This is a genomic window from Paraglaciecola sp. 20A4 (assembly GCF_011378905.1).
In the GTDB taxonomy this organism is placed as follows: Bacteria; Pseudomonadota; Gammaproteobacteria; order Enterobacterales; family Alteromonadaceae; genus Paraglaciecola.
The window spans coordinates 1-57501 of sequence record NZ_WTPY01000031.1 but is presented as its reverse complement, the minus strand read 5'-3'; the positions used below and the strand labels follow the sequence as shown (position 1 = coordinate 57501).

General features: G+C 42.2%; 39 protein-coding genes, 1 tRNA gene and 1 pseudogene. 18 read left to right on the top strand and 23 right to left on the bottom strand.

From position 1 onward, the window contains the following. Positions 1-77 precede the first annotated feature (77 nt). Positions 78-1142 (bottom strand): annotated as a pseudogene (locus GQS54_RS19775) (sodium/solute symporter); the annotation flags it as partial. Between the two features lie 853 nt (positions 1143-1995). On the opposite strand from GQS54_RS19775, the gene GQS54_RS19770 reads away from it, so the two are divergent. Then, positions 1996-4788: a TonB-dependent receptor gene (locus tag GQS54_RS19770; RefSeq protein ID WP_166425642.1), complete on the top strand. Its 2793-nt coding sequence runs from the start codon at positions 1996-1998 to the stop codon at positions 4786-4788. A gap of 137 nt (positions 4789-4925) precedes the next feature. Here GQS54_RS19770 and GQS54_RS19765 read toward each other — a convergent pair whose 3' ends face one another. The 6 genes from GQS54_RS19765 to GQS54_RS19740 form a co-directional block, all read right to left on the bottom strand. Further along, the gene (locus GQS54_RS19765; RefSeq protein ID WP_166425641.1) at positions 4926-5327 is read right to left on the bottom strand and encodes a hypothetical protein; all 402 of its coding nucleotides are present in this window, start codon (positions 5325-5327) and stop codon (positions 4926-4928) included. 171 nt (positions 5328-5498) lie between these two features. Further along, on the bottom strand, positions 5499-6281 hold the full coding sequence (locus GQS54_RS19760) for a zinc ribbon-containing protein (protein WP_166425640.1): 783 nt from the start codon (positions 6279-6281) through the stop codon (positions 5499-5501). A 312-nt stretch (positions 6282-6593) separates the two neighbouring features. Then, positions 6594-7217 carry a trimeric intracellular cation channel family protein gene (locus GQS54_RS19755; protein WP_166425639.1) on the bottom strand — a complete coding sequence of 208 codons (624 nt, stop codon included), beginning with the start codon at positions 7215-7217 and terminating at the stop codon, positions 6594-6596. 92 nt (positions 7218-7309) lie between these two features. Then, positions 7310-7822, bottom strand: a complete 513-nt coding sequence (locus GQS54_RS19750) for a YetF domain-containing protein (RefSeq protein WP_166425638.1) — start codon at positions 7820-7822, stop codon at positions 7310-7312. A gap of 710 nt (positions 7823-8532) precedes the next feature. Beyond that, a complete protein-coding gene (locus GQS54_RS19745) occupies positions 8533-9486 on the bottom strand; it encodes a 2-hydroxyacid dehydrogenase (RefSeq protein WP_166425637.1) in 954 nt (317 codons plus the stop codon). 464 nt (positions 9487-9950) lie between these two features. After that, positions 9951-10916: a calcium/sodium antiporter gene (locus tag GQS54_RS19740; RefSeq protein ID WP_166425636.1), complete on the bottom strand. Its 966-nt coding sequence runs from the start codon at positions 10914-10916 to the stop codon at positions 9951-9953. 371 nt (positions 10917-11287) lie between these two features. Here GQS54_RS19740 and GQS54_RS19735 point away from each other — a divergent pair, with 371 nt between their 5' ends. Beyond that, positions 11288-11491 carry a hypothetical protein gene (locus GQS54_RS19735; protein WP_166425635.1) on the top strand — a complete coding sequence of 68 codons (204 nt, stop codon included), beginning with the start codon at positions 11288-11290 and terminating at the stop codon, positions 11489-11491. 142 nt (positions 11492-11633) lie between these two features. Here GQS54_RS19735 and GQS54_RS19730 read toward each other — a convergent pair whose 3' ends face one another. The 3 genes from GQS54_RS19730 to GQS54_RS19720 form a co-directional block, all read right to left on the bottom strand. Beyond that, positions 11634-12035 (bottom strand): DUF4174 domain-containing protein, encoded by a 402-nt coding sequence (locus tag GQS54_RS19730; RefSeq protein ID WP_166425634.1) that lies wholly within the window; start codon positions 12033-12035, stop codon positions 11634-11636. A gap of 165 nt (positions 12036-12200) precedes the next feature. Next, a complete protein-coding gene (locus GQS54_RS19725; protein WP_166425647.1) occupies positions 12201-13466 on the bottom strand; it encodes a Y-family DNA polymerase in 1266 nt (421 codons plus the stop codon). 1 nt (position 13467) lies between these two features. Next, positions 13468-13872 carry a S24 family peptidase gene (locus GQS54_RS19720; protein WP_166425633.1) on the bottom strand — a complete coding sequence of 135 codons (405 nt, stop codon included), beginning with the start codon at positions 13870-13872 and terminating at the stop codon, positions 13468-13470. A 617-nt stretch (positions 13873-14489) separates the two neighbouring features. Here GQS54_RS19720 and GQS54_RS19715 point away from each other — a divergent pair. Further along, positions 14490-14885 (top strand): hypothetical protein, encoded by a 396-nt coding sequence (locus GQS54_RS19715; protein WP_166425632.1) that lies wholly within the window; start codon positions 14490-14492, stop codon positions 14883-14885. A 397-nt stretch (positions 14886-15282) separates the two neighbouring features. Further along, positions 15283-16218: a glutathione S-transferase family protein gene (locus tag GQS54_RS19710; RefSeq protein ID WP_166425631.1), complete on the top strand. Its 936-nt coding sequence runs from the start codon at positions 15283-15285 to the stop codon at positions 16216-16218. A gap of 316 nt (positions 16219-16534) precedes the next feature. Here the strand turns inward: GQS54_RS19710 and GQS54_RS19705 are convergent, their stop codons facing one another. Next, positions 16535-17740 (bottom strand): bifunctional alpha/beta hydrolase/OsmC family protein, encoded by a 1206-nt coding sequence (locus GQS54_RS19705; RefSeq protein ID WP_166425630.1) that lies wholly within the window; start codon positions 17738-17740, stop codon positions 16535-16537. A gap of 447 nt (positions 17741-18187) precedes the next feature. Here GQS54_RS19705 and GQS54_RS19700 point away from each other — a divergent pair, with 447 nt between their 5' ends. Both GQS54_RS19700 and GQS54_RS19695 read left to right on the top strand, forming a co-directional pair. Beyond that, positions 18188-18736, top strand: coding sequence for an RNA methyltransferase (locus GQS54_RS19700; protein WP_166425629.1), 549 nt, complete (start codon positions 18188-18190; stop codon positions 18734-18736). 348 nt (positions 18737-19084) lie between these two features. Beyond that, a complete protein-coding gene (locus GQS54_RS19695) occupies positions 19085-22093 on the top strand; it encodes a UvrD-helicase domain-containing protein (protein ID WP_240920023.1) in 3009 nt (1002 codons plus the stop codon). Between the two features lie 134 nt (positions 22094-22227). Here GQS54_RS19695 and GQS54_RS19690 read toward each other — a convergent pair whose 3' ends face one another. Both GQS54_RS19690 and GQS54_RS19685 read right to left on the bottom strand, forming a co-directional pair. After that, positions 22228-26280, bottom strand: a complete 4053-nt coding sequence (locus GQS54_RS19690) for an alpha-1,6-glucosidase domain-containing protein (RefSeq protein ID WP_166425627.1) — start codon at positions 26278-26280, stop codon at positions 22228-22230. A 1-nt stretch (position 26281) separates the two neighbouring features. Continuing rightward, a complete protein-coding gene (locus tag GQS54_RS19685) occupies positions 26282-27013 on the bottom strand; it encodes a hypothetical protein (protein ID WP_240920022.1) in 732 nt (243 codons plus the stop codon). A 378-nt stretch (positions 27014-27391) separates the two neighbouring features. Between GQS54_RS19685 and GQS54_RS19680 the strand changes: the two genes are divergently transcribed. Further along, complete coding sequence (locus GQS54_RS19680; RefSeq protein ID WP_166425626.1) at positions 27392-27745, top strand: RidA family protein; 354 nt, start codon at positions 27392-27394, stop codon at positions 27743-27745. 179 nt (positions 27746-27924) lie between these two features. Then, positions 27925-29307: a GntP family permease gene (locus GQS54_RS19675; RefSeq protein ID WP_166425625.1), complete on the top strand. Its 1383-nt coding sequence runs from the start codon at positions 27925-27927 to the stop codon at positions 29305-29307. A gap of 83 nt (positions 29308-29390) precedes the next feature. On the opposite strand, the gene GQS54_RS19670 is transcribed toward GQS54_RS19675, so the two are convergent. Further along, entirely contained in the window at positions 29391-29750 is a 360-nt protein-coding gene (locus GQS54_RS19670) for a DUF2750 domain-containing protein (RefSeq protein WP_240920021.1), read from the bottom strand. Between the two features lie 231 nt (positions 29751-29981). On the opposite strand from GQS54_RS19670, the gene GQS54_RS19665 reads away from it, so the two are divergent. From GQS54_RS19665 to GQS54_RS19645, 5 genes are all read left to right on the top strand, one after another. After that, positions 29982-31637 (top strand): cation:proton antiporter, encoded by a 1656-nt coding sequence (locus GQS54_RS19665; protein ID WP_166425624.1) that lies wholly within the window; start codon positions 29982-29984, stop codon positions 31635-31637. A 175-nt stretch (positions 31638-31812) separates the two neighbouring features. Beyond that, on the top strand, positions 31813-32085 hold the full coding sequence (locus tag GQS54_RS19660) for a helix-turn-helix transcriptional regulator (protein ID WP_158769840.1): 273 nt from the start codon (positions 31813-31815) through the stop codon (positions 32083-32085). Beyond that, positions 32085-32795 (top strand): hypothetical protein, encoded by a 711-nt coding sequence (locus GQS54_RS19655; protein ID WP_166425623.1) that lies wholly within the window; start codon positions 32085-32087, stop codon positions 32793-32795. The genes GQS54_RS19660 and GQS54_RS19655 overlap by 1 nt, the downstream gene beginning before the upstream one ends. A 128-nt stretch (positions 32796-32923) precedes the next feature. Next, positions 32924-33211 carry a hypothetical protein gene (locus tag GQS54_RS19650; RefSeq protein ID WP_166425622.1) on the top strand — a complete coding sequence of 96 codons (288 nt, stop codon included), beginning with the start codon at positions 32924-32926 and terminating at the stop codon, positions 33209-33211. A 201-nt stretch (positions 33212-33412) separates the two neighbouring features. Further along, the gene (locus GQS54_RS19645; RefSeq protein ID WP_166425621.1) at positions 33413-34174 is read left to right on the top strand and encodes a siderophore-interacting protein; all 762 of its coding nucleotides are present in this window, start codon (positions 33413-33415) and stop codon (positions 34172-34174) included. A gap of 153 nt (positions 34175-34327) precedes the next feature. Here the strand turns inward: GQS54_RS19645 and GQS54_RS19640 are convergent, their stop codons facing one another. The 3 genes from GQS54_RS19640 to GQS54_RS19630 all read right to left on the bottom strand — a co-directional run bounded on the left by GQS54_RS19640 (position 34328) and on the right by GQS54_RS19630 (position 40993). After that, positions 34328-36448 carry a TonB-dependent receptor gene (locus GQS54_RS19640; protein WP_166425620.1) on the bottom strand — a complete coding sequence of 707 codons (2121 nt, stop codon included), beginning with the start codon at positions 36446-36448 and terminating at the stop codon, positions 34328-34330. Between the two features lie 195 nt (positions 36449-36643). Beyond that, complete coding sequence (locus tag GQS54_RS19635) at positions 36644-39988, bottom strand: mechanosensitive ion channel domain-containing protein (RefSeq protein ID WP_240920020.1); 3345 nt, start codon at positions 39986-39988, stop codon at positions 36644-36646. Between the two features lie 27 nt (positions 39989-40015). Next, positions 40016-40993, bottom strand: coding sequence for an AraC family transcriptional regulator (locus GQS54_RS19630; RefSeq protein WP_166425619.1), 978 nt, complete (start codon positions 40991-40993; stop codon positions 40016-40018). 192 nt (positions 40994-41185) lie between these two features. Between GQS54_RS19630 and GQS54_RS19625 the strand changes: the two genes are divergently transcribed. Then, positions 41186-42181 carry an aldo/keto reductase gene (locus GQS54_RS19625; RefSeq protein ID WP_166425618.1) on the top strand — a complete coding sequence of 332 codons (996 nt, stop codon included), beginning with the start codon at positions 41186-41188 and terminating at the stop codon, positions 42179-42181. Here the strand turns inward: GQS54_RS19625 and GQS54_RS19620 are convergent. The 5 genes from GQS54_RS19620 to GQS54_RS19600 form a co-directional block, all read right to left on the bottom strand. Beyond that, a complete protein-coding gene (locus GQS54_RS19620) occupies positions 42178-42612 on the bottom strand; it encodes a MarR family winged helix-turn-helix transcriptional regulator (protein WP_166425617.1) in 435 nt (144 codons plus the stop codon). The genes GQS54_RS19625 and GQS54_RS19620 overlap by 4 nt on opposite strands. A gap of 109 nt (positions 42613-42721) precedes the next feature. Then, on the bottom strand, positions 42722-45067 hold the full coding sequence (locus GQS54_RS19615) for an EAL domain-containing protein (protein WP_166425616.1): 2346 nt from the start codon (positions 45065-45067) through the stop codon (positions 42722-42724). A 106-nt stretch (positions 45068-45173) separates the two neighbouring features. After that, a complete protein-coding gene (locus GQS54_RS19610) occupies positions 45174-46469 on the bottom strand; it encodes a HAMP domain-containing sensor histidine kinase (protein WP_205967848.1) in 1296 nt (431 codons plus the stop codon). Then, the gene (locus GQS54_RS19605) at positions 46466-47152 is read right to left on the bottom strand and encodes a response regulator transcription factor (protein WP_166425615.1); all 687 of its coding nucleotides are present in this window, start codon (positions 47150-47152) and stop codon (positions 46466-46468) included. Before GQS54_RS19605 ends, GQS54_RS19610 begins: the two co-directional genes overlap by 4 nt. A gap of 193 nt (positions 47153-47345) precedes the next feature. Then, positions 47346-47813: a hypothetical protein gene (locus GQS54_RS19600; RefSeq protein WP_166425614.1), complete on the bottom strand. Its 468-nt coding sequence runs from the start codon at positions 47811-47813 to the stop codon at positions 47346-47348. Between the two features lie 245 nt (positions 47814-48058). Between GQS54_RS19600 and GQS54_RS19595 the strand changes: the two genes are divergently transcribed. The 3 genes from GQS54_RS19595 (at position 48059) to GQS54_RS19585 (ending at position 54354) form a co-directional block, all read left to right on the top strand. After that, entirely contained in the window at positions 48059-51403 is a 3345-nt protein-coding gene (locus GQS54_RS19595) for an MHYT domain-containing protein (protein ID WP_166425613.1), read from the top strand. Positions 51404-51425: 22 nt separating this feature from the next. After that, positions 51426-52421, top strand: coding sequence for a two-component system response regulator (locus tag GQS54_RS19590; RefSeq protein WP_166425612.1), 996 nt, complete (start codon positions 51426-51428; stop codon positions 52419-52421). Between the two features lie 397 nt (positions 52422-52818). Further along, complete coding sequence (locus tag GQS54_RS19585) at positions 52819-54354, top strand: methyl-accepting chemotaxis protein (RefSeq protein WP_166425611.1); 1536 nt, start codon at positions 52819-52821, stop codon at positions 54352-54354. 249 nt (positions 54355-54603) lie between these two features. Here the strand turns inward: GQS54_RS19585 and GQS54_RS19580 are convergent, their stop codons facing one another. Beyond that, complete coding sequence (locus GQS54_RS19580) at positions 54604-56907, bottom strand: GGDEF domain-containing phosphodiesterase (protein WP_166425610.1); 2304 nt, start codon at positions 56905-56907, stop codon at positions 54604-54606. A gap of 395 nt (positions 56908-57302) precedes the next feature. Here GQS54_RS19580 and GQS54_RS19575 point away from each other — a divergent pair. Next, positions 57303-57379 (top strand) — tRNA-Met (locus GQS54_RS19575). Positions 57380-57501 lie beyond the last annotated feature (122 nt).

Below are 57501 nucleotides of genomic sequence, written 5' to 3'. Positions count from 1 at the left end.
CATCATTGCACCTAATGCTGTTATGAAATTGATCATAACACCTCTTATTAGGTGGCCAAATTAACTATGCCACTACAGAATATGGTTGAAATACTGTTCGTCATGGATGCAAGAGACGAAACGATAGCAGCCACCAACGCTGCAAAGACCAATCCTTTAATGCCTGCAGGCATTAAACCCATCATGGAAGGATATGCTTGGTCTGGGGAGGTTAAGTTAGGGAATAAAATCAGTGCTGCAATTCCCGGCAGTACAACAATAATAGGCATTAGTAATTTTAAGAATGCAGCGAAAACAATGCCTTTTTGCGCTTCTTGAATACTTTTAGCAGCCAACGCACGCTGAATAATATATTGGTTAAAACCCCAATAACCTATATTCATGACCCACAACCCGCCGATAAGAACGGATAATCCCGGTAAACTCTTATAGTTTGCATTATCTTCGCTTAATATCATGTCAAAATGGTTGGGCACTTTTTCAACGAGTATATTGAAGCCGGCAAAAACACCTGCACCATCAGCAACGGTATCCAGGGCTAAATAACTTAAAAACAAACCGCCAAAAACCAGTAGCACCACTTGAATAATGTCGGTATATGCCACCGCTTTTAAACCGCCGTAAAGAGAGTAGGCAACGGAAAGAACAGCTAGAAATATCATACCGAACATCCAGTCTATGCCAGCCACTGTTTGTATTGCTAAACCGCCTAACCACAATACTGAGGTCAAATTAACGAAAATAAATACTGCTAACCAAAATAGCGCGAAGATGGTTTTTACGCGTCCATCAAAACGTTGTTCGAGATATTGTGGCATGGTAAATATTTCGTTTTTCAAAAAAATAGGCAAAAGATATTTGCCGACAATAATCAATGTTAACGCTGCCATCCACTCATAAGAAGCTATAGCCATTCCGATCGCATATCCTGAACCTGACATGCCTATAATCTGTTCCGCTGAGATATTAGCAGCAATAAGTGATGCACCGATTGCCCACCAAGGTAAAGATTTACTGGCTAAAAAGTAATCCTCGGTATTTCGGTCACCTTTGTGGTCATTTCGTGATATCCACAATGCAATGCATAAAAGCCCGATAACATAGGCAATAAAAACCATAAAATCGAGTTGCTCTAATTTCATTTTGTAAACCTTTATTGTTGTGATTGCACGGCTCTGCGTTTGAGTTGATGAGACCGTTTATGGCTGTTTGCCCTAAGGGGGCTAATTCATGTGCTGAATATTTAATTCGGTCACTGCATAGTTAGAAAGAATGATTTGAGCACTAATCGATATATAGAAGTGTTAATAAAGCCCTAATAAATGTTAAAAAATTACTTTTTTAAAATATTTAACTTGAAAATTTTCATTAATATCGCCCATCAATACGAGGTCGTCGAGACTGTTAAGAATCAAATTGATATTGCAAAACTGAACGGAATGACCGTTCGGTAACAATAAAGTATGGATGTGGTTTAGAAGATGAGGCGTCGCGATAAATGACAGCACAGCGCTATTCGTTGCATGGCTCATATAACCTTCATTATATTTTCACCGCTATCCGTAGCGCATTTTTCATCACCTTATCGAATACACAGTTCAGTTTTTTTCTCATAAGAACCGTTGTTAACCTATTTTGTCTCACCGGAAAAATGTTATTTTTTTGTTGTATTTTCTGGGTGTTTTAATTGATTAATAAGTATGAGAAAGATTTTTGAATATCTGTAGTTACCTTTAATAGCTTTTTAAATCAGCATGTTAGGGTTTTATTTTTGCAGTATTAATCAATCGTGATAACGAGTTATAAAATTGTTGATATCGATATTGATTGTGCATTTTACTAACGTTTATTTTACAAAATGGCTGTCTGCTGATGTTTCCTGATGGGATCTTGTTAGTTTGCCGCCGACTACTTCAATAGCATAGATACAACGGCCAAGAACAAGACGCCATAAGCGTCTTGGAATATGACAAAATCTAAACTAGGCGGATGTATATGAAAATTAACAGTAAGTTTGCACTTTTATCTATCAGTGTCGCAGTATCAACTGCACTTGGGCTAAACGTTGCAATTGCACAAGAGCAACAAACCAATGCCGATAACAGCAATGTTGAAGTGATCCAAGTGAAAGGGATACGCAGTAGCTTGAATCAATCCATGGAGCTAAAGCAAAATGCACCTTCAATTCAAGACAGTATCGTAGCGGAAGATATTGGAAAATTTCCTGATCAGAATGTGGCTGAGTCTTTACAAAGGATTAGTGGTGTTATGATTTCTCGTACCAATGGCGAAGGCTCTGCCATTACTGTTCGAGGTTTAGGACCCAAGTTTAATACCGTGAAGTTGAACAACCGTACACTCGCTACATCTGAACGCGGCAGAGAGTTCGATTTTCAAGTTCTGCCATCTGAACTAATTGCCGGCGCCGATGTTATAAAAGCTTCACGGGCCAACCTTGCTGAAGGTGGGATAGGTTCGTACGTAACGATTAATACTGCTCGTCCGCTTACTAGCCCTGGTGAACACATTGCGGGTTCAGTTAACGCTAAATATAACGATTTAGCGGAGGAATTTACGCCAAAAATTTCGGCTATTTACAGTAATACCTATATGGACGACACATTTGGCTTTTTATTTGGTTTTTCTCATATAAAAACCACAAATCGTATTGATGCTCACGAGACCGCTTTTTGGGATAACGTACAAGCTGATGACGCACAGCGAGCACCTGGGCCTATTGTTGAGGAAAGTGGTAATACGCTGACGTCTGGAACGCTTTGGTACCCCGGTCGTGCACAATATATGACGGATAACGAAGAAAGAACCAGAAACAGTGCCAATTTAACCCTTCAATTTGCGCAAAGTGACGATATTACCCATACACTGGATGTTTTTTATACCGATTTTGACCGTGATGCTTTTAGTAACGGTATGCAAGCGCCGCTGCATCGCGATGGCTTTGAAAATGTCGTTGTATCAGAAAATAACACTATTCTATCGGCCCATAAAAATGCTGATCCCCTCGATGGACTATTTCAAACTCGTGCTGATTCTTCTAAAACTCTGGCGATTGGTTACAACATATTGGCTTACAATGGTTCTTGGACGTACCAGGGGGATGTGTCCTATTCAAAAGCGGAGTCTGAGCCACGATTGGAGCAATATGTTCCAAATATTATCAACGCCGAGGGGCTAACAGACTCAGATTACATTATTTTTGATAGTCGTGGGAGCGATGTAATTAATATCGATTCGAGTATTCAGTGGGGCGACCCGGCTGGCGTAAAAGCGCACTGGAATAACCGAAATCGCGATGAGCTTGAAGATAAAGTGTTAGAAACAAAGTTTGATGTGAGTTATGCATTTGACTCAGGCATGACGAAGAGCGTTGATTTTGGCGTGGCTTATACCGATCGAGAAAAGTCCTTAAACCAATATACTTCTTTGCGCTCTCAATGTGGTTCTGATGCTGTCTCAACCTGCAGTACATTATTGGATTTGGACGATAGCCTTTTTTCCATAAATAAAGTGAGCGATTATTTGTCGGATGAAAGCGGTAACTTCCCGCGTAATTTTTTGTTTATAAATAACGTCGCTGATTATATATCTGCTATGAAAACCCTTTCTCAAGATCAAACATGGGGGGATACAGAATTATTACCCAATGCATCGGTATCGAACACCGAAGAAATTTTAGCGCTTTATACGCAGCTAAACGTTGAAGGAGAATATAGTGCATTTGCTTGGAGCGGAAATATCGGGCTGCGCTACGTAGACACAAAAAACACGTCACAAGGCTTTGCTATTCAAGTGTTAGATGTGAGTATGGATGAAACCGTACAGGATGATGGCGAATTGATTACCATCACGACCTCAGAGCCGACGTTTAATGAGGCAAACACGTCATTTCAAGAACTACTGCCAAGTGCTAATATCAGTTTAGATTTTACTAACGGATTCTTTATCAAAGGCTCCGCAGCAAAAGTCATGACGAGAGCCGCATTGGAAGATGTTGGAGTCAATATGACGGTATTTGGTACTCGTTTAACTGAATATAGCCGCTCTCAGGGCAACCCTTACCTCAATCCTTATTTGGCTACCCAATTCGACCTTGCCCTAGAGTATTATCAAGACAACGGTAACGCCTATAGTCTTAACTTCTTCAATAAAGATTTTAGCAACTGGATTTCCACCCAAACATTTGTACAGGACTCAGGCTTTGATGTAGACCGGGACTTTGATGGTATTGACGATTGGGATGTACAAGAAACGGTCACGCAAAAGAGTAATCGGGGTGGCGTTAAATTAAACGGCGTTGAAGTGGCGGTGCTGCATTATTTTGATTATTTACCGGGCTGGTTAAATGGTTTTGGGATCCAAGCTAACTATACATTTACCGACAGCAGTGATAGTGAGGCAGATTTATTTGAACAGTCAGGCGTGATGTCCCCCGGTAGCGGTGTGGAAGGCTTTTCGGCCAATGCCTATAACGTTATTGGATTCTACGACAAAGATGGATTCCAAGCGCGTCTTGCATATAACTGGCGCGAATCGTTTTTAATACAGCGACAAAGTGAAGTTGGGGGCGGGTTACCGAAACACGCAGACGATTATGGGCAACTTGATTTCAGTACCTCTTGGGATATAAATGATAAATTTACGGTTAATGCTGAGATTATCAATGTTATGAATGAAAACATCCTTGAATATGCTGATGTGCCTGAGCGAGTAACCAAATTGCAATATGCCGGGCGTCGCTTTCAAGTAGGCGTTTCTGCTAAGTTCTAGTGTTAGCGTGTGTAGGAGCTATTCCTGTTCGCGTTTATTGACCTGATACGCGCTATTTTTATCCAGCAAGAAGGTTTCTTTGAATCGGGTAAAGTACAAAATGAATCATTTACTACTTTACCTTGTTTTTTTCCCTTTCATCTTTGTGCTGCTTTATTACCTATCCTAAATGAATCGACTATTGCGATCAGCCAAATGGTAATCAGCGCATATATCTTTATGTTCAGTTCGTGAGGATTCATTGCGGTTACCGAAGATAGCGATGCTGAAATAGCGGTTACATCCAGTGGTATTTCACCATTTCCAATTTGTTCTACAATGCCCATCGTTTTTGTCATTATTTCGCTAATGATCAGATATAACGGTACTGAAAAGGCACAAAGGAAACTAATTCCAATGGCACTTTTTTTGAGATATAAGTGCCCCGCACCCGGATACACGAGCCCTGTTAGTAAAGCGGCTTTTATAGAGGCTCTCATCTTTTTACTTACCCTGACTTCATATACAAAATATGATGACGCCAGGGTAAGAAGGTTCATTTTATGCAACAAACAACTGCTATTTGGCCTACACACTGGTATATTGTAATCCCCAGCCTATTGTTCTGCTAACCCACAGATACACTCACGGATCAGCATATCGCCTATGAACGTTATGAACCAATTCGCTGGCATGACTTATCACTGCTACAAAGTGTATAGCGATATCGACTAATCGACCTTATGAGTCTCTTTATAAAGCATATTAATCATGGCCATTATTTTGAAATGCTGTGCTTTTAATGCAAGGTGCGCTTCGGCATTTTTAGCATGTAATTTGCGTTCGTGTTGATGCACAGGATTTTCTTTTTCATCGGCGTCTTCGAAGGCTTTGCTGGTCACATCTTGTTCCGCATCTGCCATAATTTTTTCGTGCTCGTGATCACTTTCAGCATGAGCTTGTATGGCCTTAGTGTGTTCAGCCAAGGCAATTGACTGCTGCTTAAGTTCCTTTTCAATTTTAGCCAGTTTCGTTAGTGCTTGGTCATGTTCCTTGCGCCAGAACGCGATTTCATCTAACCATAAGGCATGTTCAGAGCCCCATAAGGTGTGTTCTTGATGAGCAGCAAGATGATTTTCTGTTACTACCGCTTGCGCTTTATCCTTAAGCGTAGTTGTAAACTCCATTAACTCCGCTGTACTTGTATTAGCGATGCTCTGTAGTTTGCTCCAAACTGAACTGTTTACATAAGCTAAGTCGAATTTTATTTGATCCTTATAGGCTTCACTCACACCCTCTACAGCCTCACCCCACATACGTAAATTATCTTTTAATTCTTTGCTGGCTTGCTGTATTTTTTCTTTGCTTGTTTCTGCTGTATTACCGAGCTTTTCTTCCGCCGCATGAAAAGCCTGCTGTAAGGTTTTACCTTCTTTGACCACATATTCTTCAACAGTATCAACCATTGCCTTATAGCTTTCTTGTAACTCGGTTAATCGTTTATTCGATTTCATTCTGAGGTTCCTTTAAAAAAGAGTTATGGCCTACGCTAATAATCGTTCAACCCTTCGTCATATGCTATTCGGCATTGTACCTAGGGTATTGCGGAAATTACCTAAGCTAAATTCTACGGTAGTTAATAGGCCATGCTGGTCTATGTGAACCGGTCATCAACATCACAATGCATCAATGTTCACAAATCGACTGCGTGATAACGAAAGGGCTCATATAGACTGCTTAGCAGCATATTTAAAAATTGACCTTTACCATCGGAACTTTGGCCTTTAGGGGAGGGAGATGACTGCTAGTGTCATAAATTGATTTTGCTATTTACGATACCTTTTCTTAAAAAATTTGAGTTGCCAATCCCAATGTAGCGCACCCATTCTCAAAAAAACTGTTGTGAAAAGTGAGCCCAGAATGCACCAAATATATGGTGCCCCAAAATAAAATAGTGCACCGTAGGCTAGCCCCCCAGAAACACAAGCTGAAGCGTACATTTCTCCACGCATTACAGACGGTACTTCGCGACAAATTACGTCTCTGATAAGGCCGCCAAATATCCCCGTCGTGGTTCCCATAGTGATGGCGATGAGCATCCCCGTGCCTCCTATTAAAGACTTCTCAATGCCTACTATATTGAATATTGCCATGCCAACCGCATCAATAAGTAAGAAATAATAGTTCGATACGTGAGGTAAATAACGAATGAAGATGATAGCGATAATAGTCGCCCCATAAGTGGAATATAGGTACGCCTGATCTGCGACCCAAAAAACGGGCTCGTTTAAAAGTAAGTCTCGTAAGGACCCGCCGCCCAAAGCAGTAACAGAAGCAACCACCACGATGCCAAAGCCACCGACTTTTTTCTCATAGCCTAACAGCGTCCCTGCGACTGCGAAAAAAGCGACTCCGATAAGGTTTAAAAAATGAAAATAGTCAGATGTCATTGACGGTCCTTAATGCTAAGTTTTGTTTATGGCTAAAGTATTTATTTATCGAGCACGAGTAACTTAGCTGCATATTGAGGTTCGTGTTTCCATTAGGCGCTTTCATTAATCAGCTTAGTGATAAGCCCATTGCTAATTTCACTTTTAGCTATAATGCTTAATTCCCCGTCAGCCTCAAATACAACCGCCATAATCCGATTCGAGTCACCGTAGCCAGCTTTACGTATACCTGCTTCGACTTCCGTACAGGTCAGTCGTGCATCCTTCATGGCTTTTGTTAGATATTCACCGTTAAAGAACACCAGTTGGGGAGAGGTTTTGACCGATTTATCGAATGCAGAAAAGTGCGCGCTTAATAATGTAAGTAAGTACTGCAGTAGCAAAAGCAGGCTAACGGCGACGAATACTTCTACAATTACCACGTCTTTCAACAAAATTGCCGAGCCTAAAATGGATCCTGTTGCTACGGTAATTATCCAATCGAAATTGTTCATTTTTGCGAACGAACGTTTACCGACTAAATGAGTCGCCAAAATTAAAAATGGATAAATTATCAGAGTCGTAATAATAATCCGGACGATTTCTCCCCATGATTCAAAAAACATATTTATCTCCAAAATAATAAAACTCAACAGATTAGCCGGGTGATCCGGTTAGCATTGCTCTTCACGAGCAAGTATTTTGCTTTACTGCTTAACCTTTAAAAGGCTTTGATTCACTAACATTCATCCGCAACATGCTGACAAACAGCCAAAATATTCATCAGTAAATCAAGTACTGTGCCAAGGGGGATTTAACTATACCTAATATTATTAATTGGCCTTCAGAGCCTGCTATTACTAGGCTATCAAGGGAATGAATCGATTATCTTTGATTAAATTAAGAGGGTTAAAATGAATGCAGGGGTAAGAATTTTACTTAGGTATGTATCTTTTTCAAAGGGCTGGGCGGCGAATGCTCTTTTCTAGCTATGTTTTAGCCGAGAATAGCCGCTGGAGATCACTGCCTTAGATGACTAATATGACTGATTGTGACACGAAGCTATTTGATATGGCGAATGATACGGTTCAAGTCTGGCGTGTTCTTTGGCATTTAGTTGCGTGGCCAGGCCAATACAGCCATTAGCGCAGATCGTGAGCGACTAATAGGTAACCGATAGCAGGAATACGCATTTATATCCGGCAATTTTCATCGAGCTTGGCCGTTATAACCAAGCTGCCCTATAAATGCAAATTACTTCATATTGCTAGTCAGCATGCTGCTCTGTTTCTGCACTATCTTAAGCAAAATTTAGCAGCCTGCCTCTAGCTATCACTTACATGTTTCGGCACTCTGGCACGGGCGTCACTGTTTTGCCTGTGCGATAGAATGCAATTAAGTTTTCTACGGTTAAATCACCCATGGCTTGGCGGGTTTCAACCGTAGCGCTACCTACATGCGGCAGTAGGACCACGTTATCCATTTCCATTAATGCATCTGGAACATGGGGTTCATTTTCGAACACGTCCAGGCCGGCCTTACCGAGGCGGCCGGTCTGTAGAGCACTAATCAACGCATTTTCGTCTACAACGCTGCCCCGTGAAATGTTAATAAGACAACCTTTGGGGCCGAGTGCTTCCATCACCCTATTATCGATTAAGTGTCGCGTACTAGGTCCGCCAGGTGTAATGACAATTAAGAAATCCGCATCTGCTGCCATCTGAGTCAAATCCTTATAATAGCGGTAAGGTACGTCTTTTTCACTACGCGCGTGATAGACGATGTCGGTGCCGAAGACACGCAGTTTTTCGGCAATGGTTTGACCTATGCGACCGAAGCCTACGAGCCCGACTACCTTATGGCTAACCGAAGTTGACAGCGGTGGGCTGCCGTCTTTTGGCCAACGTCGCGCCCGAAGATAATTTTCGTCGTGGACCAGATTTCTGGCGCAAGCCAATAGCAACATGATGGCAGTATTTGAGACTTCATCATTTAGTACATCAGGTGTATGCGTAACAATGATGCCCAGTTCGACAGCTGCCGTAGTGTCGATTGAGTCATATCCGACACCATAGTTCGAGATGACCTTGAGGTTTGGCATTCGCTCCAGATCGACGCGTCTCAAATCTCCATGAAACCTCGATAACACGTATTCGATTTCGCTTCCATGTTGCGCAATCATTGATTCTTGGTCAGAACCTGCAGTACTTAGTACGTCAAAGTCTTTTTCAAGTTTGCCGGCCATGCGCTCAGTCTGAGTACCAAGTACCAACAGTTTAGGTTTGCTCATACATCTACCTCGTCATTCTGGTCACTATTTTTATGCTCTAATAATTCTTTGCATACAGGACCTAATTGCAATATTTCCGCGATTTGTAGTGGGACTTTATGTCTTTCATTTCCTGTTTTACATTCATTTCTGTGACCATATTTATTCTGATACATTGAGGCTACAAATCTTGTCATCAATGTAAATCAAGAACAATAACAAACGATAACGTTAGACTTCACATAGTCGATTTTTCACTCGTTATTAATTTAATATAACCATTTAAAGTGACGTTGTTTATTGCGTAATATTAGTGCCTCTCAGGATGAAATAATGCGTGCTCTTTCAAGCAGTATAATAGCATGCAGGGTGCTTTTTCTGCCCTGCAATCAGGCGTTACAGGCAGGCATTTCTATTGGTAAATAGCCCACCGCAAGTTAGCGTAAAGATGAGACAGGAGAACGTAATCTGCCTTGGCCTTGAATTTAAAATGCGCTGCTAATCAGGTAACCTGTATATGCAAAGAAGACAGTTAGTAATAGGGCGCCTTCTAGTCGGTTGATTCGCCCTTGCTTTTTATAGCCTATCCCTAACACTAACAAAGCAACTGTTAGCGCAAAGGTTAAGGTCCAGTCTCGGCTTAAAAATATCGCATCTATATGCATTGGCTCAATTACCACAGCAATACCAACAACCGCTAAGGTATTAAAAAAGTTCGAACCAATAATGTTACCTAACGCAATATCATGTTCGCCTTTTTTGATTGCCATTAAGGACGAAGCTAATTCAGGCAAAGAGGTACCAATGGCCACGACGGTCAAGCCGATAACCAAGTCACTTACTCCTAAGCCTTGAGCTATATAAACAGCGCCATACACCAGTAGACGTGAAGCAACAACTAACAACACTAGGCCTAGCACTAACCAGCTTAAGGCTTGTGTTAGCGTCATAGTATTGCGGGTCAACGCGGTGTCCATTTCGTCAGATATTGAGTCGTGAGGATTACGCATGCCCTGCCAAACAGACCAGGTCATAACCGCAGCAAATACCGCCAGTAAGCACCAACCATCAAATCGGCTCAATTGATGGTCAAACATTTGCCATCCAGCAAATAGCGTAATGGCAAGCACCAGCGGTAGTTCTTTTTTAAGTACTTGAGAGTGCACGTTAATTGGGCTAAGCAAAGCCACTAAGCCAATGATTAACGCGATATTGGTAATATTTGAGCCGTAAGCATTGCCTAGGGCTAGGGTAGGGTTGCCATCTGCTGCGGCCATAGCGGATACTACCATTTCAGGCGCTGACGTCCCAAACCCAACAACTAACATACCAATGAGTAACGGAGGCATACCACCATAGCGAGCTGCTGCTGAGGCTCCATCAACAAACCGATCGGCGCTCCAAATCAAAAGCCCCAAGCCAAATATTAACGCCAAAACTGCCAGCAACATCGAGGGTTTTCCTATTCAATTTTATGAGCCGCAGCTTAGCAGTTTGCACAATTCCAGCAAGATAATAATGAGGGCGAACGTAAATAAGAAAAAGCATAACATGGACTGTATACTTGGCTATTTGCCTCGTTATCTGAACGCATGACTATGTGATAGACAAACTTCGGCGCGCAGTTGAATCAACCACCAACCAAACTCTTTATGCTTCTAACGGAAACAGCTAATATAATGGCGATATTATGTTTGTGCAAAGCATTGAATTGGCATACGGCCGGTCATATGGTTAAAGGTATCAATCGTTAAGTAACGGGTTTGATATCCAACGATAACTATCTAGTAAAGAATCAGTCAACAGTAAAAGGCGAACAAATATGACAGACAACACAAACCACAGCATCGCACATTTTGCGGCTCTAAAAACGGCTATAGTAAATGGTGAAGAACAGTTGTTAACTGAATTATTGGCAGGTGAATCCATGCAAGCTCTTGAAAAGGATTATCTCGTTGATTTAGCCAAACTTAACAACAACGCCAATATAATCAAGCTGCTGGCCGCTATTCCCGTTGCGCAATAGCCCTACTAATAACGTTAGGTACGCAGGTGGCTAATATGTCTTTTCCCTTATTCAATGGCGTAGTAGGTAGAAGTGCCTCATGGCAGCAGTATGACAGTGCGGTCATGCAGGCATGCCGGCATTTAAGCGTGCTGCTGTGTACTTAGTTGGTTTTCATGTTTGGATTATTGCCAATTTCAGCTTTGCGCATTGGCATCAAATCAACGTCAGCAAACACCTGCTCCAAACTAAAGTCATTTAATGGATAGTATTGTTTAATGCCGCCGTCTAGGCCAATTAATAACACGGTATCAGCATGTCGGTTGAGCAAGGTGAGAATATCTTGGCGCAAATGCACTGACGTTAATTGGTCTTGCTGTGGGGCCAGTCGATAAACAGCCTTATCAACCTGTACAAACACAACTAGCTTTCGGGCCGTAAGGTCGACTTGTTGATAGGCAGCATACGCCTGCCATTTTGCCAGCACTGCTTTGGAAGCCACTTGGCTAAGTAATACTCTATTCTGCCATTGAAAGTCAGCCAACTTATCTTCGGCCCTGATCATACCTATAAATAACACCTGTGCAAGAAACACCAGTCCGCCAATATAAACTCGTTTATTAATATTACTGCTCCTCTGGTGTGTTTATCGCTTTTATGTAGATTATAGCAAATTCATATAATATGAAGGCGTTTAGGCTTATGGATCCAACGTTAATGTCCCAGCGGTTTAGCAAATCACTTTAGGAATATCGCTCCATTTTGTGGTGTATTGGGGCGACAGAAAAGCACGACGCATGGCAAATTTTTGTTCGAACCCTTTTGCTGCCACATGTACAGTCGCTCGTCCATATTTGGCGTTAATGGTATCCATACAGGCCATCAGCTGAGGGTTGTCAATTGACGGATTAAACATATCAAATTGGACTAGGCCTTGGTCGTGTAAATCGATTAAGCCTACGCCGCATTTATAATAACGCAGCCCGGATTTAAAAAGTTGTGACATGGCAGCTTCGACGACTTTGATAATATTGCACGTATCACTGGTGGGTACAGTAAAGCGATGAAAGTATGAACGCCTGAAATAACCCTCATCGTCATGGGGGGAGTTGGTTGCAAATAAGGTCATGCTACCAGCCAAACTTTTTTGTTTACGCAACTTTATGGCAACGGTTTCAGCATGACTCGCTAATGCACTGCGTAGCTGTTGATAATCAGTGATGCGTTGTCCAAAACTGCGAGTACTGTATATTTCTTTTTTAGCGGCGCGCACCGTATCCCAGCTGTGACGGACTTGACCGTTAAGCTCACGGACGGTGTTTTCAACGACAATCGAAAACGCTTTTCTAATTTGGGATGGGTCTCGATTAGCTAGCTCCCAAGCGGTATGAATACCTAATGCATTTAAGCGTATGCCTAAGCGTTTGCCGATGCCCCAAACATCCGTCACTTGCATTTGAGATAGTACGGCTTTACGCACATCTTGTTTATCGAGCACTGCGACGCCTTTGAAACCTTCAACATTTTTTGCTGCATAATTGGCTACTTTCGCTAAAGTCGGCGTGGTGCCCACACCTACGCAAATGGGTAATCTGACTTCTCGCCACACAGTTTGTCTGATCTTTGTCGCTAGGGTTTCCCAGCCAATGGATGGAGGTGAGGCATGTTTACCATAATACAAAAAACACTCATCGATAGAGTAAACGTTGATGTCAGGGGCAAAGCGCGCGCAAGTGTCCATCATACGCTGGCTTAAATCTGCGTATAGCTCATAGTTACTCGAGCGAATAACAGCACCGACTGCTTCAAGTTCTTTTTTTACCTGAAAGTAGGGAACGAATTTTTTACCCACACCCATGCGCTTGGCAATGCCACAAGCAGCGCAAATACAGCCATCTTTGTTGGTTAGCACCACTACCGGTCTATTGCGAATACTGGGATCAAAGACCTTCTCGCAGGCCGCATACATACTATTTACATCACACAGAGCATACATATCAGAGCTGTTTCTTGAATGGTCGGTGTAATCGGATAGAGCGCGTGACAACGCCCTCTATTTGAAACTCATCTTCTTCGCTCAGAAAATAAGGCGGGAAGTGTTTGCTAGAAGATCTTAGGCAACCTTCTACCTTGTCGATTTTTTTACAGACAAATACACCATTTAGGCTGGCCACAACCACGTCATGATCTTTAATCTCTTGGGCACGATCAACAATCAATAAGTCTCCACAGAAGATACCATCGCCCATCATCGACTTTCCTTGTGCAATACCAATATAGGTAGCAGACGGATGATCAATAAGCAGCTGGTCTAAATCTAGACTTAACTGGGTGTACTCTGTGGCAGGTGATTCAAAACCGACAATACCTGCAGAGGCCTTAATAGGGATAAATTTCAACATGTACTGTAATTATATACAGTATTAGTGTTTTTTAAATCAATTTTTGATTATTTTTTCGGATTTGGTTATAGGGTTACAGCAACATCGTAATTTTGTATCTCTTAGCTAAACCTTGGCGTTATTCTGAATTTAATATTGCCCATGGCATAAATAATACTGACGCGAGTCACTAAGGGATGGCAGCATTAATTATTTGGAAGAAACATGCTATTTAGGTATTCCCATTAATCTCTACAAACATGTTAAACGGATAACAGACCAAGACATATATATTAGTGTTTCGAATTAGGAAGAGAAAGAGAAAGCATTGGACAGAGCCTTAGGCAGGAATGAGCTAAACCTCCAAAATAACTAGGTTATCTTTTGATCTTCAGATCCCATGCGATTTCTAGCCTTCAGTAGCCAAAATAGTGACCATCAGACTTGTTATTTATTAAGTATTTATCTTGGGTGGGATACATCGAGGATGAAGATTAACAAACCACATTTGTTAAATTTGGTAAAATCCACAGCGAAAATGTTTATAATTGCAAGCCAGATAGGCCTGCCCAGAGGCCCTAGCTCATTTTCTGATCAATCGGCAATGCGAAGTTGTTAAAGTTAAAAAGGGTAATTAAGTGATATCAAAAAAAACACGTGAACTGTTTGCTTCATTAATGGAAGCAAACAGCAATAACAGCATGGCTGTTGTTGATTTTGACCCTGAAACCGAGTTTTACACGGGATTGTTTAACGAAACACTGCTCAACAAATTCGTAAACGAAGGTGTTTTTGAACTTGTGAAAAGTGGTGAGGGTGCTACGAGTATAACGCTACACAACCGTGAAGACTTTTTAAGTGGCTTCGCCTCGGGTGTGAATGAGGCTCGTTTAGGGCGAGATCAATATTACGCTGATTACAACGCTAACCCATTTGCTTTTTCCATCGGTTTTGAGCATTTCTTGTATATGAATAAAAATCCCAAACGGCTCGCTGGGTATGTTTGTTATGGCTTTGAGGATAATGAAAATTAATAGTAGTGACTAAACGTGTATTGGTGCGATTAGGGAATGAACGAAACTGGGACTTTCATAATTACAAACCAGTTTTCGAGATTGCGATAAGTGCAACGATATACATTGATTGGTTAAATTGGTCTTATTTATGTATAGCGTGAAAGTAATATATTGGGATGCGCAGCCGTGGGTGGATATTTCATCTGCCGCCTCTATTCAGTAAAAAAACTCGCGGAGGTCTTTTATCCGTGCCGATAGAGCCAATTCTTGCGTTGTTTTGTTTACCTTCACTATTGTCTATATCAATAATCGATTATTCAATGTTTGAATGAGTCTTCACCCCACGCTCACGTTATAGTCAATCACTACTGTAATCTGGTGCGATGCGTCAGAATAATCAAAAAGGTTACTGTCGATGAATGATTTTATTTTACATCACTATGACGCCTCTCCCTTTGCGGAAAAAATTCGCATTCTGTTAGGGTATAAAAATGTGCGCTATAATGTTGTTAACATACCGATAATTATGCCCAAACCAGACCTTGTGGCACTTACGGGAGGGTATCGTAAAACTCCCGTACTGCAGCAGAATAAGCACATTTATTGTGACACGCGTCTAATGGCTCGAGTGATTGATGAACAATTTTCCACGCAGAGCATTTTCCCGAAAGAATTATCACTAACGTCAAATATTTTGGCTCAATGGGCTGATCAACACTTGTTTAGTGTTGCTGCAGCGCTTGCATTTTCTCCCGCAGGATTTGAAGCGTTTCGTCAACGGGTTCCCGAAAAATTTGTCGCAGCCTTCGTTGACGATCGAGCGAAAATGCGTGAGGGTGGTACCGGTTTATCAATGGATGCTAATACTGCGTTGCAGCTAATACCCATTTATTTACAACAGTTTGAGCAACAACTTAGTAATGCTGGTCCTTATGTCTGTGGCGAACACATTAGTATTGCAGATTTTTCAATTTATCACTGCCTCTGGTTTATTAATAATAACGCAGGCGTTAGTCCATTATTAGAAGGTTATCCAAACCTTAAGCAGTGGTTTGACATGATAAAGGCCATTGGGCACGGGTCACAAACCCATATCGATGCAACTGCTGCAATTGATATCGCGCGGTTGGCACAGAAGGACGTGTTTTCGAAAGATAATTTTTTAGTGATTAACGGCTTTACGTTTGGTGATCCAGTTGAAATTGTACCCAATGACTACGGTATTTCACCCGTTATCGGCGAATTGGTCGTTTCAAAGACTGATGAAGTTGCGATTAAACGAGTTGATGAAATAGCGGGTGAGGTTTACGTTCACTTTCCGCGCGTTGGCTATAAAATTATTGCAATATAATATAACGGACAATTATTCAAAATATAAACCCGTCTAAGTAACTGAATAATTTCACAATAGAAAGCGATGATCGGTTTACAGCTCCTTATAGGCCTGATTAAAGCAGAAAAATGTTGACCGATAAAGGCACACGAAGGTTACTCGCGGGCCTTTATCGCTCGAATTGGCAAGTAGTTAAGGAAAGAATATTTGCTTTAGGTGATTAAATTATTGCGCCTTACCCCAAAGGTTTGACATCATTCAGCACATTACCCGTAACAAGCATACTCCTTTGCTTCTCGTCGCTATCGACTGTTTATTGCCAATTGAAACCGCTCTATTTAAACAATCGACTTTTTACTATCACGTTGCTGTGAAGCGTTTTATGCACTGGGCACTTGTCGGCAATTTCTAAAAAGCGTGTTTGTTGTTGCTCATCTAAATCACCTACATAACTAATACTGCGCACAATAGCTTCAATACCCTGCGCTTTCGTTTCACAGTCTACACAATCTTGCTGATAATCCCGGGTGTGAGTAAGTTCTACTTTGATATGTTGCACGGGTAGTTGCTTGCGCTGGGCATACATTCGTAACGTCATGGCAGTACATGCGCCTAATCCAGCAAGAAGATGTTCATAAGGATCGGGGCCTGCATTTTTACCGCCTACTTTTAATGGTTCATCGGCCAACCAATAATGGCTATTTGTGCTTACGTGTTGCGTAAACTTATGATCTTTTTCTTCAACTAAAACGTGACCTTGACGTACATTCACGTGGTAACTTTCAACCTCAGTTTGCACATAACGCGATGCCCAAGCTGAGATGACTTCTGCCACATACTCCGAATCACGCTTATTACTCAGTAAGTGGTCTGCATTTTCTAAACTAATAAAACTTTTTGGGTGCATTGCAGCACGATAGAGCTTTTCGGCCTCGGTTATTTTCACTGTCGTGTCGACCGGTGAATGCATTACCAACAGCGCTTTTCTAAGTTGACGCAAATGGCTGGTATCATAACGTTGAATATCATCCAAAAATTGCTTTTGTATAGTGAACTTTCGCCCACCTAAACTGACTTCAGCTTGACCTTGTTGTTCTATTTCATCGAAATGCATGGAGAAATTATGGGCCACATGCGCTGCCTCAAATGGAGCACCAATAGTAACCACGGCAGATGATTCCGGTACATCTTTGGCAACACTCAGTACCGCGGCCCCTCCTAAACTGTGGCCTATCAAGATTTTGGGTGCTTGAAAGTTGGCGCGTAAAAAATCAGCAGCAGCGACAAGATCTTGAATATTGGAAGAAAAATTACTATTGGCAAAATCACCGTCGCTGTTGCCTAACCCCGTAAAATCAAAACGCAATACTGCTATTCCTTTTGCCATTAACGCTCGGCTAATACGAGATGCCGCAGCCACGTCTTTTCCACAGGTAAAGCAATGAGCAAACAACGCATAAAATTTAATATTAGTTTCCGGCGCTTCTAACAACCCACTTAGCTGATTTTCACCACTTGTAAACGTTACTTTTTGACGCATGAATACACCTTTAAATAATGACTTTATGATTTACTTAACCGCACGCGGCTCGCGTTAACTTACTTTGAATGAATTTATATTAAACCTAAATTGCCCATGTATCTCTTTTAGTAAAATGATAAACGCAAATCCGATTTAGCGAAAACACTTAGCCAAGGCTGTTTATGTTATTTCGTTGCCGTTTAATTCGATTAGTTTAAGGTAGGCTACTATTTCACTTATGCGGTCGTGTATACTGTCTTATAGGTGATATCGCTAACGTTGTAGTATCAGATAAAGGCTACTTCTTGGCTTTTACTTTAGGAGTTTAAACGTTATCGCCACGACTTTTAGCAACATCGATATTAGCCAGACAGACATGTTATTTTAGCCTGAGAATGTACGCTGCAGGTACAAACCAAATTTTAGCAAAACAGCCGTATTTATATAGTCAGAAGAGTGGACCCATTGCATTTAAAACAACAACTTACCAAAGAAGATCTTAGAAAGAATAAACCCACTCGTGATGAATATTTAACCAAGGCAAAAATCCCATTGGTCGTGGTGTTGGACAACGTCACGAATAGCTACAATATCGGTTCTTTTATTCGTCTGGCTGACGCATTTTCGATTGAAAAAGTGATTATTTGTGGTGCGCTTACAATTTCCGATAAAAAGTTTAAAAAAGCCTCTAGAAATGAAGCTAAGTGGGTTTGCGTTGAATACAGTGATAGCACCACTGCAAGCTTGCAAATCCTATTAGATAAGGGATATGGCATTTACAGTGTTGAGCTATGCCATGGTTCCGTTGATTATAGTGAAGTCGCTTATCCGTCACCCTGCGTTTTAGTCTTAGGTAATGAACGTAAAGGCGTCAGTGAAGCTGCGTTGAAGTTAAGTCATCGTCATATTCATATTCCCATGTTTGGCATGGGTAACTCGTTAAATGTGGCTACCGCAGGAGCAATTGTCTTAGCTGAGTGCGCCAATCAAATTCGCAGATTGCCTCAGACCTAAGCTATTTTATAACGGTAACCGAGCGACCTGCCAACTGCTTTTAGACATCAGCATATTAATTCGTCGATCGCCAAGGCATCGACTATTACTGTTTAAAATTCAACGATTTGCTTAAAGAGTACTGTACGTATACCCCCTAGTGACTGCTACAATAGGGTCTGATATCCACAGCCCTTGGCTGAAGTGGTGTTCATCTCAGATTAGTTTTCGCCATACTCAACTCCATTACGAAGTAGGTTACCTTTGCGTTCGAAACCCACCCCAATTATTACCTCAACGAGTGCGAAACCGCAGTTCCAAGAGCAGGCGAACAGTACTCAACAAGGCGCCCCCGACTATAGCATCACTTTGAGCTGGTTTGGTCGCTGGTTTTCACGCCAACAAGGCTCGGTTGTCATTAATTCTCAAAACTTGATTTTACCTAAGGGAGGGGCGCTTGGTGGCCAAGCGAATGGCGAGTCACTTTCCTGGCAACAATTGGACTCTCCACCTCAGTTCGAGTGGCGCTGGTTGGGAGTGACGATGATCATTAGGGTAAAAGGCGTCGTTTACGAGAACCACTTTTTGGGTTATCGCAGCACTGCACGGTGCGCAAAGCAAGTTCAGCGATTATGGGCGGCATATCATCAACGTACTTTGCTCACACTAGTGAGCAAAATTGAACAGACGATTGACACGCGCTATTTGCGCCAGTCTCGGCTAACTGCAATCAGGGAGCGAGTGGCTAGAGAATATAAGCGTTGGTTGCCATGGGGCGAAAACACCGCCCTAGGTGAAGAGGTTAAAACAGCTTTGGGTAAACTTACCGCTATGCACTACTGGAATGATGCGGCGCTAGAAAGTATTCGGCAAAACTTTATAAATACGCAACTTGTCCGTTACGGCGATTATTTTGATCAGGTGGAATCAAATCCGTTAACGGATAAACAGCGCCGTGCGTGCGTGATAGATGACGATAATAATCTGTTGCTAGCCGGTGCCGGTACAGGGAAAACCAGTGTTATGGTCGGGCGGGCTGGTTATTTACTGGCAAGTGGGCAAGCCGAGCCACAGGAAATACTGTTGCTGGCCTACGGTAAAAAAGCCGCCAGTGAAATGGACGAACGTATCAAAGCTAAACTGGGCATTGATAATATTAAAGCCAGTACCTTTCATAGCTTGGGCCTGAAAATTATCGCCGAGGTAGAGGGGCGAAAACCCAGCTTGTCTGCCTGGGTGAATGACGAAAAAGCCAAAAATGTATGGATACAAAGCAGCCTTGAAACTTTGCTTAACGAGCCAGCTTACCGTGAGCAGTTATTTGCATACTTTAGCCACCATTATTATGTGCAAAAAAGCCCATTTGATTTCGCCACCCAAGGGGAGTATTACACTTATCTAACCGACAATGATATCCGCACGTTTAAGGGGCAGCGCGTTAAGAGTTTCGGTGAATTATATATTGCTAATTGGCTGTTTAGAAACGGCATTGAATATTGCTATAAGGCTAAATACGAGTTCGAAGTAGTCAGTACTGATTTTCGCCAATATCAGCCTGACTTTTATTTACCTGACTACGGTGTTTATATCGAGTATTACAGTATTGATGAAAACGGTAATACGGCCGACTATATCGACAAGGGATCTTATCACTCTGCAATGTCTTGGAAGCGCCAATTACATCAAACCAACGGCACCGCGTGTATTGAACTATTTTACCACCAGCATGTTACAGGCCAATTGATACCCGAGCTCAAGCGTGAATTGCGCGCTTATGACGTGGTGCATTCACCCTTACCCGATGAAGCCATACTCGCCACATTGCACGAATTAAATAGGATAACCGAATTGGCATCATTATTCGGACAATTAATCGGCTTGTACAAAGCGGCGTGTCTAGACGAGCAGGGCCTCAATAAGAGGATTGCCAATGCAGCGGATAGTGAACAAATTGCTAAGGCACTAAGGTTACTCCGCCCGGTGTATGAACGATATCAACAGCACTTGGCGAGTAATGGCGAGATTGATTTTGAAGATATGATTGCCAAAGCCTTAATATACGTGCAGCAAAGGCAATACGTACCCACGTGGCGCTATATTATGGTAGATGAATTTCAAGATATTTCAGAGCCCCGTGCACGTTTAGTACGTGCTCTGCGTGATGCTACTGGTCAAGGCACAATTTATCCTGCATCACTTTTTTGTGTAGGGGATGATTGGCAAGCTATTTACCGCTTTAGCGGTGCAGATGTCAGTTTAACAACCCACTTTACACAATATTTTGGTGCAACCACTGAGAACGTGTTAGATGTCACTTTTCGTTTTAATAATAAAATCGGAGAGGTTGCCACCGCGTTTGTGAGCCAAAATCCCGGCCAAATCAATAAAAATATTCGATCGTTGGTAGAGGTTGCCGAGCCAGCTATATCGATATTACGCCGAGGCGCGCAGCAAGGCCCAACGTCCCAAGAGCCAAGCGACAATGCATTGACTCAAGCGTTGAGCGCTATCACTAAGCGGATTAACGAGAACACGCAGCCCGCGCAGGCTGACTTTGAATCCGACGCTGTCAGTGATCGCCTAAAGCCGACCGTGTATTTGCTAGCGCGTTTCTGGTTTCAATTACCGGACGCATCAGCCTTACGGGCATTGAATGCCCAGTTTGAGAGCGTGCATATTAGCTGTTTAACCTTTCATGCAGCTAAAGGGAAGGAAGCAGATTATGGGGTGATCATGGGCATGACCAAAGGAAAAAACGGGTTTCCGTCCAACAAAGTGACTCCGCCATTGCTTGATGCTTTGTTACCTCAGGCTGAAGCTTACCCCTTTGCTGAAGAAAGACGATTATTTTATGTGGCGCTTACCCGAGCCAAGCATAGGGTGTACGTGGTGGCCGATATGACCAATGCAAGCGCATTTGTGGTGGAACTGATGGAGCAAGCAAACAGGGATGATGGGACGAGCAACGTGGAATTAACGGAATTCAAGAGCTCGTTGGTGCAGCGTTTATTCGCCGACATTAACTGTGCAAGTTGTGAAACCGGAGCCCTGAATAAGAAATTAGGAAAATTTGGCACTTTTTATGGTTGTTCTCACTTTCCTATTTGTGACCATACGGAGCCGAGTTGTGCGCGCTGCCATAGTCCAATGACGCGCACTCGTTTTATGGGTTTTAAAGCATGCTTGGACGTAAGCTGTGGTCATAGTGTGCCGCTGTGTCCCGAGTGCGATGGCGACATGCAATTGCGTAAAAGTGCTCGAGGGGCATTTTGGGGCTGCGCTAATTATCGTGGCAAAGAGCAGCCCAGTTGCCAACATACTATAGACCAAAATGCGCTGGAATTACCGGCTGGTCGTGTGACATCAACTCGAGATTGACCAACCTTAGAAATTAATGGCTGAAATACACACTTAGATCGCGATTTTACGGTAAATCACAGAAAAGGAGCTCGCTGGCTCCTTTTCTATTCACCGCGCAACGTATTTTAATGGTGTGAGTCAAAAATATTTTCTTACTGGGCTTGCTCAGTCACCGTTAAGGTTGGGCTAGCGACCTCGCTGGCATCTAAAGTGAACACCCATTGGGCGCTGTTAAATAGATTGATAAAAAGATTATCGCCAGAGTCCGGGTAAAGGTTGGTAGGAGTGGCTAATGCAACATCTATATCAGCCCCTAGGTTTAGCCCGCCGCTGCCGCCCCAATCCTGATCGGCAATTTTAAAATTATAGCCGCCAGCATCAAACACAAACACCCCTCGATAAATTCCATTACCTTGGTAGATGAGCGGCGAGGTGGTGCCCCAGTCGTTCATGTCGCCCCTCAATAACGGTATATGGTTACCATAGGGGGCAGGAATCACATTGGGATCATCTGGAGTAATCGTTAATGTGGGGTTCGTGCTATTGGTTGCATCTAATATAAACTGATAGCGACCGTCAGCGATTAAGCTCAAGCTTAGATTATTGGCTCCATTACTTAGGATTACTGGTGCGGCGACAGGTACCGTGAATTCACCCCCTATATTAACCGCTGCAAAATCTTGATCAGCAATTTTGAATTGATAATCCCCGTGTAATAGGTCTGCATTGACCGCGTAGGTGTCTTTACCTAGATAACTAAAAGGTAATGACGTGTCCCACTCATTAAAGTCACCTCGTAAGTAGATAGGTTGTTCTGCATAAGGGGGTAAGGCCGATAACCCATACCCTTGTGCGCCATTTTGTACTTTAACAAACACCGCTGTACTTAGCGCTGGCACACTAAAGGTACCGCCACTAAATGTTGCGGTTTGTATGGTGGCGTCAGCGGACTGTTGTTGGCTTTGATGTAACGTAAAACCAGTGGCGTTAGGCACCGCAAAGGATTGCGCCGAGGCGCTACCATTGATAAGCACGACGATTGCGTCGTTGTTACCGTCTATATCATCTAAGCCAATACCATCATCAAGACTCATCACAATCAGGCCTTGGAGTTGCTGACTGCCGGTATTGTAAAATTTAATGCGCTGTGCAATATCCTCGGCACTATTTAATCGAAACAATTTGCTGGTACTGCGAATATACAAAAATTCTTTAAACAATGCCGCTGATAGCTGAATGTCTGTAGCGGTAACGTCGCTATTGGGGTTAGCACTAACCTCGCTAATAGTCGCCCAGTTGTTTTGATTGTCTTGGGCAAGAGGCAAACCTTTATTCCAGTTACTGGTTTGTAGGGTGAAATCAACCTGATTAAACCAGTCGCCCGCATCATAGGTATTACGATCCATGGATTTAGAACGGATGAAATCTGAGCCCATATGTAAAAACGGAATGCCTTGGCTTAACAATGGTATAGACAACGCCACGTTTTGGATACGGACTCGGTCTTGTATTGCTAAATGTTTAGGCAAAGCGTATTGCAGTTTGTCCCACAAGGTTTCGTTATCGTGCTTGGATATGTAGTTGATGGTATCGCCAGGATCATCACTGTATCCCGCCGGTTGCCCATTCCATTGATAATTGTAGGTGGACACATAAGCGTCGTCAGCGTTAACAAACTGATAACTGCCTACGTTGCCTACTAAACCCACGCGGATGACGTCTTGTTGGTTAATGCTGCCACCAGTAAACAGAGCACCGTCTCGGACCGCATCGCGCTGACGATCTGAATAAGTACCCACCTCGCTGCCAGCCATGTTCAATTGCGAGGCTTGCTCAAACCGCCGGTTATTGGCAACCTCACCAAAGTTCCAGCCTTCACCATAAAAGTAGGTATCGGGATCTACGGCGCGCACGGCTTCACGCGCATCTATAATCGCTTGTTTGGGTATATGCCCCATTAAGTCAAAGCGAAAACCATCGAAGCCAAAATTCTCGGCAAAGCTGACCAAAGAATCATTCATCAATTTAGCCATCATTTTGTGTTCGGTGGCGGTATTTTCGCAGCAGGTGGAGTTTTCAATTTGGCCACTGGATTCGTTTAAACGGTGGTAATAACCTGGTACGACTTTATCTAGCACCGCATTATCATATAGGCCAGACGAAGCGGCGTGGTTATACACCACATCAAGTACCACCCGTAAGCCAATTTGATGCAAAGATTGGTTCATTGAGCGCATTTCTATTATACGGGATACCCCATCCGGTTCTGTTGCATAGCTGCCCTCGGGTGCAGCAAAATGCTGGGGATCATACCCCCAATTAAATCCGTCCATGGCGCGCATAGATTCTACTAGTGATTGAGCATCGGTAGTGGAAGGGTCATACCTTTGTAGTACCTGTAACAAGGTATCTTGGTCGTTTTGCACCCCACATATAGGCGCTGCGCTATTTAGGTGACATAAGTCAGCTACGGTGTTGGTTAAATCTATCCGCTGGTTAATATCTTCTTCTACGGATGCAATATCATTGGCGGGCAACATATGAAAGTGGGTTAACCCTACCGCCTGCAAACTTTGTAAGTGTTGCATAGGCTCAGAATTGAGTTCGGTAAAGGCCATATATTTACCTCGATGGGCTGCGCTAGTACTTTGGTCAAGAATACTAAAATCACGAATATGCCCTTCATAGATAACCGCGTCTTCTGGGTCGTTAATAGTGGGGACTGTATGCGCGTCCCAATGAGGTGGTTTTAAGTCTTCGTCATGTAAATCAACAAACTGGCTATAACGACCGTTAGTCGCCAAACTAACGGAGTAGGGGTCAGTAACGGTCAATTGTTCGTTCTGTTGGGTGAGGGGATGAAAAACACTTATATCGTACTGATAAAACTGACGATCAAGCGCTGTTTTAGTCCCAGTGTAAGACCAAACCCCACTTTGGGGATCCAAATTCATGGCATGACTAGCAATAGCTTGCTTAAGATTGTTATATACGACTAAATTTATCGCTGTAGCGGTAGGTGCCCAAAGTGTCGCGGTAATGGTGTTGTCGGTATAAATTATCCCAAGTTCTGCTTCATCAGCGTCGTTTGTCCCATTGGTATAAAGACTATCTATTAGTCTTGGGATCTGAACCCGAGTGGCCTCGATTATTTCGCCATGAGTATCAAGTGCTACGGCGAGTAGTTGCTGCTTGGCCCATTGCTTTGCTTGGGCATCGGTGAGGTTGAGGGTAAAACCGTTAAAGCCGTTTAGTTGTGGATCTTGTGCGTATATTGCTGGGTCCACATTCGCCCTGGTTAAAGACGTAAAGCTGGTATTGATTAAGCTGTCAGTACTTACATTGGATAAACTGGCATCGGCTGAGGTATATAAGCGATATTCGGCGGCATTACTAGAAATGAGCCACACTAAGGCATTCGGGGCCATCCAGTGTGCTTTAGCGCCGTCAATGGAAAAAGGGCGAGATTCAATGGGCTCATACCAAAGCTCGGGATAACCATCAAACGCAAACGCTTGCTGACCATTGGCTGTTTCAAAACGACTATTGCTGTTACCCAAGGCTTTGTAGTCGTCGTTATGTACAATAAAGTTATAACAGGATGCGCCAGGGGTAATGGTCAAAATATAATAGGCGCCGTAAATGGGGTGTTCGCCATCAGCAGGGTAGGGATCGGCCCAATTGGCAAAGTGACTATCCTCAGTGGTCTCAGCGCCATAATTGCCACAGCCTTCACCATTCCAAAGGTGTAATCCCCAGCCTTGGTAATTAGCGTCTTCGCGCTTATAAAATAAAGCGATTTGATTATCCCCTAGCGTAAGGCCGCTATCGGGGGGAAGGTCTAGTTGTAATCGCATGTCCATGGCGAGTGCCGCACGCGTCAAGCTAAGTTTAACCGTGAACTTGTGGGACGCACCAGCAGCGAGTTCACTTATGCTTAAGGCAATAAAAGGTGTGCCGCTTTGGGTATCTTGGCTGTTTATAATATTATGACTGCTGGCATCAAACAGCACCCGCATAGGGCCGCTGATAGCATTGCTTGTATTCGTCAGAGTCACAATGGCACTGTATTGGCGATTAACACGATCATAAAACGGACGCGATGCGTAACTAAAATCACCGCTGTCGGTATTTTGCCAAGCAGCATTGGCCAAAGGCGCTAAAAGCAGCATCAATAATACATTTATACGGATAAGTAATTTCATTTTAGATAGTCCGGTTAGATTGTTTGCTTCGCTTAAATAACGCGGCAGCGCCAAGTAATATCAACGCTAACATAGGAGGAACAGGCACATTTGTAGGGATAGACCTAAGCGTCACATTGTCGATCAATAAAGTCGATGAAAATGAGTCTGGGGTGAATCCACCTTCTAGATTGAAATCTAAAAACCAGCCTGACTGATTAATAAAGCGATTATCAAGCATGACCGAATAGGTACCCGCTCCGTAAGTGCTGGTGGGCCCGAGCAAAAATCCAGGGCTAGCATCAGCGCCAGTTATATCGCCTAGGTTATTAGTGAAGTTGACAAAAAATACGTCGGCTAAGCTTGAACCATCATCAAAACCGCTAAATAGCCAATCAAAACTGAGCCATAAATGAGCATTACTTCCAGACGTAAAATCCATTTCGGTTGATAAGGTATTGGCATAAAACGCACTGGCACCGCTGGCCACATCGATATTTATTTGTCCCTGGCACGCGCCTGCATTATTGATTATAGCGAAGTCGGCATTCGGGTCAGTATGATTCATCCCATCGGTATAGTTGGCCCAGCCGGTAAAATCGCAACTTTGAAAGTTGCCGTTGGTGACCAATGCAGCTTGAGCATGGGCAGCGAGTAATAAACACAGAAATATCAATGTTTTGGGTATGGTTTTCAATGTTTTAGCCTTTTCAGTGAGAAGTGATAATTCATTTTTGCAACATTCTATTGTCAACTTGTTTCCATAAAACTTTAATTGAAAAAAAACGTATGACCATTGAATTTGCTCGAAAAGGCCATGAATACGTATGCAGTGAAAATAGGATATTGCTTTATCAGGCAGTCGGCTTTGCCAATGCTCTTCGTAAATGTGCGTAATAAATTTAATCGTGTTTAAGACGCTGAAGGTAGGTTATGGGGATAGCCGAATTCCGGTGCGATTGCTCATGTAGGTTGGATATGCAGTCAATGTCCGCATACCATTTTAGGAACAGCCATTGACCATCGATAAGTATAGGATAGTCCAAGTAAATACTATCCCTTGGTACACTTGGCTTGCTATGATCCTAGGCTTAATTTTACATAATAAGAACGAATAATTCAGAGGGGTCGCGTGACTATAATCGAACGAAAAGAAACAAAGCAACGAATGAGCCGAGTTGTGATCCACCAAGGTACAGTTTACTTATGTGGGCAGGTTGCTGCTGATGCCAGTAAAGGTATTGAAGAACAAACTCAGACCATGTTAGACAAGGTTGATGACTTATTACTGAGTGCCGATAGCTCTCGGGAACACCTGTTATCAGCGACTATCTATGTAAAAGACATGGCTGATTTCTCGGGGATGAATTCAGTCTGGGATGCGTGGATACCCGAAGGGCACGCACCTGCAAGAGCATGCGTGCAAGCTGCTATGGCAAGACCTGAACTTTTGGTTGAAATTTCAGTCGTGGCGGCGCAAAAATAATATGCCTTTTGAGCGATTTGTCTCTTGAGCGTCGCTCAAAATTTCATCAAATATAGCACTGTAAGTGACGCTAATCTTACCCTTATAGTCTTTTTGCCAATAAAGCGCTAACAGAGGATGAATTCGCCTTCTTTTGGTGTTAATTTGTTGTTAAATAACAACAAGTCAAAAGATTAACGATGCAAAGCCTACCTTTTGTGCATGAACCTTGGTATTTATTAACCGTGGCGCTAGGCGCGGTGCTCGCTCTTTTATTGCTAATTGTGCGCTTGAGATTACACGCGTTCATTGCACTGTCTTTAGTCAGTTTGGTGACGGCTTTGATGGCGGGTATCTCAGTGACAAACGTAGTGCCCACTCTAACGAGCAGTTTTGGCGGGACACTCGCTTCAGTTGCCTTACTTGTTGGGCTAGGGGCTATGATAGGAAAGCTCCTTGAGGTATCTGGCGGGGCACAGGTACTCGCAGATAACCTAGTCAATCGCTTTGGCGCCGACAAAGCCCCGCTGGCATTAGGTGTTGCTTCTTTATGCTTTGGGTTTCCGATATTTTTTGACGCTGGTTTAATCGTAATGATGCCGATTATTTTCAGTGTAGCCCGACGTTTTAATGGGTCTGTACTAACCTATGCGTTACCTGCCGCTGGTGCTTTTGCGGTTATGCACGCCTTTGTTCCTCCTCATCCAGGGCCTGTTGCGGCGGCTGAATTTTTGGGTGCTGATATCAGTTTATTGCTATTGGTCGGTCTAATTATTGCCATTCCAACTTGGTACATAGGCGCATATCTGTATGGTCAGTATGCGGGTAAACGTTTTAATATTCCTTTGCATTCACTATTCAGTTTAAACGCCGAGAGTCCAATGCCTGAGCAGGCCGATTTGCCGAGTTTCTCTAGCGTGCTCTTAATTTTACTACTCCCTGTATTTTTAATTTTTATGGATACGGGATTAAATACATTAATAGCTGCTAATGTGATTGCAGGGGATACATCTGTGGTGCATACCTTGCGCTTATTGGGTAAAACCCCAGTGGCATTATTGATTACACTGTTAGTCAGCATCGCCATTTTTAGCCGGCGCTATGGAATGGGTAAAATAGAGTCTTGGTGCGGAGATTCTTTAGCACCCATTTGCGGGGTGATTTTGGTTACCGGGGCAGGTGGCATGTTTGGTGGTGTACTGCGTGCCAGTGGCATTGGCGATGCACTTGCAGGTTTGTTAGCTGACACTGGTATGCCGCTGATCGTCGCCGGGTTTATTATTGCTGCCAGTTTACGCGTTGCACAGGGCTCTGCCACTGTTGCATTGACGACGACTGCTGCGTTATTAGCCCCCATGGTCGCTGTTACCACAGGTTTGTCAGCGGTTGATTTGTGCTGCTTGGTTATCTCTATCGCGGGGGGGGCAACAGTCCTATCCCACTTCAATGATTCCGGCTTTTGGCTAGTGAGTCGCTTATTGAACATGGACGAAAAAACCACATTGCGCACCTGGACTGTGATGGAAACTTTACTGGGGAGTCTCGCCTTTATCTTTGCTTTTATTTTAAGCTGGCTTTTTTAATCCGCATATAAAAACAGCAGCGTAGGCTGCTGTTTTACAAGACCCGATTAAAGGTTTATTGGTTTGCTTGAATGCTCGTTAGTCTAGAAGGCTTCGACTTCCGCCAGCATTTGACTGAAGTCAGCTAATTCTACTTCTAAGTATTCGCCGCCGTCACGCCATTCAATACCTATTACTACGTTATCTTCCGCTAAATCTTCTATCCAAAACTCTAACCAGTCTGAAACGGTAATGGCTTTAGGCACGTAATCAACCCATTCGTCAATACAGTGCTCTTTCGCTAATTCAGCATTTGACCAAAGAGGCATAACATCTGTTTCTTCAAAGTTGATAGAATCTAAAATCACCCAGCCTTCGCTGGTTTTGTCCTGTAATGCCCATAAGATTTGGGTGTTTTTCACGTGGGCCATAAAATCGGCTGAATCGATATGGGTATCTGTCATGATAAGCTCTGTGTGGCTGGTTTGTGGCGCCATGATACGGTGTAAATAAGCCACTCACAACGGCTGATTTAAGATTCTGTTCAATGCCTAATCACATGGACATAGGTGAGTCTTGGGTTTATTCTACTTATATCTTAAGATGCAAAAAATAACAATTGTAGTTCCATTTTGTTATAAGTTTGTTAGTGATATGTAGACGTTCTTTGTAAATGCATGATTGATAGGTTAAGTATGGATTCGATTTTACTGATTATTTTTATTTCTTTGGCCATAGCCAGTGTGTTGAACATAGTACTGAAGAAGTTTTCGGTGTCACACATTATTGGCTACATCATAACCGGTACGATTATTAGTAACATATTCCATTTTAACGACAGTGAAAAGTTGCACTCTTTAGATTTGATAGGTGAGTTTGGCATTGTGTTTTTGATGTTCACCATCGGTTTAGAGCTGTCGTTTAACAAACTAAAAAAAATGAAAGAGTTGGTGTTCTTCAATGGGTTTGTTCAAGTTGCGGGTAGTGCTTTGTTTATTTTTGCCATCGCCTTTTACCTTTTCTCTCAGACCGTCACCGCATCAGTCATTATCGCGCTGTCGTTTAGTTTGTCGTCAACCGCTATCGTGCTAAGTTATCTTAAGAAGTCCAAAGACGTCGTTACTCCATACGGTGAAAAGTCGGTGGCTATCCTTATCTTCCAGGATTTAGCGGTTATCCCCATATTACTATTGATTAGTTTTTTGGCTAACAGTGAACTGTCGATGGGTGATGTGCTTTTAAAAACGTTGCTCTCAGCGACCCTAGTGATCTTATTTATGTTTACATTAGGCAAAAAACTGATTGAGTGGTTATTGCATTTTTCAACCAATGCAAAGTTAGAAGAACTCTTTTTAGGCTCAGTTTTAACCATCGTGATTGGTGCTTCAATATTGGCTCATGAAATGGGTTTTACGTACTCGTTAGGGGCTTTTATTGCAGGTATGATCATCGCTGAAACTAATTTTCATGTGAAAGTGGAATCGGATATTGCGTCATACAAAGATATATTGCTTGGAGCGTTCTTTTTCTCTATTGGTACCAAAATAGATATTGCTTATTTTTACCAAGAGTTTTTCTGGGTGCTTACCGTTTTGGCATTAGCCATGTTGGTAAAAGGATTATTTATCTTCGCGCTGATACGCCGCAAATCGAACAAAAGTGACGCAGTTAAAACAGCTATAGCCCTTTGTCAGATAGGTGAGTTTTCCTTTGCTATTTTTTCTCTCGCTATCACTGAAAACATAATTTCCTATGAGTTGGGTAGCTTTCTAATTCTGGTGACTGTGTTATCAATGATTGTGACGCCCTTTATGATTAATAACATTTATAAACTGGCTTCTTACTTTGTTGTTGAGTTTTTCGAGTCAGACAAAATTACCCCCATTAATGCACATCACCATACTGTTATCTGTGGTTTTGCTATCGTGGGGCGTATTGTTGCAAAGGAATTAACGGAGAAGGGCATTCCTTTTGTTATTATCTCCGATAACTTACAACACGTCTTGCTCGCCCGAGAGCGCGGCTATATGGCATATTTTGGTCATTTGGATAAACGCACTGTGCTTGAGTCTTTAAAGGTCGAGCAATCCACCAGCGTGATTATAACGGTGAAGTCTTTGGTCAGTAAAAAGATCATTTGCAAGGCGGTATTAGATTATTTCCCGGGAGCCAAGGTGATTGTGAAGATAAATAGTTTAGATGAGAAAAAAGCATTAGATGGCTTAGGTATTAATGCATTTGTGCATGCTGATCGCGAAACAGCACGATTATTGGTTAAAAAGAGTATTGCCCTTGATAACAATGTTTATGAGGATGGATCCGAAGCTTCCATTGGCACAGTAAGTGGCTGATTTATTGCTTTTGATATAGAGCTTACTGATTGAAGTATAAGCAATTGGAATAAATGTTTGATAACTGTTCTATTTTTAATCTAGTTAGTTGGGTGATTTTTCTTTGCATAGGTGTCGTAAAATAGTTACCATCACGAGTCGAATTAATTAACCGCTTTCTTTAGGCTCTATATTTATGGATTTACACAGTAGTGAATTGCCTGTTATTTTAAGAAACCTCCGAAAAGAGGCGGGCTATACGCAGGGCGAACTCGCACTGCGCGTAGGATTAAGCAGAGAAACGGTTTCTGCCATCGAAAATAATAAGCCTGAATCGTTACGCACGCTTCAAATTGAAGTGGTAAAGAAGTGGTGGTCTGTTTGTCGCAGTAAGGCCAAAGAAGAAACCCGCAACAATTTCGTTAATCAAATCGTAGGCTACTTTAAATTTATCACCGATAGACTCTAGTGTTCTTTAGCTCTACCCGTATACCCAAATTCATTGGTTCTGTTCTATTTGTTTGCGCCGGATTCCTAACTTACGGCGACAGTCTATTATTCGAAAAAATCTATCTTGCATTACTTGGCTTTGTTGCTGTGTTGTTTATTCGCGACATTAATATAGTCAGTATCATTGTTATATCTGCCGCGGCTAACTTATCATCTGAGGTTCTTTATCCTCTTGTTATAAGTGAGCATTTTCAGCTGATATTGAAAATGCTCACCTATTTAACAGTCTGTTATACCTTGTATAAGGTCTCTGAAGATAGTATGCGTTTGCCGACGATGATTGTGGTAGGTTTTTGTTTAGCCACCGAGTGTTACTGGTATTTGACGGATCAAGAAGCGCCAATGATTTTTTGGTACGTATTATTGCTCACAATAAACCTCTGGGTGCGCCACTTCTTATTTGCTCGCGTATTCATTATGGCCAAGTATTTCCCCACTCAATATCGTTCACTTAACTTAGATCACACTCTGTATCAATTGGTTTTCTTTTATATACTGTTGCACCAACTCGTGTTAGTGGAATACATATTACGCCGTGTATTCGACGTACCAAGTACACACATTTACTATGCTGCGCCCTATATTTTTCATGGTTTAACGACCTATTCTGCGCTTTTAGTTTTAATTCAAGGCTACGTTTTACTATCAAAAAACTGGTTTAAGGCTTAGTCTTTTACTTCTTTAAACAATTTTAATACACTTTCATTTTAACCTTCTATGTGACATTGCCGATATATCCTTGATAATCACTTTGGTGGAAATTCGTCCATCATAAATTTGTTATTAGGATATATATCATGAAAAAATTCACTCTTGCTGCCACTTCTGTATTATTTGTTCTTGCTTCTAGCTCTGCTTTCGGAATCGGAACAGGTGGTAAAATGGTTCCTCCTAGCTTTATTGGTACCGGTGGCAAAATGGTTCCTCCTGGTATTATAGGTACTGGCGGTAAAATGGTTCCCCCTAGCATTATTGGTACAGGTGGTAAAATGGTTCCTCCTAGCATTATCGGTACTGGCGGTAAAATGGTCCCACCTAGTCTTATCGGAACCGGTGGTAAAATGGTTCCTCCTTCACAGCTTTAATATAAAAAGATCCAGTTGGGTTGATTATACTGGTGTAAATATTTGTCGTATGAAACGCCTTAATCGCTGTGATAAGGCGTTTTCTTTTGTTTATTCATAAATCTTAAAAATCATTGAAATAAGAATTATTCGTATTAAGTGTTGACGCTGTGAATTATTCTGATATAGTTGACTATATCAACCATACGTGTCGGAGTAGTTATGAAACCTAAAGCGAAATTAGTCAGAATTATTCATATTGAATCTTTATCGCCTCATTTACGGCGTATTGTTTTTTGCTCAGATGAGCTGGCAAATTTTCCAGAGGGGCAGGATGGGGCGCACGTTAAGGTGCTGTTTCCACATGAAGGCGAACGCCTACCTGAGTTGGCATTCGATGGGCCTAAACCCGCTATCAAACGCTCGTATACCATACGTAGCTTCGACAGCGAAAGTTGTGAATTGACCATCGACTTTGTTGTTAATCTTCATGTTGGTCCTGCTACAAATTGGGCTAAGAATGCTAAGGTCGGGGATTATGCCGCTATAGCAGGTCCAGGCCCGCGCAAGTTAACAGATTTTAGTCAGGATAATTATTTAATGATTGGCGATATTACCTCTGTTAACGCTGTGAATGGTTTTGCTAAGTTTATGCGCCCTGAAGCGACCGTTAATTCAATCATAACCGTGCCGACACGGGCTGACATAATTCATATGGACGCGGGTAAGCAATTGCAAATAACCTGGCATGTTGAAGATGAAACGACACAATCATTGGTAGACGTAGTAAAAGAAATAGCGAAAGAGATGCCCAAAACAAGCCATATTTTTTTCGGGTTAGAAGCACGAAGCGTTCGAGATATTAAAAGCCTGTTGTTGCACGATCTTGAATTTGATCGGCTTAAGCTTTTCTCTTCGGGATACTGGAAAAAGGGTGTCGATGCCGACAAGTTCAACCGCCAGAAGCAACAGAACCCTTTGTAAACCATGTTAACGTTTCAATTTTTAAAACGTGATATCAAAAACCACCTGTGATGAAGTGACCCCCAATAGTTGGACATGCCAATTACTGGGGGCGGGCTTTTTATGATTTTACTTATATTTCTAATGCCTAGAAAGGCGCTTGTTTACCTGATATTAGAAGATATATTGTGCACCAACGTAAACCGCTCTAGGCTGCCCACCAAAATAGCGATAAGAACCAAATGCGTAGTCAGCGCGGCTGGCGTATTTCTCGTCAGCGATGTTTTCCAATTTAACGTTCAGGCTTAAACGCGCATTTACATGCCATTGTCCGCGTACATTCAATAAGTCATGTCCTGCATATTCATGGGCATTCGCCGGGTCAAGATAATAACTGCTAATGTGCTGCCATTCTAATTCAAGATCGATGTGGCTAGTGGGCTGCCAGTTAAGTCTAGCATTGCCTTGCTGACGAGGTGCTGTGTCAATGTCGTTGCCTTTCACTACGCCGCTACTGGCTCGATTGAAATCATATTTATGCTCAGCATAGGCGTAATTAGCCGATAAACTTAGGTTAGCGAGAAGCTGATAAGTGATATTTACTTCGATGCCTTTGTGGGTTGTTTCGCCATCGGTTACGTTTAAACCGTCGTCATCTCGAAAGAAGAAATTATCTTTTTGCATACTATAAACCGTTACCTGCAGTTGCAGGTTTGTAAAGGCACCTCTGATCCCGCCTTCGACACTATTGATTTCTTCTGAATCTATGGTGCCGATACTTTGTTGATTCTGCAGACGATATAAGTCGGTAGTTTGCGGTGCTCTAAAGCCATTAGCCCAATTGGTAAAAATCGATACGTTGTCGTTTAAACGATAATTCGCACCTATTTTAGCACTGGTATTGTTGAATCTATCGTGTCGATCGCTAGGACGTTGATATAAACAATCAACTGCTTGTGCATTACTGTTGATACACGACGAACCGTCAGCTTTTGTTGTGCCATCAGCGATTAAATTGTCGTAGCGGTACTCGGTGCTATCGAAACGTAAGTTACTGCTAAAGCTAAGCGCTTGGTTATATTGCCAATTTAGCTGAATAAATGGCGAGATAGTTGTAGCATCAACGTTATAATCAAAGTGAACACCTTGCTGACGGGCCTTACCAAAACTAAACATGTCAGCTTGTTGTTGGGTTTCGGTTAACTTTCCTTGAGTCCAGTCAATATCGGCACCGGCGACCAATGAGAGTGCGTCATTGACTTGCCATTGATAATCAGTGTTAACACCTAGGCTGTAGTGACTATTTTCTTCAATAGCTCTGGAAGGCAGATAATGCTGGCGAAACTCCATGCTGTTGCTACGAAAATAAGGGGTAATGTTAATCTGTTCGTCTGCGCTTAGTTGATAGCTGACGTGACTGGCACCGCGAATAGACGACCATTGCCTGTAGGCGTCGGTATCACAGTTCTTTTCCATGGCCGAGCGGTCTTTATATAAAGCGTCGGGGGCATAATTTGAGTTAAAACAACCTTCACCATTGTCACCTGACGCAATAAAGCCCGCGGTATTTTGCGCGAGATCAAAGCCCGACAAGGTGCTGCTAACGGTTAACTTATTGCGTTGATAATCATGGCGCAATCCCAATTTGCTTGATGTGTAGCTGCTGTCGTCCTGATAGCCCCCATCATCGATGATTTGCAGGTTTAGGCCTATTTTTTGTTGAGCAGAACTTTGATCATCAACTTGGCCAAGCGTACCATCGAATTGCACACGGTCATTAGGACCAAAGGTAATGCCAACATTCGTGCCATCTCGTGGCGTCAAGCTGAGCACATTGACCACACCATGCACGGCATTTGAGCCGTAAACGGCGCTATTAGGCCCTTCAATAATTTCAATGGCATCTGCTTGAGCAAAGTTAAGCTCGGCTAAGGCATTATTATTGGCAAAGCCTGCTGCTCTTGTCGACACACTATCTTGCATAAATAAGAATGCGCCTGCTGCACCAGGGCCGGTTAAGATTGGTGAGCGCAGAGAGGGCAGGTTTTCAACACCATTATTGGCTTGTACATACACACCACTGGCGCGATTAAGTATGTCACTGACAAGCGCTGCATTAACGCGTTCGATATCGTCTTCGTCGATGCGGTTAATATTGCTATCAAGCGCCATAAGGTTGGTTTTTTGATGAGAACCACTAACGACGACAATTTCAATAGGTGACTGTTCGGCCAATACAAACGTACTTAGTATTGCGATGGTTAGTGTGGCGAATGGGAATAGAGCACGACGCATTTACATGAATACCTTTAGGAAAATATAGCACAGGCAGTCAGTCTACCTGATTTCAATAAACCCTTAAACTTACCAATAGCTTAGGAAACATTATTAATGTATGAGCTGTGCTGTATTAATCATATGCTATTAGGCATGATTTTATAAACTGCTGTGGCATGGGTACTTACTTACTAAATCACTACAAAAAAACGGCTATCTGTCTTTTGTCGCGGATACATTGACGTCAATGGGTGACGACATATTAAGATGTACATCATGTTGAGGAAATGCAATTTCGACGCCTGCTTCTCTAAACGATTTTTCAATTCTCATGTGTAACTCATGGGTTACCAGCGCGCGGTCGACAACGGCCCGTGCAAATACCCGTAGCTCAAAATCTAGGCTACTGGCCCCGAATGCTAAAAATAATGCTGCCGGAGCAGGATCATCAAAAACGTTATCACTTTTATTCGCGACATCGATTAATAACGAAACGACTTTTTCAGTATCGCTACCATAAGCAACGCCCACAGGGATAACGATTCGCGTTACAGGATCGGAGAGTGTCCAATTAACAAAGTCTTGGGTAATAAAGGTTTTGTTGGGGATAATAAGCTCTTTTCGATCCCAGTCACTCACGGTGGTTGCGCGGATACGAATGCGCGTTACAGTGCCACTATGACCTGCAATAGTAATCGTATCGCCAAGCCGGATAGGGCGCTCAAACAAAATCACTATCCCCGACACAAAGTTAGCGACAATTTCTTGTAATCCAAATCCTAAACCAACGCCTAATGCGGCAATAAGCCATTGCAGTTTTGACCACTGTGCGCCGAGGATATTGACAGAAACGATTATGCCTACGATCACAATACTGTACTTAAGCATGGTCGTGATGGCGTAACTGGTGCCAGGCGATAAGCTAAGGCGACCCAGTACGGTCATTTCGAGTAGTCCGGGTAAGTTGCGTACACCGATGAAACTTACAATCAAGATCATCAAACTCATCAAACAATTCCATAGCGTGATCTGCTGAGCCTCAATGTTGGGTTCATCGCTATTTATTTCCCACATGACGATGTCATCAAGGGAATACGCTATGGGAGAAATGTCTTGCCATATCACTGATAAGGCACCGATTAAAACGAGCCAAATGACTAGGCGTATTACCGCTTTGGTTTGAGTCGTGATGGTATGTCGGTCGAGCTCTTGGCTATCAATAATTTCAGGCACGCCTTCACCAGATTGCTCGGCAGCTTCTTGTTGAGCCGTTGCTGCAATAATGGCTGCCCGTTTCGCGCGAATTTTTTCAAGTGCTATGCGCCGAGCGTTGACTGAAATAGCGCGTTCGGCGGTGTAGTAAACCAGCATTGCTAATGTGCACATCACAGTGGTCTCTAACATCAAGGCGAGTAGGCGCTGAGCACTGTATTGATATCCTATGGCGGATAGTATGATGAGAAAAACTGGGACTAAAATTAATAACGAATACAAAAAATAAGAAAAACGTTTTGAGGTGTGAACTGAGGAACGATAACGATAATATGCGTTACGCGTAACTCGTGTGCCCGCTATAGCAAGAGAAGTGCAAAGTATTATCAGCGCAAACTGGCCTAGGTCTTCTCGGATCTCAACACTTGCCTGATTGTTTAGCAATGTCATGATGATACCTATCGGAATGAATACTACTATCAGTAGTCGATTGTTCTTTCTTAGCAACGCTAGATTTGATTCAGTCCATCTAAAATGTGCTTCCCCTAAGCCGTCTTTGCGAACGAGTTGTAGTATGAATTCTAGATATATCATCATCAAACCACCCACAAAAAAAGCGTTACTTAGGCTGTTGGCGAATCCCGCGTTTGCATCACACAAAAGTGCTAAAGCAAATAAAACTAAGGTGGGTGGTAAGGACAATCCAAAGGTGATGGCTAGTGCTTCTAATGTGAGTTTGAATTCATCAGATTGTACTCTGCCGATATTGGGGGCGATATCACTTAAGCGTTGCTTAAGACGTTTGCGTAATAGCAGTGATAATACGAGTAACACAAGTAAAGCGATAAGCGCCACGATGCTGTGTTCAATATTAGCTTCAATGGCTTGTAGTACATTCTTCCAATGGGCCATGCGCAGTAACCATGCCGCTGAATCACCGGCCGCAGTGACAGTGGATAAATCAAAAGGCGTGGCGCTTGGGATCCAAAATAAATTGCTTTCCAGTAAGTCGCTGTAGGTTTGTGTACGTTGAGTGAGATAACGAAGTTTATCCAGTAAAACCGATAATACATCTACGTGTTGCGTATAGGCTGCGCTAAGTTGTGAAATTAGTTCACGGCGCTGGCTAACTAAATCATTTGCGGTGTCTTGCCAGCGTTGATTGTCCTTACCAATTTGCTGCATTATAGTGTCTATAGCTGGAGTATCGAACGGGGCTCGGCGCTGATTAATACTAAATATGGCAACACGATTATCGACTATCGACGTTTCAGTTAGACCAATCAAGTCACGGCCATCTACAAAACGCGTTGCTTGTTCCCACTCATCTCTGAGCGCGTTACCAAATACCGCTGAAGATTCATAAATTTCGAGTTCTAATAAACGGTTAAGAGAAGAAAATTTGTTATCTAAGTCCGTTATTTGAATTTGAATATCGCTCAATTGTTGGCTAGTTTGATCTTGTTGGTCGGTTAACAAAACAGCGCTTTTAGCTAATGCTTCGTTCTGTTTTGCGATATCTTGCAAAGCCTGAGGTGCGCTAATGAGCGACGCCGTTGTGGCTTCAAGTTCGGCCAAAACAGAAGCGTTTTCCTTATCTTCTAGCTGGGTTTGTAATGATGTTAGTCCTTCAAGTAATTGTACTTTTGCTTCCAGTTTTTTTTGTTCTAATGCGATTTGCTCTTCGATAATGGCCAAATGGCTTGGGCGATACGCTAGCCTCTGTTTGAGGGTGCCAATTTTTGCTTGCAGCATTTTGCGTTGGGTAGTTTGCGCGATATTTTCAGCCAGTTTAGCTGGATTACTGTCTTCACCATCGTTGAGGCTATTATTGGTCGCGTCTATGGCGCTTTGCGTTTCGCTAATGATTTGTCGTAACAATAATCGACGTTCGTCATCGAGGGTGGCCTTTAGCTCTGACAAGCGTGCACGAGTGCTGGTCACGTCACCCTCTATATTGGTGACTTGCGTGAGGAGTTTTTTTCGACTGATGGACCGAGCAGGCACTTTTGGCGCAGAGTACGACCTTAAGCTAATTTCCACGTCGGCGAGATCTTTTGCTGCAACGCCTATAGCGTTATTGTACTTATTGGTTTGATCCTCAAACTGTTCAGTGGCACGGATGTTATCGATGGCCTGCTGATAGGATTTTTCAATTTTGGCTTTTTCTGCATCGGAAATATCAGAGGCATCTTCTAAGGTCTTCAAGCGCTGTTGTATTTCTTCTACACCCGGCAATAAATGTTCATCTGCAAACACATAAAAGTTGACCATTGAGCCGATGACTAGCAGATATAGACCTAGGGCGCTAAACAACGATTTTTTGGATGAGAAGGTGTTTGGCATATAAATCCTACGGGTTAAGGAAGTGCACTATACCTTAGTTGCTGTGCGCGCGTCTTGTGCTGGGGGGACCGAAAATAAACGCCGATACTCACGGCTAAATTGAGATGCACTGGTGTAACCTACTTCATATGCAGCTGTAGTGGCATTGTGGTTTTCAAAGACCATTTTTCGTTTTGCTGCATGTAAACGTATTGTTTTAATGTATTGGATAGGAGAAGTATTCGTTGCAGCTTTAAAATGTTGGTAAAATGATGACTCACTCATATTGGCCTTATTGGCCAGTGCCGGTATATCCATATTCGTCGCATAGTGGCGGTTGATATACTGCAAAACATTGGCGATCTGGTATTGTTGTCTGTCTTGGCTGGCAAAGTTTCTCAGTAGAACACCATGCTCAGCTTCTAACACGTGATATATCAATTCTTTTAGGGCGAACTGTCCAAGCACATGGGCTTTGATTTTTGAATGCGCACAGTTGAGTAAACGGGATAGGGTGTTTTGTATATCTTCATTGATGGCACTAACATAAATCCCCCTCGAGGCTGAGGGATTTTCAGCTGATATATGCATCGATGTTGGGGATTTTAGCGGTTTAATAGTGTCGCCTGTTCCGACGGTATTTTGTGCTGAAATGGTATGCCCTAAAGAAATGGTATGTCCCAAAGTATTAGGCATCTGGATTAATAGTTCGTTGACTAGTTGTGTATCTAAGCTGATGCGCGCAGCTAAATAAGGGACATCAGGAGTCGCTTTCAAAATTTGCCCTTCCAATGGCAGCGGTACACAGCTAACCAAATAGTGCATAGGATCGTATTGATAGCGTTCTTTACCTAAAAATGCGGCTTTCGACCCTGACAACACCATATAAATACTGGGTTGATAAATTACCGGCATAGGTGAAGGTGTTGGACGATCGCGACGAAATAGACTTAAATGTGGAATACTGGTACTAAAATCACCCTCATAGGGTGCTAACTCTAATACTTTATCAATTAATTTATGCATTGCGAGATACCGTCGATCTATACGCTTTTATGGTCCGCTTAGTATGCCATCTATCAGATAAGGTGGAAGGTGCAGACTCAATGATTGTAGGAATAGGCAAACATTTCCCAGTATCACCCAATTTAATCAATAAATATGCGCGTTAATATTTTATCCCGTTATGTTTTGTGTGTGTTTTAAAAGGACAAGGTTATGCAAAAACGTCATCTAGGTAAGCAAGGATTAATGGTTTCCAGTGTTGGTTTGGGCTGTATGGGCATGTCAGAATTTTATGGCGCTCATAACCAACAGGACTCGTTTTCCACCCTGCATCAAGCTATTGATAGCGGTGTCACGTTCTGGGACACGTCGGATATTTATGGGCCAAAAACTAATGAATTATTATTAGGGGAATTTTTCAAACAAAATAATAGTGCACGAAAGGCTGTCACCTTAGCGACTAAATTCGGCATTATGCGCGATGACAATGGGACATTCCTTGGTTTTAATGGGCGTCCTGAATATGTTAAGCAAGCCTGCGAGGCGAGTTTACAGCGCTTGAATATTGAATGCATCGATTTGTATTATCAGCATCGGATGGATCCAAATGTACCCATAGAAGACACAGTGGGTGCTATGGCCGATTTGGTGAAAGAGGGAAAGATACGTTATTTAGGTTTATCGGAAGCAGGTAGTCAAACGCTCAAACGGGCTTGTGCGGTGCATCCTATTTCTGCATTGCAAAGTGAGTACTCATTGTGGAGCCGTGATATTGATGACGACATTCTACCAACTTGCGATTTACTTGGCGTGGGTTTAGTTGCTTACAGCCCATTAGGTCGAGGTTTTTTGACCGGCTCAATCAAATCACGAAGTGACTTAGAAGTTGGCGATTGGCGGTTAAGTAATCCACGATTTTCAGAGCAAAACTTTGCTAGTAACTTATTGCTGGTAGAAGAGATAAAACGTATTTCCACTTCATTAGATTGCACCCCCGCGCAACTCGCATTGGCGTGGATTGCACATCAAGCCGATAACTATGTATCAATTCCGGGTACGCGTAACCCTACTAGAATAATCGAAAACGCCGAAGCCATGGACCTGGCAATATCAACTAACCAGTGGGCTGATATTGCCAAACGAATAGCCAAGCATGAAGTTAAAGGACTTCGATATCCTGAGGAATCCATGGCGGTATTGGGCCGTTAGTCATTCACTTTTGGCTGCAGGTTATCGGCAATATGTCCTGCAGTTTCTTCAAATTGACGTAGCTGAGTAGGCGTTAAACCATGGGTTATTTGCTGGTTGATTTTTGCCTTAGCTGTGTGCAATTTTTCCATTAAAATATGACCATTTTCAGTCAGTCTGAGTATTTGGCTGCGCTTATCATCTGCATGAGCGTATTTTTGAATTAAATTCGCGCTAACCAGTTCTTTGACGATACGCGCGATTTGGGCTTTATCTCGGGCAAGCTCGCCGACAATAACATTGGCAGTGCAGTTGGGGGATTTGGCGATAACAGAAAGGCTGCGAACATGCATCGCGCTTATACCAAGTTCACTGGCGTTAATTGCACTGCGGATGGCAATCCGATATCGCTCGGAGATAGTGATAATTTGTTCGATAAACTGTGATTGCATAGAAATGGCTCCAATAAATACTTTAGATGATTATATCAACAAAATATTTACCCTAGCTAATATCTTATTTATCTTTTAAGTTTTTTCTGCAGGACAAAGGTTGATTTGGTCACAGCTGTGTATTTTGCTTTGCTAAAAGAATATCAAAGTCATGATGTTTTAGCGGTTTTGCAAATAAATAACCTTGTCCAAACTCACAACCCATTTGTTGCAAAATACATTGCTGCTCTTGTGTTTCTATTCCTTCAGCGACCACTTTAATCCCCAGTTTTTGGGCCATCACGATAATCGCTTCACACAAAACTTTATCGTGACTGTCTTCACTCATTGAATGAACAAATGATTTGTCGATTTTTAGAAAATCAGTTGGGTATTTTTTCAAATACGAAATGGAAGAATACCCAGTACCAAAATCGTCAAGAGCTATTTCAATTCCGGCCTGACGGAACTGAAATAATTTAGTAGAGACACTGCTTGTAGCGTCCATCAAAAGATTTTCGGTAATTTCTAATAAGATTGCTTGCGGTGGCGTTCGCGTTTTCAATAATATATCTAACCACTGAGTGATACAGCGATCGGGATCGGTGTAATGAATGGGTGACGTGTTGATGCTTATTTGTAGGGTAGGGCATAAAGCGATGCGCCATGGGTTTACATCTTTACATACTTGCTCAAATACCCAATTGCTGATATCGATAATTAAGCCAGTTTCCTCAGCTATCGGGATAAAGTCTAAAGGACCAATCAGCCCCTTTGTTGGATGTTGCCAGCGTATTAATGCCTCAGCTTTCGTTATACGCCCGCTATGTAAATCGACAATAGGTTGATAAACAATAAAAAATTCTTCATTTTCAAGGGCGAGCCTAAGATCAGCCACTAACGTTAAGCGCTTCAATGCCTCGTCACGCATGCTTTTGGTATAAAAATGATAGTTATTTTTACCCATATTTTTTGCACCATACATGGCTTGGTCAGCATTTTTCAACAGACTGACCACATCTTCAGCATCGTCAGGATAAATAGTAATACCGATGCTGGCACTGGTATGAACAATTTCATTTTGCAAATGGTAGGGCTGGGCCACCGCTTTGAGAATTTTCTGAGCCGTTTTTTCTACTCCAACGAAGTATGAAAAATCATTGATGATCATAACAAATTCGTCTCCTCCCAGACGAGCGACGATATCTTTTTGCCGAAGACATTGGGTTATACGCGTGGCGCAATCGATGAGTAAATCATCTCCAACGCTATGACCGAGTGTATCGTTGATATCTTTAAAGTTATCTAAATCTAAAAACATAACGGCGACTTTTGTGTTGTTTCGTGTAGCGGTATGTAAGGCTTGCTTTAAATGCTCTCCCATCACATTGCGATTAGGGAGTTTTGTGAGATCATCGAAATTTGCTTGTCGCCATATGAGATCGCTTGTTTGTTGTCGTTCAATAGCAATGCTGGTTATATGAGCGAACTGTTTTATCCGCATCAACTCTTCATCCGAGGGGGTGGCAGGGGTATTATGGTAAATAGCAAATGTACCCAGCACTGATCCGTCAGACGTTTTAATAGGCTCAGACCAACAGGCCCCTAATTTGGCTTGGTGAGCAAGCTCACCCCAGGCAGCCCAATAAGGGTGTGTGCTAATGTCATCAACAATTGTACGCACCCCAGTGAATGCTGTTGTGCCGCATGAACCTTGGCCAATTCCAATTTCGATTCCGTCTATCGCGTTGTTGTAAAAGTCGGGTAACGATGGGGCAGCCCCAAGAAACAAATGGGTATCATCGAGCAGTAATATACTGCAATATTGCCCAGCATATTCTAGCTCAACCGCTTCAACGATATCCCCTAAAACAGATTGTAGGGATTCTGAACTGACGATCTTTTCCAAGATCACATTGCGTACACGGGTCAGCTTTTGCGATTCAGTTAGCTGGTCTTGGTAAATTTGCAACCTACGACTAATATGGCCTAATTCTTCTTTTTGTAATTCGCTTTCGACCATAGTCGCAAGATCGCGCAATATGCTTTTATCTTCGTCACTTAAGGTATGAGGTTGGCTATCAAATAAACACAGTGAGCCGACAGCATAGCCGTCCATCATAATTTTTACCCCAGCATAAAACCGCACAAAGGGGGCGTCGGTGACAAAAGGATTATCTTTAAAATCAGCATCGAGATGGGTATCGTTAACAACAAGTAAATCATCAGTCACTATTGTATGGCCGCAAAAAGCGATGTCTCTTGGCGTTTCACTGAGGCTTAAATTCAATATAGATTTAAACCATTGGCGACTTTTATCGATAAACGTGATGGATGCATATTCACAAGCAAACGTATGGGCGGCGATTCGTGTGATCCGATCAAAACGCGCCTCTGCTTTGGTATCTAATATATTCAGTCGATACAAGGCTTCTAGGCGTTGTTTGTCGTTTAACGGGATCGGTGCCGATTTCAAATCTCACTCCTAAAATTTTACACCCAATTGCGCTAAAGTTAACGTTATGCAAACAATCAAGTTGTGTAAATATGGCTTTAGTATGAGCTATATCGGCAGAAACTCCTTAATCTCTTGGATTAAAATCCACAATGACCTGATAAAATCCAGGCTGATCTTTGATTTTATATTGCCAGTTATGGCGCTGAATGATTTTTTCACTGAGTTGTAAGCCTAAACCATAACCAAGTTGACTTTTACTATTGTTATTTTGCCGCTCGGTTGATTTTACCTCGTCACTTTGCGAGCTATTGGTAATGCTCACGGAGCTGCCTTTTTGTAATATCTGCACACGGCCATGTTGTGTATGTTGATAAGCATTGCGGATCAAATTACTTAAAACGATGTGACACGCAGTTGCCGCAGTATCAAATTGGTAGGTTTGGCATTCTAAGTCTACTTCGACATCTTTAGCATTTAGTAAATAAGCCAATTCTGATGACAGATTCTGAATTTTCTCGTTAAGTTTTACTGGCTCAAGGTGAATGGGTTCGTCATCCTTATGACCTAACCAGAGTAAGGTTTCTGTTAGATCGCTCATCGTCAACCCCGCCCGTTCAATGCGCTCTAGTGTCAATTCTTGCTTAGACGTTAGAGGAGACTGTTCACTCAGGCGCTTCAGGAGTTCCACATTACTACGAATAACGGTAATAGGGGTTCTTAGCTCGTGGCTTGCGTAACTGAGAAACGTTTGCTCGCGAACCAGACTCTGGTGCGCAGAATCAAGGCTACTCTTGATAATACTCGCCAGCGTGTTGAGCTCGTTATAAATAAAATCAGGCGGCGGGAGCTTTATATTTTCATGATTAAGTGTTCTGGCCCAATTACCCAAAGACTCAATTGGTTTGGCGACTTTACCCATAACAACAACTAACAAACCTGCAAAAATTGTCATAACACTTAGGCCAATTATGATGATCCCATAGAAACGGGCAAAATGTTTTTTGCTTTTAAGTTGAACGTCAGACCTAGCTAACATGACTTTCGTAACATAACGCGGTTCACCGTTTGCGTTACGTATCATAGCTACAAAAAACATATTTCTTGGTAGCGAAAAAAAAGACTCTTGATCTTTAAATTTTAAAAGATCATTTTCTATTGTCGGCGGAGAACGAAAGCGTTGTTGAATAATAGCCGGGGTATCTTGCCACCTGCTTGCAATTTGAAAGTCTGCAAAATCCACTGGTCGTCCATCTTGAGCGTCTGTTGTCATGACAAGTTCGTGCATGACGCCATTTAGCCCACGGTCTAATCCATCGATATAATAGTTAACACTGAGTACCGAAAACCCCACTGTCATGCCAGTACCCAAAAGCGCGATACTAATGAAAAAGTATAAGCGTAAACTGGGTCGGATTTTCATTGATTGTTGCCTTCATTTGAAATTTTGATGGCAAACCCTTCACCGGCTATTGTCACGACGCTAATGGCTTCATTGTGCGCGTCAAGCTGTTTTCGTAGATGATGGATATGCACTTTTAAACTATTGCTATCGGGTTGATTTTCTCCCCAAACCGCTTGAATAATATCTTGTCTACTAATGGTTTGTGGGCTGGAGCGCATTAAAACCTCGAGTATTTTAAGCGCCGTAGGTGAAAGTTTTAAGGGATGACCAGCTAAAAATGCGCAGCGCTTACTCAGATCGACTTCTAATTCGCCTAATATCAGACGTTTAACTTCACCGCTTCTGCGCCGTGCTAGAACGTTTACGCGCGCAACTAATTCTTGCATGGCAAACGGTTTGACTAAATAGTCGTCGCTGCCGGCATCGAAACCCTGCAATTTATCGCTTAGTGTATCTCGCGCGGTGAGCATTAATATAGGTGTATCGATTCCTTGATCTCTTAACAGCGAGCACAAGGTTAAGCCATCCATTTTTGGCATATTAATATCTAACATAATGACTTGATACAGTTGCCGTTCTATAAGATTAAGACCCATGAGTCCGTTACTGGCGTGATCGCACTCAATAGATTCCAATTCTAGGTAATCCACAATGGTGCTTGCCAAATCAATATCATCTTCAACCAGCAGCACGTTTACCATTTTTCTAAGACTCCATTGATATGTCGATCGCTAACATATCGGATGTTAGCACGGAATATATAAGACGATTTTATATCGTGTAAGACGCGCACTAAAGAATAGTGACAGAACAACAAACCAAACATTAAACCACTTCCAATCGATATAAATGAAGCGAGTTTAATAGAGGATGAGTTAAGACTGGGTTAAGGTTTTATAAATGGCAATCAAGATATTGATTAAGTAATGGCTTAATTGAGTCGATGGGAAAGTTACTGTGTATAACAATACTTTGGCCACTATTGAGTACAATCTGAATTGCCTCACGTGTAGAGCCTGCTTTAATTACACGTATGCTGTGCATATCACGAAAGTACACTGTTTCATGCACTTCGCCGTCACGCAAACAAACGTGATCATCATCGATTGATAAGGTCGGGAAACTGTGTTGACGAAATTTGCCAGCCCAATAATGCAAAGCAACGAATGCGATTCCTAGTAGTAACAACGGTCCAAAAACTACTAGCCCATTGCGAGTAATTAGCCATAGCTCCTCAGTTGAAAAGCGATTGAGAGTCCACGCGATATAAAATCCAGATAAAACAAATAGCGCTAAAGGAATATATAATCGTTTAAGGATCTGAAGTTTATGTTTGCTTTTTTGGTATTCGAAATGCTGCATGTTTTTCCGATAAATCTTGTTGTTAAATTATTAATAACGAGCTCATTTTTTGCTCGAATCACGCACTAAACACCAGATTATAAATGATATTTCATTATTTTGAGGGGTAATTTTATCATCTTTTACTTAAGTATTATTGATAGAAATCTTATTTGGCTTTAAATTTAAAATTAAAGCTGGCTTTATCAGCATTAAAGTCGATATCTTAATACGTTTATTCTCTCAGAAATTATAATTTGCATTTTATGTTTGACGCTGTAACTGCTCTGTTTTCGCCAGTCGATGATAATTTACTCATAGTAGGTGATTTCGATCCCTTGATGGTTATTATTTCTGTTGGTTTGGCAATATTTGCCTCCTTTATGGCTATGCAAGTCGCCACCGAAGCAGCTCAATTAGAAGATTCATCTAAGCGTAAAATATTGACGCTTGTGGCCAGTCTTGCCTTGGGAGGCGGCGTTTGGTCGATGCATTTTTTAGGAATGTTGGCGCTTTCACTTTGTACACCTATCTCATACGACGGACCCATAACCGCTATTTCAATAGTGCCTAGTGTTGCGGCCTCGTGGGTTGCATTAAATATTATTATCAAAAAAAATGTGTCGATATCGCAGCTCGCAGTCGGTGGTGTTCTTATGGGTGCAGGCATTGGCACAATGCATTATATTGGCATGGCGGCGATGGAAATGGCGCCATTGCTGCGGTACGACATGGCTATATTTTTATTGTCTTTGGTGGTCGCCATCTTACTCGCTGTTTTATCGCTGTGGATCCGTTTCAGCTTGGGGTTTTTAATCAAGGTGAAGTTCGGGGAGTACTATCGTAATGGCGTTGCTGCGCTAGTCATGGGGTTAGCAATTTCTGGTATGCATTACACTGGAATGGCGGCAGCGCGATTCGTTAGACCTCCAGGATTTGAGTTTTCTGAGCAAAATGAATATGTCTCACAATACCTTGGTTTTAGTATCGCACTTATCACTATTGGTCTGATTGTGTTGGTACTGGCCATTAATATGGTGCTCAAATACAAAGAGCTGTCAGACAGAGCAAAATTAAATGAAACGCGTTTGCGTGCAACCATTAATGCTTCAGTAGATGGTGTGCTTGGGTTCGACAGCGAAGGTAAAATTGAAAGTGCAAATGATGCTATTTGTGAATTACTTGGATGGCGAGCGAATGAGCTTCTTGATCAGAATGTACGTATGCTGGTAACAGAACCATTTCGACAAGAATTTGATCAGTATGTTGCTGGGCATACAATCAGTCAGCGAACAATTCAAGGTAAAGGAAGAGATGCAGCGATTAGAAACCGTGATGGAAGTGTTATTCCCGTCCGTGTTTCGATAGGGCATGTACAGCAGGCTGAGCACAGCTCATTTGTGGCTTTTGTTTCAGACTTACGCTACCGCCTCGATATGGAAGGTGCATTACGTAAAAGCGAAGCACAATTCCGCTCACTGCTAAGCAATATTCCTGGCATAGCATTTCGGTGTCTAGACAATGAAACACGGCCCATGCTTTTTATTAGTGACGCGGTAGAAAGTATTTCGGGTTACCCCCCAGAGGATTATATTGGAGACCCTCCTAAGCGTTACTTTCATGATCACGTTCATCCTGATGATATTGATTCGGCGCTGCAAATCGTTGACGAAACGCACGTTTTCAAACTTGAATACCGTATTTATAATGCCTTAGGCGAAATTCGCTGGTTATTGGGATATGGGGCGCACTCAGGGGACATCGACTCAGATGAAAAGTGGCTCGACGGTTTTATAATGGACATAACCGAGCGTAAAGAGATGGAACAATCCTTAGTGATTGCTAAAGATAAAGCCGAACAAGCCGCGTCAGCTAGAGCTGCATTTTTAGCCAATATGAGTCATGAAATTCGTACTCCTATGAATGCTGTTATCGGTTTTAGTGACATTTTACTAGATGATGTAGTAGAGCCTGAACATCGTAAGCACTTAACCACAATCAATAAATCTGCAAAATCCTTATTACACCTGCTGAATGATATTCTCGATAGTGCAAAATTAGATAAAGGTAAGTTTCAACTGGAAATGCGCGATTTTTCCTTAATTGAAGAAGTTGACTCGGTCGTATCAACATTGTGGTTGCAAGCCAATAAGAAAGACTTATATCTAACGGTTAATATCGCCCCAGAGGTAGGCGATTTATTCAATGGTGCACCGGATCGAATTCGTCAGGTTCTAACGAATTTAATTGGCAATGCTATTAAATTCACCGCCAAGGGCGGTGTGAATATTACTGTGGGTGTTAAGCCTAGTGGTTGCATTGAGTTCTCAATTGCCGATACGGGTATTGGTATGACGCCAGAACAATTAGCATTAGTCTTCGATGCATTTGGGCAAGCTGATGCCAGCATGAGCAGACGTTTTGGCGGTACTGGTCTAGGTACTACGATCAGTAAGCAATTGGTTGAGCTTATGGGGGGAAGAATATCGGCTTCAAGCTGTTATGAACAAGGTAGCTGTTTTATTTTTACATTGCCCTTGGAAGCGTCTAAATCTGAGGTTAAGCCTCAGACACTCAATCAACGATGCACCTTACCGCCTCTAGACATCTTAATAGTCGATGATATTCAACAGAATATTGATTTGCTAACGTTACTGATGACTCGCCAAGGACATACTATTATTACGGCTCGTGACGGCAAACAAGCACTTCTGCGTATGCGCTGTGATAAATTCGACGTGGTGCTAATGGATGTACAAATGCCAATAATGGATGGTTTAACGTCATCAAAAGAGCGCCGCAAGGAAGAAAAAGAGCAGCAGTTAGCGCGTTTACCCATTATCGCTTTGACCGCCAGCGTGTTACCCGAAGATCGCCAAGCCGCTCTAGATGCTGGAATGGACGGTTTTGCAAACAAGCCGGTTGATACCGAGCTGTTAAATATAGAAATTGCTCAGGCATTGGGAATTGATTTAACCTGTGAAGTTATTGCTCTAGAGCCAGATGACAACAGTGATTTTCATATCGTTAACGAGCCAAAAGGTATCGCATTATGGGGTGACAAGAGCACACTGCTTAAAGAAATATCGCTATTCGTGGATAATAATGAACCATTAATTTTGGATTTCAGGATGACGTTGAACCCACCTGAATGGTCAATAATACAAGCACAATTACATACCCTCAAAGGATTAAGCGGTAATTTAGCCCTGACACAGCTTAGTCAGTTGCTATCTGACGCAGAGCGATGTGCCATGCGCGCCTCAGTCGAGGATATTACGAATGTATTTGCTAGTATTGTAAAATCGTTAACGAATATCAAAGATTATTTATGTGCCCAAGATATAGATGTAATTGAGGTGGATGAAGCAACAAATATTAAGTTGACCGCTTCGCAGGTCATTGACCTTACCGAAAAACTGCTAAGCTCAGCCTTAAATAATGAATACGATGAAGAGACTCTCGAGATGTTTGTTGCAGGTGTAAACCACGAATTGCTCGAAAGATGTAAGCAAATTCAAGATGCCTTTGATGACTTTGAATTTGAGCGGGCTGTAAAAGAACTGCGGTTGCTTAAAAAACAGCTTACTCAGTCAAGAGAAACTCAGTAAATATACGGACAAATTTAATACGATGTTAAGTAATCAAAATACAATGCAAAATATACTTGTCGTAGATGACGAACCGGCAAATTTACGGGTGTTGAAAAAAATACTCGGCGAGTTATACCGCCTGACATTCGCCAAGAGCGGTGAAGAGGCCCTGCGTTTGGTTGCTCGCGAACAACCTGATTTGATTTTATTGGACGTTATGATGCCCAGCATGACAGGGTTTGAAGTATGCCAAGCACTGAAGAGTAACCCGCTTAGTAAGCGTATTCCTGTTATGTTCGTGACGGCGTTAAATGACGAGGTTGATGAAGCAAAAGGTTTTGAGGTCGGGGCCGTGGATTACATTACTAAGCCCGTTTCACCGGCGGTGGTTAAGGCTAGGGTGCGTACCCATTTATCCTTAGTGCAGGCAGATGAGTTACGACGCACTCGGCTACAAGTGATACAGCGCTTAGGAAGAGCGTCAGAATATAAGGATAATGAGACAGGCACCCATGTTTTACGTATGAGTCACTTTTCGCAGGTGTTGGCACTGGCCTACGGATTATCGGCCAATGCAGCAGACGATTTGTTACATGCAGCGCCGATGCACGATATCGGTAAAATAGGCATACCTGATAGTATTATGCTTAAGCCAGCTAAACTCACTGATGAAGAATTTGCCATCATGAAGACGCATCCAGAAATTGGTGCTGAAATTCTCGGTGACTCAGATTCTGGTTTAATAGAACTGGCAAAAATTGTGTCTTTGACGCACCACGAAAAATGGGATGGTTCAGGATACCCTCGAGGATTGAAGGGGGAAGACATTCCGTTAGAAGGACGTATCGTTGCCATTGCAGACGTTTTTGATGCATTGACAAGCAAACGTCCATACAAGGAAGCGTGGTCTATTGAAAAAGCTGTTGAATTTATTCATTCCCAAAGTGGGATACATTTTGACCCTGCGTTAGTTATTTTATTTCAACAATGTCTGCCCCAACTTATTGAAATTAAAGAACGTTGGCAAGACGAGTAATATCCTTTCGTTAGATATAAGGCCGCTGCGAATGACATGAGTTTATGACTAACGTATTAGTAGTCATCGGCTTCGGGCTTTACCTTCTTCTTCTTATAAAACTGCTTGTGTGGCTTTCACAAAAACTTGAGGTTCATTTAACCTTTTTTAGCTGCTTTTTATTTAGATACAAAGAGAATAGGAGTAGAGATACTCACTCGTTGATATGGATAAAAATCAGACTTTAGTATAATTTATGAAAAACCTGCCGATATAGAATTTGATAGTCAAAATAATTGGCTGATTCAGCATCCGAGACTTTTTCTTCCTGATTTTCAGAATCACATATTGTTATTAAAATGTCCTATGCTTTTATGCGCGAACTAAAAAATTAATGCTTAACTTAAATGGAGTCGTTATGAGTAGAGGGGTATTGAGTGATGCTGAACACGAAGTGGCAGTTGATGTTGGGCAAGAACTAGTGTCGACCACGGATACTCAGGGTGTTATTCAGTATGTAAATGATCATTTTTGCACAGTATCAGGTTTTACCCGTGAAGAACTTATTGGCCAACACCACAATATTGTACGACACCCGGAAATGCCCAAGGCGGCATTTGCTGATATGTGGAGCAAGCTCAAATCAAAGCAAGCATGGCGTGGTGCAGTCAAGAATAGGTGTAAAGGCGGCGGCTATTATTGGGTTGATGCTTTTGTAACGCCTCTTTATGAAAATGGTCAACTGATAGGTTTTCAATCAGTACGCACCAAACTTACTAACCCATTTAAAGATAAAGCCCAACGTTTATACTCTAAATTAAATGCAGGTGGGAGCGCATTTAATTGGTTCGACGATAGGGAAAGGGTAAAAGACGCATTATTTATTTTACTAAGTTTATCAATTGTAGGTCTCACTTTTTTGTCACCTTTTTTTGCGCTCCTAATGATTCTTCTGCCTTACGCAATTTTTAAAGGAGAATTAGTTGATATGCGCCAGCACGCAGTTAAGTTGAAAGGTCAATATGACAGCATTTCGCGAGCTATTTTTGCAGGAGACGGTGTAAGAGGTGTGAACGAATTTGCCTTAAAAATACAAGAAGGCAAAGTAAGTACCATATTAGGCCGCGTAATTGACAGCACCGCAATGTTAGATGCGGGAGTTAATTCATTACAGCAAGCGGTAGCAAAGACAAAGATGGGCGTTGAGGAGGAAACTACAGAGCTAACTCAAGTGGCGACTGCTGTAGAACAAATGGTGGCGTCAATCAACGAAGTGACCCGCAACATAGGACACACGTCAGATAAAGTCACCAGCGTTCATCAGGATTGCCGCCAAGCAACGAATTCTATGTCTAACACTATGGATAAAGTTGGCATATTAGCGACTGACGTGGCCAAATCAGCGGGGTCTGCGGCATCCCTAGCAGACGAAGCCAATCGGATAAATGGCGTTATGCAAGAAATTCAGGGGATTGCCGATCAAACAAATTTATTAGCACTAAATGCGGCAATAGAAGCGGCAAGGGCGGGTGAGCACGGACGAGGATTCTCAGTGGTTGCTGATGAAGTTCGCGCGCTTTCGAGCCGCACACACAGCGCAACTACGCAAATACAAACATCGGTTTCTGAAATACAAAGTACATTGTTGCAATGGTCAAAAACGTTAGAGGAAGGAAAATCATCTGCCGAGTCTTGTGTTGAAGAAACCAGACAGACTCAGGAGCTCGTCAATAAAGTGTACGACGATGTTAGTGATATAGCCGATTCAGCCAATCAAATGAGTGTGGCTTCTGATCAACAAAGCTCGGTTTCTATTAGCATCAGTCGTAATATTTCCAATATTAGTGATGTGTCTAAACGGAACCTCGAACAAGTTGAAAAAGTTGAACGTGAAGCATCAGAGATCTCTATTCGATCAAAATCGCTAGCTGCTATGGGATTAACGTTTGGCTAAATATTTTAATGAGTATAAAAAGAGAGCGATATAACGAATGGTCTAGCTGACTAACACTACTCAATTTTGTCAATTTTGATTAATTGCCTACGAAAGTTGTTATGGCGCTTCTAATGGCATTAGAAGCCCTGACGACAAGATTATTACGTGTAATCGTATAGCCTAAAAATATACAAACGTTAAAAACATTACTCAATCAAAGGAGTGTTACGTTAAAGCTCCAAGGTTATTCTTTAGTATTCAATAATGCTAACCCTTATTTAAGGTTACGCTGGGTTTTCTAAGGGGGAGCTTTATGTTTGCCATCGATTCGATGTTCATGAGCTTAGCTATATGTTCCTTCAACATAGGACGCGCGAACACAAAGCCTTGAAAGCTGCTGCATCCCATAGCCAGCAAACAGTCAACTTCTTTCAAATCTTCAACGCCTTCAGCTAATACATCTATCTTAAATACCTTGCACATGGCGATGATGGCTTCTACTACTTGCGCATTCTTTTCGTTATTATGAATATCAGCGACAAATTGTCGATCAATTTTAACGCGTTGTACTGGAAATTGTGTGAGTTTCGAGAGTCCTGAATAGCCAACACCAAAATCATCAAGCGTGATACAAAATCCAAAACTCGCTAGGTAACTGACAGCTGCAATTGCATCGGGAATGTTATGGGTCTTAGCTGATTCTGTTAGCTCAAGTTCAATAAGATTAGGTTTAATATCGTGTTCAACAACACACGTAATAAGTTGTTTTTTAAAGTCTTTTTGATCAAGATCTGGGCCGGAGATATTAATCGCTATTGGTACAACGTTGAGGCCATCATTCTGCCACGTTCTTAGTTGATTGCAGACATGATTGACCAACCAATGGGTTCGTTTTAAAACGAGTCCTGATTGCTCTGCTATAGGAATAAATACCCCAGGTGATACACGGCCGATCACCGGTGAGTTCCAACGCAGCAGTGCTTCCATACCGATAAGGGTACCATCACCCCTTACTTTTGGTTGGTATTCAACATGAAGCTCATTATTTGATAAAGCTTCATTGAGCAGAATGCTAATTTCTTGATGTTCAATAAAGCGTTGTTGACTGCCGGTTTCGTAGTAGTTAATCGCTGACTCACCGACGCTAACAGCATGCAACGCATTGTTAATCAATTGTGAGGGATCTTCGGGTAGCTGATGTGATGCGATAGCGACACCCGCTTTGCAATCCAGATGAATACAATATTCATTGATTTTTAAGCTGCTAGGCAATGATGAAAGCACATGCTGCATGGTGTTTTTGGTATTGGTTTGATCCAGAATAGGGACAATCAGACCTAGACTATACTTATCTAGTACAGCAATTAAGCTTCGCTCGCCTAAGTGTACACTGAGGGTCTCAGCCAATTTTTTCAGGGCTTTGGGTAGATATAAAAAACCAAATTTCTGTTCGATAAAGTGGGCATTGGTTACCCGGATTGCGCAAAGGGAAATAACCCCCTCAAACTGCGGACTATTCTGAGCTAGTTTGTTTTCCAACCATTGCCTGTTAGGTAGCCCAATACTCTCATCATATAATTTAAGGCGTTGTCTTGCTTGAGTTTGCACTGCGAGAGTTTTGTGTAACAGTGCTTTTGCACTAACATCTTCTATCGTTAAAATTGTATGTTGCTCGTCATTGAGCGAATCAATGCTAAGTTTGAATACTTTCATTCGCGCACCCAGTGTACGATTAACCACTAATGCATTGACCCCCTCAATTAATTCAGGAAATACGCGTTCTATACCCAAACCGATAAATTGCTTAGGCAGGCTCGTTAATAATAATGATTGGGCCGCTTGATTTGCTTCAATGATATTTCTCTGACGGTCAATTAAAATTTTAGCCGTTTGAGCATTAACGAATAACGCATGATATAACTGAGTTTGATGACTTAAAATTTGATTTCTTTCTATATTAAACTGATTCCCCCGTTTTGCTGCGATGCTTGCTCGGGCAATAGCAAACGGAATACATAAATTGAAAAAAACAAATAAGATGGTATGCAAATAGTAGTTAGCGTTGTTTAGTACTGGGATTGGTGTCAGGTAGTCGGACAGTGATATCTCGTTGATTAATATATAAAGAGGGAGCAGATTAATGCAGATGCATATCAAACCGGCCTTCCAACCAAGTAATATAAACGCCACGAACGGCGTCGAATACATAACGATAGGACCAAGCATCGATAGTATTTGATTTGGTTGAGTCATGTTAAAGCTGATGCCCGCTAATACTATTAATACGAGCAGCCCGATTGCACTGACATAGTAATAACGTTTCGACATCACCAGTAGTAATGCCAGAGCGATATAAAATAATAATGCAATCGGTACAATATAATCTATTTGTTCAAGCATACTTTGCCACGCGCTTTGAACGACAAAGACCGCACACAACAGTAAAACAGAAACCAATATTATGCGCAGCGAACTGATTCGCCATGCCTCCACATTGATTACAGGGTGATCGTCATCTTGCAAGTAAAAATATTCTTTCAATTGCAGCTTTAGGCGGGTGATAAAGGGCATTTAAATCCTAATCAATAAATAGTAGTACTTGGTTACAACATCTTATTTCGTGCCTATGTTACTGATTAAAAATTATATTTTATAGTCAAGACGGTAAATAAAACGCTCACTCATTGAAAAAAAGTAATAATATTAAAATACTGTAAAAGAGTATCAGTCTCGGTTAGGCATTTGAAATTCGAGATTATTAGCCATTGGAATATTCTCTGGTCGGCAATCATCTTGTATCTTTATTTGGTGTATTGGTGTATTGGTGTAATGGTGTAATGGTGTAATGAAAGGAGAATGTGCGATATAAAATAATCCCCATTGTATAAATACGCATCGTTTGATTCAGATATCTTAAATTTTTCTTGCAATACAAAGGCAAGCTATATAGAGTGCGCCACATCGGACGCGGGATGGAGCAGTCTGGTAGCTCGTCGGGCTCATAACCCGAAGGTCGTAGGTTCAAATCCTGCTCCCGCAACCAACCGATACTTCAGTTATAAATCAAATATAAAAAAGCAATCGCCCCAGGGCTCGCTCTTCATAGTCACGAAAGGTCGTAGGTTCAAATCCTGCTCCCGCAACCAACCGATACCCTCAGTTTTA

Coding starts and splice junctions, on each gene's coding strand:
- GQS54_RS19770 (WP_166425642.1), top strand. CDS start 1,996: ATGAAAATTAACAGTAAGTTTGCACTTTTATCTATCAGTGTCGCAGTA.
- GQS54_RS19765 (WP_166425641.1), bottom strand. CDS start 5,327: ATGAACCTTCTTACCCTGGCGTCATCATATTTTGTATATGAAGTCAGG.
- GQS54_RS19760 (WP_166425640.1), bottom strand. CDS start 6,281: ATGAAATCGAATAAACGATTAACCGAGTTACAAGAAAGCTATAAGGCA.
- GQS54_RS19755 (WP_166425639.1), bottom strand. CDS start 7,217: ATGACATCTGACTATTTTCATTTTTTAAACCTTATCGGAGTCGCTTTT.
- GQS54_RS19750 (WP_166425638.1), bottom strand. CDS start 7,822: ATGTTTTTTGAATCATGGGGAGAAATCGTCCGGATTATTATTACGACT.
- GQS54_RS19745 (WP_166425637.1), bottom strand. CDS start 9,486: ATGAGCAAACCTAAACTGTTGGTACTTGGTACTCAGACTGAGCGCATG.
- GQS54_RS19740 (WP_166425636.1), bottom strand. CDS start 10,916: ATGTTGCTGGCAGTTTTGGCGTTAATATTTGGCTTGGGGCTTTTGATT.
- GQS54_RS19735 (WP_166425635.1), top strand. CDS start 11,288: ATGACAGACAACACAAACCACAGCATCGCACATTTTGCGGCTCTAAAA.
- GQS54_RS19730 (WP_166425634.1), bottom strand. CDS start 12,035: ATGATCAGGGCCGAAGATAAGTTGGCTGACTTTCAATGGCAGAATAGA.
- GQS54_RS19725 (WP_166425647.1), bottom strand. CDS start 13,466: ATGTATGCTCTGTGTGATGTAAATAGTATGTATGCGGCCTGCGAGAAG.
- GQS54_RS19720 (WP_166425633.1), bottom strand. CDS start 13,872: ATGTTGAAATTTATCCCTATTAAGGCCTCTGCAGGTATTGTCGGTTTT.
- GQS54_RS19710 (WP_166425631.1), top strand. CDS start 15,283: ATGAATGATTTTATTTTACATCACTATGACGCCTCTCCCTTTGCGGAA.
- GQS54_RS19705 (WP_166425630.1), bottom strand. CDS start 17,740: ATGCGTCAAAAAGTAACGTTTACAAGTGGTGAAAATCAGCTAAGTGGG.
- GQS54_RS19690 (WP_166425627.1), bottom strand. CDS start 26,280: ATGAAATTACTTATCCGTATAAATGTATTATTGATGCTGCTTTTAGCG.
- GQS54_RS19675 (WP_166425625.1), top strand. CDS start 27,925: ATGCAAAGCCTACCTTTTGTGCATGAACCTTGGTATTTATTAACCGTG.
- GQS54_RS19670 (WP_240920021.1), bottom strand. CDS start 29,750: ATGACAGATACCCATATCGATTCAGCCGATTTTATGGCCCACGTGAAA.
- GQS54_RS19665 (WP_166425624.1), top strand. CDS start 29,982: ATGGATTCGATTTTACTGATTATTTTTATTTCTTTGGCCATAGCCAGT.
- GQS54_RS19660 (WP_158769840.1), top strand. CDS start 31,813: ATGGATTTACACAGTAGTGAATTGCCTGTTATTTTAAGAAACCTCCGA.
- GQS54_RS19650 (WP_166425622.1), top strand. CDS start 32,924: ATGAAAAAATTCACTCTTGCTGCCACTTCTGTATTATTTGTTCTTGCT.
- GQS54_RS19645 (WP_166425621.1), top strand. CDS start 33,413: ATGAAACCTAAAGCGAAATTAGTCAGAATTATTCATATTGAATCTTTA.
- GQS54_RS19640 (WP_166425620.1), bottom strand. CDS start 36,448: ATGCGTCGTGCTCTATTCCCATTCGCCACACTAACCATCGCAATACTA.
- GQS54_RS19635 (WP_240920020.1), bottom strand. CDS start 39,988: ATGCCAAACACCTTCTCATCCAAAAAATCGTTGTTTAGCGCCCTAGGT.
- GQS54_RS19630 (WP_166425619.1), bottom strand. CDS start 40,993: ATGCATAAATTAATTGATAAAGTATTAGAGTTAGCACCCTATGAGGGT.
- GQS54_RS19625 (WP_166425618.1), top strand. CDS start 41,186: ATGCAAAAACGTCATCTAGGTAAGCAAGGATTAATGGTTTCCAGTGTT.
- GQS54_RS19620 (WP_166425617.1), bottom strand. CDS start 42,612: ATGCAATCACAGTTTATCGAACAAATTATCACTATCTCCGAGCGATAT.
- GQS54_RS19610 (WP_205967848.1), bottom strand. CDS start 46,469: ATGAAAATCCGACCCAGTTTACGCTTATACTTTTTCATTAGTATCGCG.
- GQS54_RS19605 (WP_166425615.1), bottom strand. CDS start 47,152: ATGGTAAACGTGCTGCTGGTTGAAGATGATATTGATTTGGCAAGCACC.
- GQS54_RS19600 (WP_166425614.1), bottom strand. CDS start 47,813: ATGCAGCATTTCGAATACCAAAAAAGCAAACATAAACTTCAGATCCTT.
- GQS54_RS19595 (WP_166425613.1), top strand. CDS start 48,059: ATGTTTGACGCTGTAACTGCTCTGTTTTCGCCAGTCGATGATAATTTA.
- GQS54_RS19590 (WP_166425612.1), top strand. CDS start 51,426: ATGTTAAGTAATCAAAATACAATGCAAAATATACTTGTCGTAGATGAC.
- GQS54_RS19585 (WP_166425611.1), top strand. CDS start 52,819: ATGAGTAGAGGGGTATTGAGTGATGCTGAACACGAAGTGGCAGTTGAT.
- GQS54_RS19580 (WP_166425610.1), bottom strand. CDS start 56,907: ATGCCCTTTATCACCCGCCTAAAGCTGCAATTGAAAGAATATTTTTAC.